This is a genomic window from Achromobacter insolitus, from assembly GCF_002209555.1.
In the GTDB taxonomy this organism is placed as follows: Bacteria; Pseudomonadota; Gammaproteobacteria; order Burkholderiales; family Burkholderiaceae_B; genus Achromobacter; species Achromobacter insolitus.
In genome coordinates this window covers 1-56,809 of the sequence record NZ_NJIF01000002.1, presented here as the reverse complement: position 1 = coordinate 56,809, position 56,809 = coordinate 1, and the positions used below count along the sequence as shown (strand labels likewise).

Here is a 56,809-nt window from a genome sequence, read left to right as displayed (position 1 = left end):
GACCGACCACTGGATGCTGTCCACCTTGACGTTGGACAGCACGTCGAGCAGGTAGCCGACGTTGAAACCCACATCCAGCGGCTCATGGCCGTAGTCGATGTCGATTTCTTCCTGCGCCTCTTCCTGCTCGGCGTTGGAGGACGAGATCTTCATCTGGTTCTGCGCCAGTTGCAGGCGCACGCCCTTGAACTTGTCGGTGGTCAGGATGGCGGCACGCTGCAGGCTGCCCTGGAGCGCTTCGCGGCCAACCAGGAAGTGGCGCGTGTAGTTCGTCGGAATCACGCGCGTGAAGTCGGGGAATTTGCCTTCCACCAGCTTGGACACCAATTCCACGTCGCCGAAGCGGAAGCGGATCTGGCCCGGCGCCACGTCGATGGAAACCGGCTCGTCGGAGTCTTCCAGGAGGCGCTGCATTTCCAGCACGGTCTTGCGCGGCACGATCACTTCGTGGCGTTCGCTGATGCCATCGGCTTCAGTCGAGCAATGCGCCAGGCGGTGGCCGTCGGTGGCGACCGCGCGCACGCGGCCCGGTTCGAACACCAGCAGCATGCCGTTCAGGTAATAGCGGATGTCCTGTTGCGCCATGGCGAAGTGCACCATGTTGAACAGGTGGCGCAGCGTGCGCTGCGGCATGGTCAGCGACACGTCCCACTGCTCGGGCTGAGCCACGGTGGGGAATTCGCTGGCAGCCAGCGTCTGCAGCGCGAAGCGGCTCTTGGCCGACTGCACCGACAACTTGTTGCTGGCCAATGCCAGGCGCACGTCGCCCGTGTCCGGCAGCGCCTTCAGGATATCCAGCAGCTTGCGCGCCGCGACCGTGGTGGATTCGTTGTCTTGGCCCACGCCGAAGTCGGCATGGGTGGTGATCTGTACTTCCAGGTCGGTCGCAATGAAAGCAACCTTGTTGCCTTCCTTGCGCATCAGGATGTTCGCCAGGATGGGCAGGGTATGGCGTCTTTCGACGATGCCCGCCACAGTCGACAGCGGTTTCAGCAATGCATCGCGTGTGGTTTGTACGAGTTGCATGTTCATCCTTTTAGAGTTTGTTCCAACACGTGCAGGGTATGGTTGAGCTCCGCTTGCTTGGCGCGGGCGTCGGAAATCTTGCGTACGGCATGCAGCACGGTGGTGTGATCACGGCCACCGAACAGATCGCCGATTTCCGGCAGGCTTTTCTGAGTCAGCTCCTTGGCCAGGTACATCGCCACCTGGCGCGGCAAAGCGATATTGGCGGGCCGGCGTTTCGAGTACATGTCGGCCACTTTGATCTTGTAGAAATCCGCCACCGTTTTCTGGATGTTCTCCACGGTGATCTGTCCGTTGGACACCGACAGCAGGTCCTTCAGCGCTTCCTTGCAGACATCCACCGTCAGCACGTCGCGGCCGTGGAAGCGGGCATAGGCCAGCACCTTGCGCAGCGCGCCTTCAAGTTCGCGCACGTTGCTGCGCAGATGCTTGGCAATGAAGAAAGCCACTTCCTCGGGCATGGGCACGCCTTCGGATTCCGCCTTGCGCAGCAGAATCGCCACGCGCATTTCCAGTTCCGGCGGCTCGATGGCCACAGTCAGCCCGGAATCAAAGCGCGAGATCAGGCGGCTGTCGATGCCGGACAGCTCCTTCGGATAGGTGTCGCTGGTGATGATGATCTGCTTGCGCTGCGCCACCATCGCTTCGAACGCATAGAAGAATTCTTCCTGCGTGCGGTTCTTGCCGGAGAAGAACTGGATATCGTCGATCAGCAACAGATCGAGCGAGTGGTAGTAGCGCTTGAAATCGTCGAACGCCTTGCGCTGGTACGCCTTCACCACGTCGGACACGTATTGGTCGGCATGCACATAGCGCACGCGCACACCCGTGCCGGCAGCCACCATCGCGTTGCCGATGGCATGGATCAGGTGGGTCTTGCCCAGGCCCACGCCGCCATACAGGAACAACGGGTTGTAGGACGTGCCCGGGTTCTCGGCCACCTGCAGCGCGGCCGCGCGTGCCAACTGGTTGGCCTTACCCGTCACGAAGTTCTCGAACGTCAGATCCGTGTTCAGGCGCGAGCGCTCGTACACGATGCTGGCTGCATCGGCATTCACCGCCTGCGCGGCCGCTGTCGTCGCGGGCGCGGCTACAGGCGGAGCGGACACTGCCGCAGGCGCTGGTGGCGGCGCTCCGCCTGAGGGCGAAGCAGCGGACGGATGCGCGGGCACGGCGGGCGCGGCGCGTACCGGGGCGACCGGCATGCGCGGCGCGGCGCCTTGCGTGGGCAACTCGAACAGCACCTGCACCGGACGCTCGAACCACTCCGCGGCCAACGCTTCGATCTGGTGGGAAAAGTTCTTGCGCACCCAATCCAGCTTGAACCGGTTGGGAGCGGCAACGCGCAGCACCGCCTGCGTTTCGTCGTACGCAAGCGGGACCAGCGGTCGTATCCACGCGCTGATTTGTTGGGGGGGGAGTTCCTGCTCAAGACGACTGACGCAGGTCTGCCAGAATTCTTTCATGTCGCTCTTATTCAAACCTCGATTCTACCTTGCCTGGGCTGGGGTTATCCACAGGGTAGGGCATAAGAGTCCACGCCCCCCGGTCTTAACTGTTTGACAAGACAGGGAAAACTTGCTGAAATGGTGGGCTTTTCCGAATTCTGTCTGTCAGAAGGTTCCAGAAAGAGCTTAGCCGCGCTTTGTTGGCAGTGGTTTGTAATGACTCCGCTGCCCACGCAACTGCCTCGTCTTAGCTTCTATAGGTCGCCCGGGATTTCCCCGGTCAGAGCCCCGTCTACGAGCTGATTTTTTGCACCTGTTGCAAAAATGCTCATTAGATACCCGCTTCCTGAATACGCGACCAGGAACCCTCCGGGCAGGTCCCTTCTGACTTTTGTTCTTTTTGTGGATCGTCCATGAAACGTACCTACCAACCTTCCGTTACCCGCCGCAAGCGCACCCATGGCTTTCGCGTGCGCATGAAAACCCGCGCTGGCCGCGCCATCCTGAACGCCCGCCGCGCCAAGGGCCGCAAGCGTCTGGCCGTCTAAGTCCTGGTTTTCCGGCTCGTCCGGAAACCTGACGCCTGATTTGCAGTCCATGCCGCGCTCCACGCTTCCGCCGGAGGCGCGGCTGCATCGCCCCTCCGAGTTCGCCGCTGCCCTCAAAGGCAGGCGTCTTGCCCGAGGGGCGTTCTTCATTGTGAGCGCGGCTCCCAATGATCTGCCTCCGGGCCAGGATGCCTGTGCGCGCCTGGGCCTGGTGATCGCCAAGCGGTTCGCCGCCCACGCCAGTACGCGTAACGCCATCAAGCGGGTCATCCGCGAGGCGTTCCGCCATCGGCGTCTGGGGTTGCCGGCAAAAGATTATGTCGTGCGCCTGCATAGCAAGGTTGCGCCCGCCACGCTCACCGCGCTGAAACGCGCGGCCAGAGCCGAAGTGGACGCTCACTTTGAGCGGATCGCGCGATGATCAAGGCTTTACTCATTGCCCCGATCCGGTTCTACAGGTTTTTCCTGAGTCCCTGGATCGGCAGGCAATGCCGCTTTACCCCGACTTGCTCGGCGTATGCGATCGAAGCGATCGAGCGCCACGGCGCCTGGCGCGGCTTCTGGCTGGCAGTCCGGCGCATTGGCCGCTGCCACCCGTGGTCGCCCGGCGGATTGGATCCGGTTCCGCCGGCCAAGGGAACCAATGGCCCCTCGTGCTGTTCCCACAGCCACCGCACCGAGCATGATTGACGCTAAACTGGCGGGCTTTGCTGGCCCGTATTCACTTCAGTAGGCACCATGGATATCCGACGAACCGTCCTCTGGATGATTTTTTCCTTCTCGCTGTTGCTCCTATGGAACAACTGGCAGATCCATAACGGCAAGCCGTCGCTGTTCGGCCCCACGCCGGCCGCCACCACGAGCGAACCGCAAGCCGCCGCGAACAACGCGACGCCCTCGGTGCCCAACGCGCCCGTGCCTGCAACGGCCACTCCGTCCGCGGTGCCCGGCGCCGCCGCGCCCGCTGCTGCGGCGCGCTCGGAAGAAGTCGTCGTCACGACCGATGTGCTGCGCCTGACTTTCGACACCATGGGCGCCCAGCTGGTGCGTGCCGAACTGCTGAAGTACCCGGCCACCGGCCAGCCCGACAAGCCCACGGTCCTGCTCGACCGCGCCGCCGGCCTGAACTACGTGGTGCAGACCGGCGTGGTCGGCGCCCCCAACGGCCAGAGCTTCCCCACGCACCAGACGCCTTTCCGCGTCGTGTCCTCGGATCGCCAGCTGTCCGGCGACAACCTCGTGGTGGCCTTCGAAGGCGAATCGGGCGGCGTGAAGGTCACCAAGACCTTTACCCTGCACCGCGGCCGCTATGACATCGACGTGCGCCACGACCTGGCCAACGTCGGCGCCGCGCCGGTGTCGCCCGCCCTGTACCTGCAGCTTGAACGCGACGGCAACGACCCGGCCGACACGTCCAGCTTCTATCACACGTTCACCGGTTTCGCCGTCTACTCGGAACAGGACAAGTTCCAGAAGATCACCTTCAGCGACATCGAGAAGAAGAAGGCCAGCTACATCAAGCAATCGGATAACGGCTGGATCGCCGTGGTCCAGCACTATTTCGCCACCGCCTGGGTACCCCCGCAAGGCAAGCAGCGCACCAATGAGCTGCTGGAAGTGCAAAAGAACCTGTACGCCGCTCGCAGCATCGAAGCCGTAGGCGAGATCGCCCCTGGCGCGGCCACGCGCGTCGATTCGCACCTGTGGGTCGGCCCGCAAGACCAGAAGGCCATGGCGGCCCTGGCCCCCGGCCTGGAGCTGGTGGTCGACTACGGCTGGCTGACCATCATCGCCAAGCCGCTGTTCAAGCTGATGACGTGGCTGCACTCCATCCTGGGCAACTGGGGCTGGACCATCGTGGCGCTGACCGTGCTGATCAAGGCCGTGTTCTACCCCTTGGCCGCCGCCAGCTACCGCTCCATGGCTCGCATGAAGCAGGTGGCTCCGCGCCTGCAAGCGCTCAAGGAAAAGTACGGCGACGACAAGCAGAAACTCAATGCGGCCATGATGGAGATGTACCGCACCGAGAAGATCAATCCGCTGGGTGGCTGCTTGCCCATGGTGGTGCAGATCCCGGTGTTCATCTCGCTGTACTGGGTGCTGCTGGCCAGCGTGGAAATGCGCGGCGCGCCGTGGATCTTGTGGGTGCATGACCTGTCGATCCGCGACCCGTTCTTCATTCTGCCCGCCATCATGATGGCCACCATGTTCCTGCAGATCAAACTGAACCCGACGCCCCCGGACCCCGTCCAGGCCAAGGTCATGATGATCATGCCCCTGGTGTTCGGCGGGATGATGTTCTTCTTCCCGGCCGGTCTGGTGCTCTACTGGTGCGTCAACAACATCCTGTCGATCGCGCAGCAGTGGTCCATCACGCGCGCCATGCAGCGCAAGGCGGAAGCCGCGGCCAACCGCTGATATCCGCTTCCTGCGAAAAACCGGTCCCATGCGGACCGGTTTTTTTTCGCCCGCGCCCCGGTTTCAGGTCCATTCCAAGCGTTCGTGATAGTTATTATTTATCAATTTTTGTGAATCAATCAACTTCACATAGTAAGACAAGACCCCTATGATGTGTCGGAGATAGCCCCTTGGCCGGCAATGCCGGGGCTGTCCCAGACACAGCGCGGGTCCAGTGCGGACCCCGCATTCCAGGTATTTCATAGGGAGTGTGCTATGACCGATAAGAAGCATCTGACCACCGCCGCAGGCGCGCCCGTGGCCGACAACAACAACACGCTGACCGCAGGCCCCCGCGGCCCGGCGCTGTTGGAAGACTTCTGGCTGATTGAAAAGCTCGCCCACTTCGATCGTGAACGCATCCCCGAACGCGTCGTGCATGCCAAGGGCTCCGGCGCCTACGGCACCTTTACCGTTACCCACGATATCTCCCGCTACACCCGTGCCAGCCTCTTTTCCCAGGTTGGCAAGCAGACTCCGCTGTTCCTGCGCTTTTCCACCGTGGCCGGCGAACGCGGCGCGGCGGACGCCGAACGCGACGTGCGTGGCTTTGCCATCAAGTTCTACACCGAGGAAGGCAACTGGGACCTGGTGGGCAACAACACGCCGGTGTTCTTCATCCGCGATCCGCTGAAATTCCCGGACTTCATCCATACGCAGAAGCGCGACCCCAAGACCAACCTGCGCAGCGCCACCGCCGCCTGGGACTTCTGGTCGCTCAACCCCGAATCGCTGCATCAGGTCACGACACTGATGAGCGACCGCGGCATTCCCGCCAACTTGCGCCAGCAACACGGCTTCGGATCGCACACGTTCAGCTTCATCAACAAGGACGGAGAGCGCTTCTACGTGAAGTTCCACTTCAAGTCGCAGCAAGGCATCGCCTGTCTGACCGACGAGGAAGCCGCGCAAGTGGTCGCCCATGACCGCGAAAGCTCGCAGCGCGACCTGTTCGAAAACATCGAGAAGGGCAATTTCCCCAAGTGGACGCTGAAGGTGCAGATCATGCCCGAGGCCGAAGCCGCGACCTACCACATCAACCCGTTCGACCTCACCAAAGTCTGGCCGCACGGCGACTACCCGCTGATCGAAGTGGGGGTCCTGGAGCTGAACAAGAACCCCGAAAACTATTTCGCGGAAGTAGAGCAGGCGGCCTTCACGCCCGCCAACGTCGTCCCGGGCATTGGCTTCTCACCGGACAAGATGCTGCAAGGCCGTCTGTTCTCGTATGGCGACACGCACCGCTACCGGTTGGGCATCAATCACCACCAGATCCCGGTGAACGCGCCACGCTGCCCGTTCCACAGCTTTCACCGCGATGGCGCCGGCCGCGTCGACGGCAACGCAGGAGCGACGCTGAACTACGAGCCAAACAGCTTCGGCGAATGGAAGGAAACACCGTCGGCAGGCGAGCCGCCGCTGGCCTTGGACGGCCAGGCCGCGGCGCGCTGGAACCATCGCGTGGATGATGATTACTACTCGCAGCCGGGTGCGCTATTCCGCCTGATGACGCCGGCACAGCAGGAGTTGCTGTTCGGCAACATTGGCCGCCACATGGCGGGCGTGCCCGAAGAGATCCAGCGTCGACAGCTGGAACACTTCCGCAAGGCCGATCCGGCCTATGCCGCCGGGGTAGCCAAGGCGCTTGGACTGAAGCTGTAGTCCGCGACTACATCATGAGCAAGGCGGCCCGCAAGGGCCGCCTTTTTCGTTGATGCGATGCCGCTGCAGCGAAGAATCAGCGCTGCATGCCCCAACGCCTGACCGTGAAACGCTCAACGGTGTCGAACACCAGGTTTTCCACAAGCAGGCCAATGATCACCACGGCCGCCAGACCCGCGAACACACGATCTGTGTATAACTCGTTGCGGTTCTGGAAGATGTACCAGCCCAGTCCGCCCTTGCCGCTGGAAGCCCCAAACACCAGTTCCGCCGCGATTAGCGTACGCCACGCAAACGCCCACCCTATCCTCAGCCCCGCCAGGATGGCCGGCAGCGCCGCAGGCACAAGTATCTGCAGCACATAGCGCAAGCCGCTCAAACCGTAATTGCGGCCCGCCATGCGCAGGGTCTCCGATACCCCCAGAAAACCCGCATACGTATTCAGCGCCAATGCCCACAACACCGAGTGGATCAGCACGAACACCAGGCTGCCTTCACCGAGGCCGAACCACAGCAACGCCAGCGGCAATAGCGCGATCGCGGGCAGCGGATTGAACATGGCGGTCAGCGTAGACAGCAGATCGCGTCCGAAGCGCGTCGACACCGCTAGCGTGGTCAGCACGAAGGCCAGTGCCACGCCCGCCGCATAGCCTTGCGCCAATACACGCAATGATTGGCCGGCCCGCGCCAGCAACTCGCCGCCGGCGATCCCCTGCACGAAGGCCACAGCGGTTTGCGATGCGCTGGGCAGCAGAAGATCGTTATCGGTGTAGCGCGCCGCCAACTCCCAGATGGCGGCCAGCAACGCCAGTATCGCCAGCTTGCGCAGGCCGGCGTGTTGCCATAGGCGCTCGTGCCAGGGCAGGGGCGTCTCGGCGGCCTGCGGCGGCAACGGCGGCAGTTCGTACTCGGCTTCGGGGCGGACGGGCACGGCGCCCACGTAAGCATTGCTCATGCGTCTATCCCTCAGGCCGCGGCACGTTCGGCTGCTTGCTCCGCCGGCGCCGTGTCGAACAGCAGGTCGTGGATGCGTCTGGCAGCCGACTGGAAGGCCGCCGAGCCCTGGCTATGCAGCCCGAAGGCATGAGCATTCAGCTCCGCGCGCACACGTCCGGGATGCGGCGACAGCAGCAGCACTCGACTGCCCAGCACCAGGGCCTCTTCGATCGAATGGGTGACAAAGAGCAGCGTAAAGCGCACCTCTTCCCATAGCGCCAGCAACTCTTCCTGCATGCGCCGCCGGGTCAGTGCATCGAGCGCAGCGAAGGGTTCGTCCATCAGCAATACGCGCGGCTGCATCGCCAGCGCGCGCGCAATGGCCACGCGCTGCTTCATGCCGCCCGACAAGGTGTGCGGATAGGCATCGGCAAATGCAGACAGGCCTACCTTCTCCAAGTAGTGCATCGCGCGCTCGTCCGCCTCGCGCCGTCCCAGCTTGCGCGAGGCCACGAGCGGAAAAGCCACGTTCTGGCGCAGCGTTTTCCACGGTGGCAATTGGTCGAATTCCTGGAACACCACGATGCGGTCGGGCCCGGGTCCGCGCACAGGCTTGCCATCGAGGGCGATGCGGCCTTCGGTCGGGTCGATGAAGCCCGCAACCGCCTTGAGCAGCGTGGACTTGCCGCAGCCGGATGCACCCAGCAGGATGAATCGCTCCGCATCATGTACCTCGAAACTGACCTGATGCGTGGCACGCACGCGCCGTTCGCGCGTCTTGTATTCGATCGACACCTTATCCACAGCCAGCAAAGGCGTGGCCTTTTCGGTGTTATCCACAGGGGCGGCGGCGCTCAGTCCCATCTCAGCTGCCTTGCGCCGTGACGGGATCGTCGAAGAAGTAGTCGCGCCAGCTTGCGGGCGCGTTCTTGATCGCGCCTACCTTGTGCATGAACTCGGCCAGCGCATAGGTATTCTGCGGTTCCAGCTTGAACTGCACGTCGGGGTTCTTGATCACCTTGATCAGGAAATTGCGATCCAGCTTGGCGCCGGTGACGCGCAGATAGGTGTCCGCGGCCTGCTCGGGATTGGCGGCGGCGAATTGCGCAGCTTCCTTCAACGCAGCCTGGAACGCCTTGTAGGTCTTGGGATTGTCCTTGCGGAATTTCTCGGTCGCAAACAGCACCGTCGACGAGCTGGGTCCGCCCAGCACGTCATAGGAATTGAGCACGATGCGCGCCTTGGGATTTTCGGCCAGCTCCTGCTCCTGGAAAGGCGGATTGCCGAAATGCCCCGTGATTTCCGTGCCGCCGGCGATGATGGCGGCTGCCGCATCCGGATGTGGCAAGGCAACGGATATCTTGTCCAGCTTGTTGAACTGCGCATCGCCCCACAGTTTGGCGGATGCCAGCTGCAGCACGCGCGATTGCACCGACACGCCTACCGCCGGCACTGCGATCCGGTCCTTTTCGGTGAAATCCGCAATCGTCTTGACGTTGGGATTGTTGCTGACCAGGTAATAGGGGAAGTTGCCCAACGAAGCCACGCCCTTCACGTTCTGCTTGCCGCGCGTGCGGTCCCAGATCGTCAGCAGCGGCCCCACGCCGGCCCCCGCGATATCCACAGCGCCCGACAACAGCGCGTCATTCACGGCCGAGCCGCCAGACAGCTTGGCCCATTCGACCGAGATATCCACACCTTCGGCCTTGCCGTGCTTTTCAATCAACTGCTGGTCGCGCGCCACGTTCAACAACAAGTACACGATGCCGTACTGCTCCGCAATGCGGATGCGGCCTTCGGCCATGGCTGGCGTGGGCGAAGCCAGGGCCAGTACGGCAAGTATCAGCGCCAGGCCCGCGCCGGTGGCGGTCTGGACCAAGCGATCACGTAGAGCGGAAGAAAAACCCATGGCGTACCCTGTGGATAATTGGTTTGCGCGAAATTGCGGCGGCCCCGAAGTCAAAAGGGCGTGTCGCCTTCGATCGTGGTGCGGTACAGCTTGCGGCGCAGGTGATCCGGCGTGCCGCCGGCCAGGTGGATCAGCGACCGGTTGTCCCAGAAGACCAGGTCTTGCGGCTGCCACTGATGGCGGTAGATGTGTTCGGACCGGATGCTGTGGGCGAACAGTTCGTCCAGGATCTGGCGGCTTTCGTCGTCAGGCAGGCCGACAATGCGTGTCGTGAAGCCTTCGCTCACGAACAGGGCGCGACGTCCCGTTTCCGGGTGCGTCCGTACCACCGGATGCACCACCTCCTGCACTTGCGCGACCTGCTGCGCGCTGAGGTTGGGGCGCCAGGCGCCTTCCTTTTGCAGTTGCCCGTATTTGGCCAGGTAGGAATGCACGGCGCGCTTGCCCTCGATGGCATCGCGCAAGGCTGCGGGCAGGGTGTCGTACGCTACATGCATGTCGGCGAATAGCGTGTCGCCGCCTTGCGAGGGTAGTTCCTGCGCATGCAGCAGCGAGCCCAGGCTGGGCAATTCCTTGTACGAGATGTCCGAATGCCAGTACTTGCCGGCGTCGCCCAGCCCTATAGGCTTGCCGTCCTCAACGATGTTGGAGACGATCAGGATTTCGGGGTGCCCGGGCAGATGGAACTGATGCAGCACATGGATCATCAGCCGGCCGAAACGGCGGCTGAAGTCGATGTGCTGTTGCGGCGTGATGCGCTGGTCGCGGAACACCAGCAGGTGGTGATCCAGATGCGCGCGATGCACCTTGGCGAAATCGGCTGGTGCCAGCTCGCGCGACAGATCGATGCCGACGATTTCAGCGCCCGTCACGGCTGCAAGCGGACGAATCGAAAAATCTTGCGTCGCGGGTTCGGCATACGCCTCGGACCGGCGCAGCGCGTTGCTCTGGGACATGGATCGCTCCTTGCGCGAATGCCGCCGGCCAGGCCGGCTCAGGAACGATCCATTATGAAAACGCGCAACCCCTACGCAAACGAATTATTCGGCCTTTGTTCAAGCCTGCGCGTCATATGGCGCGCTATCGCATTGCAGCTATAAGCTTATCCGCGCGAGGGGCTCCCGCCATGCGCGGAGCACCGGAAACTGCCTGTGCCAGGCCTGTGGATAAGTCTTGGGATAAGCCTGGTGGCAAGCCAGGGAAAAGCGGTGGATTGTCAGGGGATATCCCGGTGGATAGCCGGTGAATAGCAGGTGGACAGCCTGTGCATAACAGGCCTCCAGCATGAAAAAAGGCGCGGACCGCCGAGCGTCCGCGCCTTTTAAATCAATGACTTGCGCTGATCAAGCCTTAGGCAAGAATGCCTGCACCAGCTTCACCCAATAAGTTGCGCCCACCGGCAGCAGGGCGTCGTTGAAGTCGTAATTCGGGTTGTGGAGCTGGCATGGACCCATGCCGTGATAGGTTTCCATGCGGTGGTCGCCATCGCCATTACCCAGGAACAGATATGTTCCCGGCACCGACTCGAGGAAGAAAGAGAAGTCCTCGGCGCCCATGAAAGGCGGCATTTCGCGCTGCACGTTTTCAGCGCCGAACGCGTCTTCGGCCACTTGGGCGGCAAAGGCGGTTTCCTTTTCCCAATTGACCAGGGGCGGATATGCGCGAACGAAATCCAGTTCGCCCGTGCCGCCGTAGACTTGTGGCAAGGTAGTCGCGATGCGGCGCATATCCGCCTCGATCTTGTCCAGGGTCTCCACCGAGTAGGTCCGCACGGTGCCGCGTAGCACGGCCTCGCCCGGAATCACGTTGTACGCATCGCCCGCGTGGATCTGCGTGATCGACAGCACCGCCTGCTCCAGCGGATTCTTGCTGCGGGAAATCACCGTCTGCAAGGCATGCACCATGTCGGCCGCGACGATGATGGGGTCGACCGAGGCATGCGGCTGCGCCGCATGGCCGCCCACGCCCTTGATGACGATGTCCCAGCGATTGCTGGAGGCCATCGTCGGCCCTGCACGGAACCCAAACTGATTGACCGGCATGCCAGGCATGTTGTGGATGCCGAATACCGCATCGCAAGGGAATTTATCGAACAGCCCGTCCTGCATCATGGCACGCGCGCCGGCGTTGCCGCCTTCCTCGGCCGGCTGGAAGATGAACACCACCGTTCCATCGAAATCGCGATGCGTGGACAAGTACTGCGCCGCCCCCAGCAGCATGGTCGTGTGCCCATCGTGGCCACAGCCGTGCATGCGTCCACTGATGGTCGATTTGTGGGCAAATCGATTGTGTTCGGGCATGGGCAGCGCATCCATGTCGGCACGCAGGCCTATAGTCTTCTTGCCGCTCCCCGCGCGCAAAACGCCGACCACACCAGTTTTCCCCAGCCCGGTGTGGACTTCCAGTCCCCAGCCGCGCAAGCGCTCCGCAACCAGCGCGGACGTGCGCGTCTCCTGGAAAGCCAGCTCGGGATGCGCATGAATATCCCGTCGCAACGCGGTGAGGTCGCCGTGGGCGCGTTCGATTTCGTCTATGGTTTTCATGGCTGTGGATAAACCGTAAGAGTTGAAGTCAGTAGCCTGCCGATACGGGAATTCTCGCTGTCTGGCCCTGCGAGGTCCAGTGGATGCGCCATCCTGGCTAGGCCATATCGTTTAGATGGCAAGCGCTGAACTGGCCCGGCGCGACCTCCCGCAGCAGCGGCCGCTCCGTTTTGCAACGGGGCATGGCATGCGGGCAACGCGGGTGGAACGCGCAGCCCGCAGGCGGATCCAGCGGCGAGGGCAGTTCGCCCTTGATGGGCTGGTATGCGCGCCGCCCCGGCTGCAGCGTCGGCAATTCCTTCAGCAGGGCCTGCGTGTAAGGATGGTTGGCGTGCTGGAAGACCGTGTCGGTGGGCGCCAGCTCCACGACGCGGCCGAGGTACATGATCGCCACGCGGTCCGATATGTGGCTGACCACGCTGAGATTGTGGCTGATGAAAAGATAGGTCAGGTCCAGGTCGGCGCGCAACTGTTCAAACAGATTAAGCACCTGCGCCTGGATCGACACATCCAGCGCGGCAACCGCCTCGTCGCAGACGATGACCGATGGCTTGAGCGCCAAGGCCCGCGCAATTCCTACGCGCTGCCTCTGGCCGCCGGAGAACTGATGGGGATAACGCTGTGCAAAAGCAGGATCCAGTCCCACCTGGCGCATCAAGCCGGCAACGTACTCGGCCTTGTCGCGAGAGCGCACCAGGCCATGCGCCACGGGCGCCTCGCCGATGATCTCGCGCACGCGCATGCGCGGGTTGAGCGAAGCGTAGGGATCCTGGAAGATCATTTGCACGCCAAGCTCGTAGGCCCGCCGCTCCTGACCCGTCATGGCCTTGACCGGCTTGCCCTTGTAGCTCACCTCGCCCGCGGTTTGCGGCAGGATGCCCGACACGATCCGGCCCAGCGTGGACTTGCCGCAACCTGATTCGCCCACAATGCCGATCACTTCGCCAGGGCGCACGTCCAGGTCCACACCCGCCACTGCATGCACGACCTGCGTCTTCAAACCCGCGCCCAGCAGATTGGCAATGCGGCCCGCCAGGTCCACAGGCTGCACAAAGCGCAGCTCGACCTCGCGCAGCGACAAGATGGGAATGGCGGGATCGCGTTCTGCGGCGTTCATTTGATGTCTGGCCCTCCGGCGTGCCAGCAACGCACCCATTGCGCCGGACGCACCTCCACGGGCTGCGGTTCGACCAGACAGGCTTCGGTCGCGCGCGGGCAACGGCCGCGGAACGCACAGCCTTGCGGCAGGTTGAGCAGCGATGGAGTCATGCCGGGAATCGGAACCAGCGGCCTGCCGCGGGATTCCGGCGTGGGAATGGAAGCGATCAGGCCATGCGTGTACGGATGCATGGGATGGCTGATGACGGCCTGCGTGGTGCCGGTCTCCACCACGCGTCCCGCATACATGACCGCCACGCGGTCCGCCAGTCCCGCCACCACCGCCAGATCGTGAGTGATCCAGATAAGCGCGGTGCCGGTTTCCTGGCAGAGCTTCTGCACTTCGAACAGGATCTGCCCTTGTATGGTTACATCAAGCGCCGTGGTGGGCTCATCCGCGATGATCAGGCGTGGCGAATTCAGCAGCGCAATCGCAATCGCCACCCGTTGCCGCATGCCCCCCGACAATTGATGCGGGTATGCGCGCAGGCGCTCTTCCGGCGATGGGATGCCCACCATGGCCAGCGTCTGCAAGGCGCGCTGGCGCGCCTGCTCGCGCGAGGCGTTGCCGTGCGCCTGCACCGCCTCGATCATCTGCGTATCCACGCGCAACACGGGGTTCAGGGTCATCATCGGATCCTGGAAGATCATCGCGATCTCCTGGCCCCGGAGCTCGCGCCAACGCGCGGGCGTCGCACTGCGCAGATCTTCACCGTTGAAACGCAATGTACCGTCGACTATGCGGCCCGGCTCGTCCAGCAAGCCCATCAGCGAAAAGCCGGTAATGCTCTTGCCCGATCCCGATTCGCCTACCAGTCCCAGGATCTCGCCCTGCGCCAACGTCAGGTCCACGCCATCCACCGCTTTCACCACGCCGTTACGCGTGAAGAAATGCGTCTTCAGGCCTTGCACCTCCAGGATGGGCGCCGAACTGGACGAGGACTTTTCCACAGGTATCTGCATCGCGCCGGCCTCAGTTCGCATGGCGCGGGTTGAGCACATCGCGCAGGTGATCTCCCACCAGGTTGATGGCGATGATGGCCAGCGCCAGCGCAATGCCCGGGAAGAAGGAAATCCAGTATTGGCCGGACAACAGGTATTCGAAGCCGTTGTAGATCAGCATGCCCAGCGAAGGCTCGGTCACGGGCACGCCCACGCCCAGGAACGACAATGTGGCCTCCAGCGCAATCGCGTGCGCCAGGTCAATGGTGGCGATGACGATCAAGGGCGGCATGCAATTGGGCAGCACGTGGCGAAACAGCACGCGCCCCCAGGAAAGCGACATGCAGCGCGCTGCTTCCACGTATTCCTTGCCGCGCTCGACCAGCGCGGCGCCGCGTGCGGCGCGCGCGAAATACGCCCACTGCACCACGATCAGGGCGATGATCACCTTATCCACACCTTTGCCCAGGATCGCCAGCAGCATCAATGCGACCAGGATGGCGGGAAACGACAACTGGATATCCACAACCCGCATCAGCAAGGCGTCGATCCGCCCGCCAAAATACGCCGCCACCAAACCCACCGTAGCCCCGATTCCGAACGCTGCCAACACCGACACACTGGCCACAAGCAGACTGGTGCGCATGCCATACAGAATGGCCGAAAACAGATCGCGTGCCAGGCCGTCCGTACCCAGCCAGTAGCGCATGCTGCCATCGCCGCTCTCGCTGCCCGGTTTGAGTTTGGAGTCCATGATGTCCAGCGTCGCCAGGTCGTAGGGATTCTGCGGCGCAATCCATGGCGCAAGCAGTGCCGCCCCCACTATCACGACCAGCATGACCAGGCCCAGCGTCGCCAACTTGCTGGCGAAGAAGTCCGACAGAAAGCGGCGCCAAGGCGTCTGCTCCTTGGCCTGGACCGGCGGCGAGGCCGCAGTGGCAGGTGTGTTCATCGGCGGCTATCCAAGCGTACGCGGGGGTCCAGCACCGTGTAGATGATGTCCACCACCAGATTCAACATGACTAGGAAGAACACGATCAGCAGGAGATACGCCACCACCACCGGACGGTCCAGGTTGATGATGGAATCGATCAGCAGCTTGCCCATGCCTGGCCAGGAAAAAACCGTTTCGGTGACGACGGCGAAAGCCATCACCTGGCCGAACTCCAGCCCCGCCACCGTCACCACGGGAATCAGGATGTTCTTGAGCAGGTGCACGCCGAGCACGCGCTTTTCAGACAGGCCCTTGGCGCGCGCGAACTTGATGTAGTCCATCGGCAGGGCTTCCCGTGTGGCCGCCCGCGTCACGCGGATGATCATCGCGCACTTGGCGAACGCAATCGTCGCCGCGGGCAACGCCAGGCTGAGCCAGCCGTCGAAGGTCAGCACGCTGAGCTGCAGCGACCCGATACTGACGGTCTGTCCGCGTCCGCCCGCCGGCACCCAGCCCAGGATCACCGCGAACACCATGATGAGCATCAGGCCTACCCAGAAATTGGGCAGCGAGAATCCCAGCACCGAGCCCGTCATGATGGCGCGTGAACCGACCGCCTTGGGCTTGAGGCCTGCCAGAATGCCAAGCGGCACGCCGATCAGCACCGATAGCAGCATGGCCACACAGGCCAGCTCCACGGTAGCCGGCATGCGTTCCAGGATCAGCCTGATGGCCGGTTCGCCCGTCAGGAAGCTGTTGCCAAAATCCCCACGCACAGCCTGGCCCATGAAGATCAGGTACTGCCGCCACAATGGCAGGTCCAGCCCCAACGATGCGCGCACCGCTGCGCGCTGCGCTTCGGTCGCCTCGGGGCTCGCCAGCATAGACACCGGATCGCCCACCATGTAGATACCGGCAAAGACCAACGCCGACATGACGAGCATGACGACGATGGTCTGCAGCAGCCTTCTTACGATCGTTGCAAGCACTAGAACCTTACTTCTTCAGCGTTGCAAACTGCGCAAGCGTGACCTGGTCGGGCCGGCCTTGATAGCGGATGTCGCTCTTCATGGCCCACACCGACAGTTCGAAATGCACGGGCAGCATGGCGTAGTCGTCCATGGCGATATTGCTGGCCTTGGACAACAGATCCGCGCGCTTGGCGTCATCCATGGTCGACGACGCTTCCTTCACCAACGCGTCCATCTTGGGATTCGAATAGCGGCTGCGGTTGGTGGTGCCCAGACCCGCTTCCGGGTTACGCGTCACCAGCAGCGAAGTCAGCGCGTTGGACATCTCGCCGCTGGTCACGGACCAACCCGCCAGATAGGCCGAGAACGCGTAGCTGTCCCGGTTCTTGAAGAACACCGGGGGCGCCATCGCATCCACGCTGGTCTTCACGCCGATGCGGGTCCACATCGATGCAATCGCCTGCGCCACCTTCGAATCATTGACGTAACGTCCCGACGGCGAGCCCAGTGTGATGGAAAATCCGTTGGGATAGCCTGCCTCCTTCAGCAGCGCCTTGGCTTTCTCCACGTCGGCCTTGGGCGCCTTGGAATGTTCCTTGCTGGAACCGAACATCGGGTAGGGCAGCAGATTGCCCGCGGGCAGCGCCACGCCCCCCATCACACGCTCGACCAATGCATCGCGGTTGATGGCCAGGGACAGGGCCTCGCGCACCCGCTTGTCCTTCATCGGGTTTTTCTCCGTGCCCTGCACGCCGGGCGAGGGCTCGGCGAACTGGTCCAGCGCCACATACACGACGCGCACCGATGGCGTTTCCTCTACATATAGCTTCTTGTCGCCTTTCAGCTTGGGCAGGTCATCGGTCGGAGGATCCTCGATCATATCGACGTCCCCGGCAAGCAATGCCGCCACGCGCGCGGCGGCATTACTGATCGGGCGGTAGACCACGCGATCCCATTCGGGCTTCTTGCCCCAATAGTTGTCATTGCGCGCCAGCACGAATTCAGCGCCACGCTTCCATGACACAAACTTATAAGGACCGGTGCCGATCAAACCGTCGCCGCTATTGAGTTCCGTGGTCGTCTTGCCTTCCGCGGCGGGGCCGGACGCCGCTTTCTTCGACATGATGGGCAATTGCGCCAGGTTGACCAGCAGATTAGGCGCCACGTCCTTCGTGGTGATGCGCACAGTGCTGGGATCCACGGCTTCGGTTTTCTCGACCGAACCCAAGTACAGCGTAAATGGCGAAGGGCTGTTCGGTACCTTCGGCACACGCGCATAAGTGAAGACCACGTCTTCCGCCGTGAACGGCGTGCCGTCGGAGAACTTCACATTGGGACGCAGCTTGAAAGTCCAGACCTTGCCGTCCACGGTCCAGGACTCGGCAAGCGCGGGCTGCGGTTTTAGCTGCGCATCCGTGGCGACCAGCGTGTCGAAAATGGTCTGGGAGATCTGCGTATTGGGCGTGAGCGCGTGATACTGCGGATCCATGGAGGACGGTTCGGTCTTCAAGGCGATCACCAGATCGCGGGCCATAGCCGAACTGAATGTGCCGAAGGCCAACATTACCGCGGCCGAGCCGCAGGCCAAGACACGCGAAAACCGAGATGCCATTGTGATCTCCCAGGATTGTTTCGGGTTTTGAACCTCCGGGCCACATTAACCAGCAAACAAGGGACGGCGCAACAGTTATATTCCCTTATTGTTCTCGCCTTGCCTTGCCCGAAATATGTCCGCCTACGCCCCCATTGCCGCCATTGCAACCGCCCCCGGAAGAGGCGGTATCGGCGTCGTTCGCATTTCCGGCGCGGACCTCTCTGAACTGGTGCGGCGCCTGTTCCAGCGGGAACTCACACCGCGCCATGCGCATTACCTGCCATTCAAATCCGGCGCCGGCGAATTGCTGGACGAAGGCATCGCCATTTACTTTCGCGCGCCGCATTCCTATACCGGCGAAGACGTGCTCGAACTGCAGGGACACGGCGGGCCCGCCGTGCTGCGCCGCGTGCTGGAAAGCTGTCTCGCCGCCGGCCGCGACCTCGGCATCCGGCTGGCCGAGCCCGGCGAATTCACGCGCCGCGCCTTTTTGAACGACCGCATGGACCTGGCCCAGGCCGAAGCCGTGGCCGACTTGATCGAGGCCTCGTCGACGGCCGCCGCGCGCGGCGCCATGGCGTCGCTGTCGGGGGAATTTTCGGCACGTGTCAATGATCTGTCGGATCGCATCATCCATTTGCGCATGTTGGTAGAGGCCACCCTGGATTTCCCTGAGGAAGAAATCGACTTCCTGGAAAAGTATCAGGCCCGCCCCACCCTGGAAGCGCTGACCGCGGATCTCTCCAAGCTGATCGCGCAAGCCCGTCAGGGCGTAATCCTGCGCGAAGGCCTGCACGTGGTTCTGGCCGGACAACCTAACGTGGGCAAGTCCAGCCTGCTCAACGCGCTGGCCGGCGACGACATTGCCATCGTCACTCCGATTGCGGGCACGACCCGCGACAAGGTCGTCCAGGAAATCCATATCGACGGCGTCCCCCTCCACATTGTCGACACGGCAGGTCTGCGGGAAACAGAGGACACCGTGGAGAGCATAGGTATCGCACGCACGTGGCAGGAAATCGAGCGCGCCGACGTTATCCTTCATTTGCAGGATGCCACCCAGCCAGGCGACGAGCTCGACGCCCAGATCACCGCGCGCCTGCCGCCGCGCACGCCGGTCCTGAAGGTTTTCAACAAGGTGGACTTGTTATCCACACCCTTCGCAGCCGGCCCTCAGGAACTCGGCATATCCGCCAAGCGCGGCGCAGGCCTGGACGCGTTGCGCGCCGAATTGCTGCGCATCGCCGGCTGGAACCCCGGGGGCGAATCTCCCTGGCTGGCGCGCGAGCGGCATCTGCATGCCTTGCAGGACGCGGCGGAACACCTCGAATTTGCCGGCGTGCACGCGCAACAAGACGACCGGGTACTGGATCTGTTTGCGGAAGAACTACGGCTGGCGCACGACAGCCTGTCGAGCATTACGGGCAAGTTCACCAGTGACGATCTGCTGGGGGAGATTTTCTCGAGCTTCTGTATCGGGAAATAGCGTGCAATGCAGCGTGCTGCGCCGCCGCAGCTGCATCTGGAAGTTCAAGGTTTGCGCGTCGCTTCCACCAGGCATTCAGACAAGCGGTCGAAATGCAGCAACGCGGCCTGGCTGAGCTCCACCTGCTTGCGGCGCGCATCCTCGGTATCGACAAGCAACACCCAGCCTTTTTCCCGCATCGACTTCAGTCGGGCGTGCAGGGTCGCAGGCGAACCGATGCTATCGACTGCCATGACATCGCGCACGGACAGCCGGCGCTCTTCCTGTGACGCGCGTGCGATCAACGTAAGTATGCGTTCTTCCATGGGGTCGAGCGACGGCAAGGAAGGCAGGCCGCGCAGTGCGTCGGCCAGGCGCAAAAAGCGCATGTAAATGTCGGCGGGCCTCTTTTTTTCTTTCATGGATAATGGACGCAGCGACCGATAAGCGGCGGGATTAGAGGTATGGAGAACATTCTAGATCAGGGCAAATGGGCTCTGGTGACAGTGGTGCTGTTCCTTGGCAGTCTGGCAGTCAATGAGTGGGTGTTCACCAACCTGGAGTTTGTGCGCGGCATTAACTGGATCTATCTGCCGGCAGGCGTGCGCCTGATATGCACGTTGCTGTTCGGACTGCCTGCAGCGCTAGGGCTGTTGGCCGGTTCCTGGATCGCCTGCTTTTTCTATTACTTTCCCGACGACGTACTCCGTTCCCTGGCCGGCGGCATCATGGCGGCCACCGCGCCGTATCTCGCCTACCGTTGGGCCAGGTCGACACTGCGGCTGCAACCCGACCTTGGCAATCTCACGGCCTGGCGCCTTCTGATCTGCGCGCTGGTCTATGCGTTGATGAACTCCACGATTCATCATCTCTGGTTCTTTCTCCAGGGAGAAAGGGCAGCGCTGGCGGACGGCTTCATAGCTATGCTGACCGGAGACATTACGGGATCCTTGTTCGTGTTGTACACGCTCAAGATGATCGCTGCGTTGGGCCGTACGATGTTGCGACGACGGCCCGCCTGACGGCATGAAGTTCTCGCGTACGCGAACTCAGCCCGTCACGGCGGCAGAGCTGTCTTCAGACTCAGTGGTCTCCTGGGCGACAGCATGGGGTACCGAACCGGCGTTGACCAATACCCGCTCGACACGCTCGGCCAGCGCGCGCATTTCCTTGGCTCTCTTGCCATGCAGCACCCTGCCAAATGCGTTCAGGTTGAGCGCCATGGTTCTCAACTCCGCCTGCTCGCTTTCCGACAAGGCGATACCGCCGTCGCGGCGCTGCTCTACCCGCGCAAGAACGCCCGAACATGCCTCATGGAATCTTGCGTACTCGGTCCATAAGTTTTCGGGCTCGCCATGGGCCGGAAACGACGTATTAGGTGCCATTGACACTCCTGGTATGGGATCACTCAGCCAGTTTCTTCGGTGATCGCTCATCATCTTCGGGGTATACACGCAAACGATTAGTTATAAATTTTATAACTAATTGATAAAACAATCTTGCCGCCCGCCCCGCGGCTTATATTCCGGTATTCCTTCCGGCGGTCACTTCCGCATCATTCAGGATTCGGCATGGTCCCAGACATACGCCTCGCCACCCCCGACGATCTGGCCGACATCGAGCGAATCGTCGCCCAAGCCTACGGACACTACGTCAAGCGCATCGGTGCAATACCCGGCCCGATGCGGGACGATTACGCCACCCGTGTCGCGCAAGGCGTGGTCCATGTGCTGCACGCCCAAGGGGTGGTGCAGGCCGTCCTGGTGCTGATTCCCGAGGCAGATTGCATGCTGCTCGACAATATCGCGGTTGCGCCTTCGGCGCAGGGCAAAGGCTACGGCCGAGACTTGCTGCGGTTCGCCGAAAGCGCGGCTCGCCTGGCGGGCTATGCCAGCATCCGCCTCTACACGCAGGAAAAAATGACCGAGAACATCGCTATCTACACGCGGTACGGATATGTGGAAACCCATCGAGCCGAAGAGATAGGCTTGAAGCGCGTCTTCATGAAAAAAGCCCTTTAAATAAGGGCTTTTTAATCATTCCGATAAGATGCGAGTATTTATTCACATAAATAAAACCTGATCACGGCTCGCGCGTCCCGGCCATCACGCGCTGCGCGCGGCGGTTGCTGGCCAGCGACTTCGCGTAGACGGAATCGGGCCGTATCCGATGCGCGATCACATAGCCCGTTATGCAAGCCAACATCAACGGCAGCATGACTTCATAGCTGAGCGTCATCTCGAAAATCATCAGGATCGACATCAAGGGCGCATACGTAGTCGCAGCCAGCAACGCGCCCATGCCCACCACGGCGTAACTGGACACCGCTGACAGGTCGCCCGCTGGAAACAAGGCCTGCAAGCCCGTGCCGTACAGGGCTCCAAGTGCCGCCCCCACGAACAGCGTGGGCGTAAATACACCGCCGACCGCACCTGATCCCACACTTGCCGCGGTAGCCAACGTTTTCAAAAGCAGGATGGCGGCCACGGCCTGCCAGGCCCACTGCGTGTGCAACATGCTGTTGACTACGCTATACCCATTGCCCCAGACCTCGGGGTTCACCACCGACAAAGCGCCGACGATCAAACCGCCCAGTGCCATGCGGGCCCATAGCGGCGCGGGCACACGGGCGAATGCGGCCCGCGCCGTATCGAGAAAGCGCAGGAACTGTGGCGCCGCCAGGCCGGCGATCACACCGAGCCCCAGGTAATTGATGACCTCCCATCCCGACATGAACGTGAAAGGGGGCATGTGAAAAACGGCGTCGTAATGCAGGATCTGGCGCGTCACGATATTGGCGACGACCGACGATACAACCAGCGGTACCAGCGTGGCCGATGCAATCGCTCCGTAGACGATCTCTGAAATGAACAAGGCGCCGGCGATGGGCGCGTTGTACGCGGCCGTGATTCCCGCAGTGGCACCGCAGGCAACCAATAAGCGCAAATGCCGGGGCGGCAGGACCAGGTAGCGGCCAGTCAGGGATGACAACATCGCCGCCAATTGCACCATGGGGCCTTCACGGCCGATGGAAGCGCCGGAGCCGATGGAAAAGATCGATGACAGGCTGCGCGCGACCGTCTGGCGAAAGCCGATGACTCCGCGCCCGACTGAAATTGCCTCCATATAGTCCGCTGCGCCGCGCCTGGGTAGCCACTTGGCCGCCATTTGGAGGATCACGCCGGCAATGGCGCCGCCGATGGCAGGCATCAGAAAGCGTTCCCAAGGATTCAGGCCTCGCGCCAGCGACACCATGCCGTGAGGCACGTCTTCTCCTCCCAGCAAAGTTTGCGTCCAGCCAAGCATTTCGCGGAAGACCACGGTGGCCAGCGCCCCCAGCAAGCCCATCAGCGCCGCCGCGCAGAGCGTGGCCGGCAAATTGTCCGCCAGCAGACGGGTTCTGAGCCAGATCGCCCAGCCCGATTTCTTGATTCTGATTTCTGTCGCCATGGCGGGATTCTACGGCGGAAGCTGCTCACTTTTTGTTCAGTTCCCAGTCAAGAATCGCTGCGCACATCCCCTGGAACCCCCCTTTCCGCGAACGCCCTACAGGCCCTCTGAAGGCGTCCTGGAAGGCAAAAAAGCGGGTAGGCAGCAGGGCATTTTTCGGGGTAAAAGTGCCGGTTTTGGGACCGGTCAGGCAGAAAGGGCCTGTGGATAACTCCTAAGGAGACGCCTTGTGCACATTTTGTGGAGGCAAGTTGAACAAGCAGGGGTTTTGGCCAGGGTCCAAAATCTTGTCCAACTTCAGCTTTTTTCCCACACAGAGTTCTTGCACAGGCAAAAACGCTTCCAAGTGGATGAAAAAAAAGAGGTTTTCAAGGTTAAGGTAGTTATCCACAGGCCTTATTAATCATTAGTCTTTATATAAAGAGAAATTAAGGAAAAGCCAAACATGCTCTCCCATTCCGCCCAGCCATCCCCCCCCGGACTCCGTCCATGCGCATCCTCCTGATAGAAGACGAAGCCGAACTTGCTCGCTGGCTTTCAAGAAGCCTGGCCAGGCACGCGGGTTTCGTTGTTGAATGGGCTGATGACGGGCTGGTCGCCGAAAGACGGCTGGCAATGGAAGAATTCGACGCGGTCATCCTGGATCTCGGACTTCCGGGCATGGATGGCCATACTTTGCTCGCGAAGATTCGCGCGCGGGACGACCGTACGCCGGTCCTGGTCTTGACCGCGCGCGATTCGCTAGCCGAAAAAATCGGCACGCTGCATCAGGGAGCGGACGACTTCCTGCCAAAGCCATTTGTTGTGGAAGAGTTGGAAGCGCGATTGATCGCGCTCATCCGACGTAGCCGCGGACGGGAACATCCGCGGCTCACGCTTGGAAACCTGGTTTTCGAGACTTCTGCTCAAAAATTCACGGTTGGCGGACAGCCCTTGCAGTTATCCCCACGTGAACACTCGGTCCTGCGTGTACTGATCCAGAAAAGCGGCGAACCCATCAACAAGCAGCAGATCCTGGATCGCATCCTGACCGACGATGCGGACATAAACCTGGAAGCCATCGAGGTCGTAGTGCACCGGTTGCGCAAGAAATTGGCGGATACCGGTGTGCAAATCGTGACCATGCGGGGCATGGGCTACTGCCTGGAGAACCTTGTTGACAACTAGAAGTGCGGAAAAAAATGGATTTTTCGCGGCGAAAAGACGCAATCGCACCCTGAAAACCCAACTTCTCTGGTGGCTGATTCCGACGTTGGTTTTCGTGATGATGGGAGCCTTGTGGCTGTCGAACCATCAGTTGCGCAATCAGGTCGACACTGCCTATGACCGGTCGCTCGCTGGAGCGCTGCGCGCCATCGACCACAACATATCCACAGCCAGCGGTGGATTAGCCATGGAGCAGCCATACCTGATGCTGGAATTTTTCGAGCTGACGGCCAATGGCAGCGTGTTCTACCGAGTCGCTACCGAGGACGGGCTGGCGGAAATCGGCAGCCCGGGGCTGCCCATGCCCGCCGACCCGCTCGTTTCCGGTGAACCACGCTTTTTCTATGCCGACTACCAGGGAACGCCTGTGCGGGTCGCAGCACTGGCGCGGACCATGGATCCGCCGCTCTATGCAAATAAAGGGGGACGGGTGATTGTGCAGGTGGCCGAGGGCCTGGATACCCGTCAGGCCTTCCTGCACCAGGTGCTTGTTCGTTCCGTGGAGCGGGATCTTGCCGTGATCCTGATCAGCGTCCTGGTGATCATCCTGGGGGTTTTCATGGCCTTGCGCCCCCTGGCCAGGTTGCGCCAGGAGGTGGAAGGGCGTTCTGCGGACGATTTAAGCCCCGTAGGCGCTTCGGACATGCCAGGGGAGGTCCTACCCCTAGTTGCGGCCGTAAACCTCCACATGGCCCGTTTTGCGGCCCAGGCGAGGGTCCAGAGTCAGTTCCTGGACGACGCATCGCACCAGTTGCGCACCCCTTTGTCGGTTTTGCGGACCCAGACGGCCTACGCCTTGCGCGAAACAGACCCCCAGGAGGTCCGTACAGCCCTTCTGGCGATGCAAGAAGGGTTGGACAGGGCCGTACGCACCACCAACCAGATGCTCGCTCTGGCGCGCGCTAAAGACGCCTCCCTGGCCGAAGGCGGGTTCAACCCGGAACCGGTGGACCTGGTCGAGTTGGCCGACGCCGTCATCCGCAGCCTGCTTCCCACGGCCCGTGCCCGCCAGCTCGATGTCGGTCTGGAGGCCGAAACACGGCCTGTGGTCGTCCAAGGAGCGGAGTGGCTACTGAGGGAGGCTGTCAGCAATCTGGTCGACAATGCCATCCGTTACACATCGCCAGCGGGGGAAGTGACGGTGAAGGTCCTCATCGAGCCTGGGCTGGCGAGGCTGGTGGTCGAGGACAGCGGCCCCGGCATGTCGGCGGAAGACATCGCCCGCGCCTGCATTCGTTTTCGCCGGGGCGCCGCGGGCAAAAACAAGCCTGGCGCCGGCCTGGGGCTCGCCATCGTAGGGACCATCGCCGAGATCCTTGGGGCGCGGCTGGTACTGGAGAACCGCGTGCCCCTGCCTGGCTTGAGGGCGGCATTGGTGTTTACCCTGGAAAGCGGGTCCGATGCTGCGACGCACCAGGAAAACAGCGGTTTTTGAAAGCTTTTGGAAAGCTTGGGTTTTGTACGGTTGCGTTCACTGGGGGCGTTATTGCGCAAAGAACTGTCTGAGCAGAGCTTCCAGCCATACCTAGACCTATAAATCTCGGAGACGCAAAAAATGCAGACTCGTCTGAAACTTCGCCTGGCCGCCTTCGCGGCGCTGGGCGCGATTACCCTGAACCTGGGCGCCGCTCACGCGGCCGAAGAGCCGCGCCGCCCGGAATGCATCGCGCCTGCCCAGCCCGGCGGCGGTTTCGACCTGACCTGCCGTCTGGCCACCGAAGGCCTGAAGCAAAGCGGTGCGCTCAAGACCTCCATGCGCATCGTCTACATGCCCGGCGGGATCGGTGCCGTGGCCTACAACAACATCGTGGCGCAACACCCGAACGAGCCGGGCACCATCGTGGCCTTCTCGGGCGGTTCGCTGTTGAACCTGGCCCAGGGCAAGTTCGGCAAGTACAACGTCAATGACGTGCGCTGGCTGGCCGCGATCGGTACTGACTACGGCGTGGCAGTGGTCCGCAACGATTCTCCGTACACGGACCTGAAGAGCCTGATGGAAGCTTTTAAACAGGATCCGACCAAGATCGTTCTCGGCGCCGGTGGCACCGTGGGCAGCCAGGACTGGATGAAGGCCGCATTGACCGCGAAGGCTGCAGGCGTGGATTTCAAGAAGATGCGCTTCGTGGCCTTTGAAGGCGGCGGCGAGGCCGTGACGGCTTTGCGCGGCGGCCACATCCAGGCCTACATGGGCGATGCGGCGGAAGCGTTCACCATGCTGGAAGGCGGCGCCCCTATCCGCGTGCTGGCCGTGTTCAACGATCAGCGCCTGCCTGGCAAGCTGGGCACCGTGCCCACCGCGAAGGAGCAGGGTTACGACATCGTCTGGCCCATCATCCGCGGCTTCTATGTGGGCCCGAAGGTGTCGGACAGCGACTACCAGTTCTGGGTCGACGCTTTCAACAAGACCACGGCTTCGCCCGAGTTCGACAAGCTGCGCCAGCAGCAAGGCCTGTTTCCCTTCAACAAGACGGGTCCCGACCTCGACGCCTACGTGAAGAACCAGGTCAAGGTCTACGGCGAACTGGCCGACTCCTTCGGCCTGGTCAAGAAGTAAGCCGCAAGGCGTTTCTCCCTGTTGCGCCAATCAGGATTCCCCGCCGCCGGCATTGCCGCGGCGGCAGGGGAGTGCTGCGCCGCGCGATGCGACTACAACGGAAAAGTGATCATGAACGATCGAATACTGGGCGTGGCGGCGCTTGCGCTGGCCGCCTTCATGACCGCGGCGGGTTGGGGAATCGAAGCCCCCTTCGCCTATGAGCCGGTGGGCCCGCGCGCCTTTCCGCTGCTGCTGGCGCTGATCATCGGCCTGTGCGGCTTATGGCTCATCTACAAGGGCGGTCATCAGGTCGAGGCCAATCCTCCCGGCGCAAACGCCCGCATCGCGCTGATGATGGGGTTCGCCGTGGCGTATGCCTTCCTGTTCCAGTGGCTGGGTTTCGTGATCGCAACCACCCTGATGACGATATTCGTGGGCCGCCTGTTCGGAGGCGGCTGGATCAAATGCGCGATTGGCGGCGCCGTCATGAGCGTTTTGTTTTTCTTGCTGTTCGACAAGGTGCTGGACGTCGTCCTGCCTACCGGTTTGCTGGAGACCCTGATATGAGCGGCATCCTTGATCACTTGGCGATCGGCTTTGGCGTAGCCTTTTCGCTGACAAATATCCTGGTGGCATTGATCGGTTCGTTCATCGGAACCATGGTGGGCGTGCTGCCCGGCCTGGGACCGGTCAACGGCGTGGCCATGCTGATACCGATCGCTTTCGCCATGAACCTGCCGCCGGAGACTGCGCTGATTCTGTTGGCGGCCGTGTACGTAGGCGCTGAGTATGGCGGCCGCATCACCGCGATCCTGCTTAATGTGCCGGGCGAGGCCAGTGCCATCATGACGACACTGGACGGATATCCGCTTGCGCGCCAGGGCCTGGCCAGCGTGGCACTGTCGCTGTCGGCATGGTCGGCCTTCTTCGGGGCCATCGTGTCGGTGTTGGGCATCATCCTGCTGGCGCCCTTGCTGGCCAAATGGGCGCTCGCCTTTGGCCCTGCCGAATATTTCGTGCTGATGATTTTCGCGTTCTGCTGCCTGACCAGCCTGCTGGGCAAGCAGCCCGTCAAGGGTGTGCTGGCGGCGATGATCGGCCTGTCGATTTCGGTCGTGGGCGTGGACGCTAACTCGGGCGTGTATCGCTATACCTTCGAATCGGTGCACCTGGCCGACGGTATCGAATTCGTGGTCGTGGTGATCGCGCTGTTTGCAGTCAGCGAAATGCTGGAAATGCTTGAGAAAGTGATGTCCGGCCACAGCGTCGAGGTCAAGCCCAGTGGTCGCAAACTTTTCAACCTGAAGGAAATGGCGCTCACCTGGTGGAGCGTGGTGCGCAGTTCGCTGGTGGGCTTTGGCGTGGGCGTATTGCCTGGCGCCGGCGCAAGCGTGGCTGCAGCCGTGGCGTATTCGCAGGAAAAGCGCATCATCGAGGCCAAGGATCCCGAAGCCAAGTTCGGCAAGGGCGATATGCGTGGTCTGGTGGCGCCGGAAGCTGCTGCTACCGCTTCGGCCATAGGTTCGTTCGTCCCTATGCTTACGCTGGGCGTACCGGGCTCGGGTACTACTGCCGTGATGATGGGCGCGCTGACGCTCTACAACATCACACCGGGCCCGGTCCTGTTCGATTCCAAGCCCGAGCTCGTGTGGGGTTTGATCGCTTCGTTGTTCGTGGCGAACGTATTGTTGTTCATCATGAACGTGCCGCTCGTACGGTTCTTCTCCAAAGTGTTGTCGGTGCCGGGATGGCTGATGGTGCCTGGCATCCTCTGCATCAGCTATATCGGCGTTTACGCCATTAACGCGGGCACGTTCGACCTGCTGCTGGTGGCCGGCATCGGTGCCCTGGGATATTTCTTGCGCAAGTTCGGTGTCCCGATGGCACCGCTGGTGCTGGGCGTGGTGTTGGGCAACATGATGGAGCAGAACCTGCGTCGCGCCTTGTCCATGACCGACGGCGACGTGGCAGTGCTGTTTGCCAGCCCGGTGTCGATCGCGATGTGGGTGGGGGCGGCCGCGGTCGTGATCCTGCCGCAAATCATGCGCCGCATGCGCGCAGCGAAAAAGCTTGCCGCTGGTCCGGTCTGATCCGATGGCGGCGCGGCTGTTGTAAAGGGCAGCAGCCGGCCGCGGGATCTGAACCGGATATTGCAAAGGGCGCCTTATGGGCGCCCTTTTTTTATTCATGAATCCATACGGATTGCCGAACTCTTAAACGCGAGTATTTATTCATGTTTTTGAATAAAACCCCTTGAATATAGGGGTGGCGAGATTTTTCAAGAATTCTAGAACTCTCAGACCCGGGCCAGCCGTTCCAGCGCGGCATCGAGCGTTGCATCCTTTTTGGCGAAGCAGAAACGCACGATGCGATGGTTGGATTCGGCCGCGTCGGGCTGACGGTAAAACGCGGACACCGGAATTACCGTGACGCCGTGATTCACCGTGAGGTCGCGCGCGAAGTCGGCTTCGTTCTGCCTGGATATCTGGCTGTAGTCGGCCAGCAGGAAGAACGTGCCAGGACTGGGCAAGGGCCGGAAGCGGGTCTTGGCGAGGCCTTGCGCCAGGCGGTCGCGCTTGGCTTCATAAAAAGCCGGCAAATCCAGGTAAGGCTTGGGATCACGCATGAACTCCGCCAGTGCGAACTGCATGGGCGAGGGTACGGTGAACACCATGAACTGATGTACTTTGCGCAGTTCGGCGCTCAGCTGGCGCGGCGCGCAGCAGTAGCCGATTTTCCAGCCTGTAGTGTGATAGGTCTTGCCGAAGGAAGAGATCACGAAGGCATGTTCGGCCAGCAGCGGGCGGCGCGCCACGCTGGCATGGGGCTTGCCGTCGAACACGATGTGTTCGTAGACCTCGTCTGACACCAGCAGCACGCCAGTGTCGCGGACAATGGCTTCGAGCGCGTCCAGGTCGCTGTCGTCAAGCACCGCGCCCGTTGGGTTGTGCGGAAAATTCAGCATCAGCAGGCGCGTCTTGGACGTGATGGCGTCGCGTACGCGCTGCCAGTCGATGCGGTAGTAGGGATCGGCTTCGGTGGGCGCGCGCAGGGGCACGGGCACCGCCGTTCCGCCCGCCAGGCGAATTGCCGGCAGATAGGAGTCGTAGCAGGGCTCGATGACCACCACTTCGTCGCCGCTGCCCACGGCGGCCAGCACGGTTGCCATCAGCGCTTCGGTAGCGCCGCTGGTGACGGTGATCTCGGTTTCGGGATCGTAGGCATGGCCGTAGAGTTCGCGCGTCTTGGCGGCAATGGCCTCACGCAGCGGCGCGACGCCGGGCATATAGGGATACTGGTTGTGGCCGTCGGCCATCGCTTTGGATACCAGCGCGCACAAGGCGGGGTCGGGGTCGAAGTCGGGGAAGCCCTGGCCCAGGTTGATGGCTTTGTGCTCGATGGCCAAGCGGCTCATCACGGTAAAGATGGTGGTGCCAACGTCGGGAAGTTTGGATCGGATCATGGTGGACGCGAGAGGGAACGTTGCTAGCAGAGAGAGTTTTCGTAAGTATCCCACTAACTCATAATTCGGTTTTCTCATGAGCTTAAGGCACGGCGGTATCGTGGTTCAGAACATGTTGTGGAGGGTTTTGGGCGGTCTGGCGATCGCATTGGCAGGGGCGTTGCTGGCCGTTTGGGCGCATATTCCGCTGCCTTGGATGCTGGGGGCGTTGCTCGTGACCGCGGCGACACGCATCGCTGGCTTGGGCACTGCCTGCCCCAGGCCTGCGCGCAATGCCGGCCAATGGGTGATCGGCACGTCCTTGGGTCTGTATTTCACGCCACAGGTTATCGGCCACATTGGCAGCAATGCAGGACCCATCGTCGCCGGCATGTTGTTCGCGCTAGGCCTGGCGTTCATGGGCACAGCGATTCTTCGTCGCTACACGGACGCGGATTTCAAGACGGCGTGGTTTTCGTCGGCCATAGGCGGGGCCAGCGAGATGGCGAACCTGGCCGAGCGCCATGGGGCGCGCATCGATCGCGTGGCCACGGCGCACAGTGTGCGCGTACTCATGGTGGTGGTGACGGTGCCCTTCATCTTCCAATGGTGGGGCGTTGCGGGCCTGGATCCCACCGTACCCGGACCCAAGGTCGTCCATGGCTGGGGGCTGGCGGCGCTGGTCGGCCTGACCAGCATCGGCGGCATGGCCTTCATGAAACTGCGCCTGCCCAATCCCTGGGTGCTGGGCCCGATGTTGGCCGCCATGGTCCTTACCGCCAATGGCATCGAGTTGTCGGCACTGCCGGATTACGTCCCGAAGGTGGGCCAGCTGCTGATTGGTTGGTCGCTGGGGGATCGCTATCGCCCGGATTTCTTTCGGGCCGCTCCGCGTTTCATCGCTGCGGTGGCCGGCTTCACGGTAGCCGCCCTGGCTCTGGCTTTCGGACTGGGCGCCTTGCTGTCACTGTGGTCTGCGGCCCCCATTCCAACCCTGATTCTCGGCACCACGCCGGGCGGTATTGCCGAGATGGCCATTACGGCCAAAGTGCTGCAGCTAGGGGTGCCGGTAGTCACCGCATTCCACGTCACGCGCATGGTTTTCGTGGTGATAGTGACGGGGCCGATCTACGCTTTTCTGGCGTCGCGGCAGAGGGATGCGGCCTAGCGAAACGAGATCCAGTATTAAAAATACGACATTGGGGTAAACAACTATATGAGTCTGTAATGTGTGCTGAGTATGCTGATTACGCAGTTGATTCAAGCAGCGCGCGGACTCGTTCTGCAGCTAGGCGGCAGGCGGGAACGCAGCAGCAACGCAGGTACTACTACCGGTCGTTCAGTTCTCACGGCGTCCTTGATTCATTGCATTTCGAGTTAATTACAGGACGCTAGAAAAAATGGCTCAGAAGGGCAAAGTTAAGTGGTTTAACGCTGACAAGGGTTACGGTTTCATCACGCCGGACGTTGGTGGCACCGATGTTTTCGCACACTTTTCCGCCATCCAGGGCCGCGGCTATCGCAGCCTGAACGAAGGCCAGGAAGTCGAATTTGAAGTCAAGGATGGTCCGAAAGGACCTCAAGCGGCCGAAATTCGCCCGCTCTAAATCGGGAAATCCCAATTTCCCGTCCGCCAGGTTCGACCTGGCTACAACGCCCCAAGACTCCACAGTCTGGGGCGTTGTTTCATTTGGCGGCGGTAGCATTTCCTACACCGCCAGATGAATAGTTAGTATTCACTAACATGTTTTTCAGCCGTGGATAAGTTTGTGGATAATTATTCCTCGGCATGAGTATTTTTATGCTCAGCAATGAAGCAATTTGCGCATCCGGGCTGGGTTTTGCACAGTTATCCCACCTTCATTGGAACGGTTTCCGAATATGGTCGTCGGCCTTCCATTCACCTTTCCCTTCACGACCGGTTGTGCTCAAAGATGCCCTTTCCCCAGGGAATACAGGCATTTAACGGGGTTTTCGAGCGCTTGTAGCTCCGAGTCTGAGGCCGGTCTTGATTATTCGCTTCGGTAGCTTCGGCCTTATTGGGGCCCTAAGACCCGTGGTTGTTCACAAAGATATCCCCATACCGGTTATGCACAGAATTACGCCGTTTGGCGCCCAATTCGGCCCCGTCAGCCTGTGGATAGAAATGGGGATAGGCTCGGAAGGATGGGGTGCTTGGGCGGGATTGCCGGTTTGAGGTCCACTTGCCGGAGGGAAGCGCGCGGTGCCTTCCACAACATAAGGCTTGTCTTTAGCTCGGCGCGGATGCGGATCTTGGCGGGCAAGTTGTCCACAGATGGCCTGATGGGACGCGGGCGATCTCACCCATAAGGATGATGGCGTGGTTTCCCGTGGCGGAGCAAGATAGTTGTCCGGTCAAATAATCCATGCAGCGGCACGCGGGATGTGCGTAGGGGCGGCCCGCAAGACGAACATGCGTGGATAGCTCTGTGGACAATTCACCGGCTTAATATTTAGCCGCGATTTGATCCTATTTGGTCGCTAGAGTTCCCGGCCCGTTTCAGAATGGCCGCGCCGTGTCAGCCCGTTTTAAATACTCCACGTAAACCAGCGCAGATCTTATCCACAAAGTTTTCCACGGTCTGTGGCGATGGTTTTAGCGGAACACCGTAGCGCGGAGCTTCCCGTTGTGGCCAGCTTGCCAGATAGCTGTAATCGATCGGCGCCATAGGGAAGCTTGTTGTGCAATTGTGGTTTTTCATGAATCTTTGCATTCAACATGCCAGCCGGGGTTGCGCTGCTTTTCTCGCCCATGTTGTGCGGCGCTAATCAACTTATCCCCAGAGTTGTTCCACGTGAAACGCCTGGCTACGAAGTGGGGTGTAGGCCAGCGATGCTTGTTGATAACGCTGTGCAGAATTCGAGTGGCTCCAACCGGACGAAAGTTGATGGCGTTTGGTGGCTTGCTCTCTAGCGGCACTCCGCCTTCCTTCTCCTTATTTAGACCCCTCGGGTCGTTTGTCGCCACGCTGTCCGCGCAAGGGGATAACAGTGTTTTTGGGATGCGTTGTGGTTGACGATTTCAGGTTTCCGCCAGTTTTGTGAACATTGGCCAAGCAGAGATAGCTGTCTCACCCGTCGGCTTTTGCGGAATTTTGGCAATCTCCGGGTGCGCTTGGGTTTCTGCTCCGGAACACTTATTTGATTGTTTCCCGGTCACCTCCCGATGTTCGTCATACCGCCTGTTTCACGTGAAACTCAAAAAGAGCTCTTGTTTTGGGTAAGGGGTAAGGTAGGGCCGTGAAAATCGTTTTTTTTGTGGATGAATCTTCATAAAACTGCAATTCCGTGTTTCGCGGACGAGTAGGTGGGCAGCATAGTCCAGTCAAGTTTCGCGTCGGGATATGTCGCGGGAATCCTTCGCCGAGCTGCTGCTCGCGCGATATTTCCGAATCTTCGTGCCCCCGTGCCGCGGTGTTCCACGTGAAACATGATTGTCGCGGGGGCAACGTGAGTGTGAAATCGCCGCGTTTCCACGTGCAGGATGTTCCACGTGAAACCTACGGAAGGCAGGCATACCCGATGTTTCACGTGGAACATTGCAAGCGAAGTCTGATGCACCTGAGATTGGGGTTAACAGGACCCACTAATTCCTCACGTCCGCGAGAGGAGTATGGCCCTTGCAGGACTTCGTGGCGGCGGCAGGGCGGAAGATTCACGTGGTGGTTCAGCATATTGATGCTGGCTATTCCCGGCATTCCGTCCGAGGTAGCGAAGGTTGCCGCTGACCAACCTTTACCTCTCGCGATGAGCACAGACTGCTCTTGGGGGCATATTAGGCATCGGGGTGCGCAGTTTTCACGTGCTTGTCGGGGCTGCGAGTGGTCGTAGGAATCGGTGGGGGATGTTTCACGTGAAACACCGCCCGGGCCCTGTACGGGGCACTCCGCGAAGAGCATATGAGGGAATGCACAGAGAATGGCCTACTGTGGCAACTCGCCCGCTGGCGGCTCTCAAAGGGTTGTAGGAAGCGGTCTTCAAGTGATGTTCCACGTGAAACATGCAATCGAAAGCGGGGGCAATTGCCGACATATTCACGGGTAGGGAGCCTTTGGCCTCAGGGATATGCGGCAAATCGGACCTTTCCCGCTTTCATGTTGCGCCGAAGCATGTTTCACGTGAAACATGGCAGGCCTGCCTCTATAATGAGCACCGAACGCTCTCTTACCTCCCCCCATCATGGACTATCCCCGCGAATTCGATGTCATCGTCGTCGGTGGCGGCCACGCCGGCACCGAAGCAGCGTTGGCTGCTGCCCGCACTGGCGCGCAGACGCTGCTGTTGACGCACAACATCGAAACCCTAGGCCAAATGTCTTGCAATCCCTCGATCGGTGGGATTGGCAAGGGCCATCTTGTCAAAGAAGTCGACGCTCTGGGCGGCGCCATGGCTTTGGCTACGGATGAAGCGGGTATCCAATTCCGCATCCTGAACGGCTCCAAGGGGCCTGCGGTCCGTGCTACCCGCGCCCAAGCGGATCGAGTGCTGTACCGCAAGGCGATCCGCGGCCGCCTGGAAAATCAACCGAACCTCTTGTTGTTCCAACAGGCAGTCGAAGATCTGATGGTGGAAGGTGACCGCGTGGTCGGCGCGGTAACCCAGATTGGCCTGAAGTTTCGCGCGAAGTCCGTGGTACTTACCGCTGGCACGTTCTTGAATGGCCTGATTCACGTGGGGCTGCAGAACTATTCGGGCGGCCGTGCGGGCGATCCTCCCGCCGTCTCACTAGGCCAGCGCCTGAAGGAGCTCAAGCTGCCGCAGGGTCGTCTGAAGACAGGAACGCCACCGCGGATCGATGGCCGTTCGATCAACTACAGCATCCTCGAAGAGCAGCCTGGCGATCTCGATCCGATCCCCGTGTTTTCGTATATGGGCAACGTGGGGATGCACCCGCGCCAGCTGCCCTGCTGGATTACGCACACAAACGCCCGGACCCACGACATCATTCGCGGCGGGCTGGACCGTTCGCCGATGTACAGCGGTGTGATCGAAGGAGTGGGGCCGCGCTACTGTCCGTCCATCGAAGACAAGATCCATCGCTTTGCCGACAAAGAATCGCATCAAGTGTTCCTGGAGCCCGAAGGGCTGGACACCCATGAGGTCTACCCAAACGGCGTGTCCACCAGCCTGCCGTTCGACGTGCAGCTGGCCCTGATCCATTCTTTGCCTGGCCTGGAAAATGCGCACATCTTGCGTCCTGGGTACGCCATTGAATATGACTACTTCGATCCACGTGGATTGAAGAGCACGCTCGAAACCAAGGCCATTGCTGGCTTGTATTTCGCGGGACAGATCAACGGCACCACAGGCTATGAAGAAGCGGCTGCTCAAGGATTGCTGGCCGGCGTCAATGCCGCGTTGTTTTCCCAAGACCGCGAGCAGTGGACGCCGCGTCGTGACGAAGCTTATCTGGGGGTGCTGGTAGACGACCTGGTTACGCGAGGCGTGACCGAGCCGTACCGGATGTTTACTTCGCGGGCTGAATACCGGTTGAGCCTGCGCGAAGATAATGCCGATCTGCGTCTGACAGAGATCGGCCGTCGGCTGGGAATCGTCGACGATGCACGGTGGGACGCTTTCAACCGCAAGCGCGACGCCGTGGCTGCCGAAGTCGAACGCCTGAAATCATCCTGGGTCAATCCGCGTGTGCTACCCGCGGAAGTTGCTGAACCTCTGTTGGGCAAGGCGATTGAACGTGAGTACTCACTTGCAGATTTGCTCAAACGCCCGAATGTTTCGTATGAAGCCTTGATGGCTGCGCGTAACACCGACGGTTCGCTGCTGGCCGGTCCCGGTGTCGTGCAAGATGACGTGCTGGCCGAGCAGGTCGAGATCCAGGTGAAGTACGCGGGCTACATCGACCGCCAACAGGTCGAAGTGCAGAAGCAGATAGCGCATGAACAGCAGGCGATTCCCACCGATGTCGATTACGACGCGGTGACCAGCCTGTCGTTCGAAGTCCGCCAGAAGCTCAAAGCGCACCGCCCGGAAACCATCGGCCAGGCCGCGCGTATCTCGGGCGTTACCCCCGCTGCAATTTCATTGCTGCTGATCCATCTGAAGCGCCTGCACTACGGCTCGCGCAAACAAGCGGCATGAGCGCGCTCACCGACACGGCCGGCGCGGACATGGCCGGCCGCCTGTCTCGCGCATGCGAGCAATTGGGGCTGGAGGCCGATGCCGCCGCGCTGGCCAAGCTGCTGAATTATCTGGCCCAGATGCAGCGTTGGAACCGGACCTACAACCTCACCGCCATCCGCGATCCTCAACAGATGCTGATCCAGCACCTGTTCGACAGCATGGCCGCCGTAGGACCGTTCAGCGAGGCGCTGGGCGCGTCCGAGATGCCAGCCAAGGTCTACGACGTCGGATCGGGTGGCGGGCTGCCTGGCGTCGTCCTGGCGATCATGCGGCCGCATTGGTCCGTGACCTGCGTGGACGCGGTCGAAAAGAAGACAGCATTCGTGCGGCAGATGAGCGGCGTACTGGCTTTGCCCAACCTGCAGGCCTGCCACGCCCGTATCGAAACGCTCGCGCCCGCGGACTGCAATATTGTGACGTCGCGCGCCTTTGCATCCTTGGACGATTTTGCGCAACTCGCAGGTCGCCATGTACGCAACGATGGTACCCTCGTCGCCATGAAGGGCAAGGTCCCCGAGGACGAAATTCAGGCGCTGCATGCGCGCGGAGAATGGCAAGTCGATCACATCCAGCCGTTGCGCGTGCCTGAATTGCAGGCCGAGCGCTGCCTTATCTGGATGCGCCGTAGTCAAGGAACCCTATGAAGAACATACCCCCCAGCACCACCGCCCGCATTTTCTGCATTGCCAACCAGAAGGGCGGTGTGGGCAAGACGACGACCGCCATCAACCTGGCGGCGGGCCTTGCCACGCACAACCAACGTGTGCTGCTGGTGGATCTGGACCCGCAAGGCAATGCGACGATGGGTAGCGGCATCGACAAGAACTCGCTGGAGTCGAACCTGTACCAGGTGCTGATCGGCGAATCCAGCATCGAGCAGGCCCGTGTCAAATCCGAATCGGGCGGTTACGACGTGCTGCCCGCCAACCGCGAACTGTCCGGCGCCGAGATCGATCTGGTGCAGATGGAGCAGCGCGAGCGGCAATTGAAGGCCGCGATCGACACCGTCGCTACCCAGTACGACTTCGTGCTGATCGATTGTCCGCCCACGCTGTCCTTGCTGACCTTGAACGGCCTGGCCGCTGCCCACGGCGTCATAATTCCGATGCAGTGCGAATACTTCGCGCTGGAAGGCCTGTCCGACCTGGTCAACACCATCAAGCGCGTGCACCGCAACATCAACGATGATCTCCGCGTCATCGGCCTGCTGCGCGTGATGTTCGATCCGCGCATGACCTTGCAACAGCAGGTGTCCGCGCAGCTCGAGGCGCACTTCGGCGACAAGGTCTTCAAGACCGTCGTGCCGCGCAACGTGCGCCTGGCCGAAGCGCCCAGCTATGGCATGCCTGGCGTGGTGTACGACCGGGGCTCGCGCGGCGCGCAGGCCTATATCTCGTTTGGCGCCGAAATGATCGAACGCGTGAAGAAGGACCTGAAGTAGGCCTCGACCATGTCCGCTGTCACGCTCTTTTCCCAGACTGAATCGCAAGCCTCCGGCACGCCGCGCGTTGATGCGCGCGACAGCCTGCGCGCGCGTCTGGAAGAAGCAGCGCTGAACGCGACGGCGGTCGCCTCGCAGGTGCTCTATGATGGCTGGCTGGTGCGGTTCGCGCCTTCGCTGGCCAAGCGCGTGCGCAGTATCAATGTGCTGGGGTTATCCACACGTCCTTTGGACGAGCGGCTGGCGTATTGTTCATCGTTGTATGCGCGTCATGGCTTGCCCATGGTGTTGCGCATTACCTCCATCGGCCCCGATTTTTCCCTCGACGCCGAACTGGAGTCCCGCGGTTATATCCTTACCGGCGAGACCCGAGTCATGTTTACGCCGCTCGCTCCCAGGCCCGGCGCCCGGAGCGATCTGCTTTTCAATATTGTCGATACCGCGCGCTTTGCGGCGGCGGTCGGGGCGATGCGCAACTCGGAATCCGGGCACATCGCCGAACATGGGGCGCGCCTGCAAGGCCTGGCTGTGGATATCTCGCCGGTGCTGGCAACGGACGCGACGGGGCAGTGCGTCGCTGCGGGCCTGGCCGTCCGCGACGGCGACCTGCTGGGCCTGTTCGACATCGTTACGGATCCAGGGCAGCGGCGTAAAGGCTACGCCGCCGCGCTGATTGAACACTTGTTGGCAATAGGCGCCGCCGGTGGCGCCACGACCGCCTATTTGCAGGTGGAGCCGGAGAACACAGCCGCGCGCGCCTTGTATGGCCGCTACGGTTTCAAAGACTGTTACGCGTATTGGTATCGCCTGCCCGCCGAGCAGACGGACGCCGCCTGAGCCTGGCTCGGGATACAAAAACAGAAGGAAAGAGGATTTAACTATGGCCACCAAGAAACCCAAGGGATTGGGCCGCGGACTGGACGCCTTGCTCGGCGCGGACGCGCCTGCCATCGATAACATCGGCAAGGCCACCGCCAAGCCCGAGGGTCCGCCGTCCACCTTGCCCGTCTCGAAGATGCGCGCAGGCAAATATCAGCCGCGCACGCGCATGGACGAGGGCGCATTGGGCGAATTGGCCGAATCGATCCGCACGCAAGGCATCATGCAACCCATTCTTGTGCGGGCACTGGGCGAAGCTGCGCCCGGCCACTATGAAATCATCGCCGGTGAACGGCGCTTTCGCGCGGCCCAGCTGGCTGGCTTGAAGGAAGTGCCGGTGCTGGTGCGTGAAGTGGCCGACGAGAACGCAGCCATCATGGCGCTGATCGAGAACATCCAGCGCGAAGACTTGAATCCGCTTGAAGAGGCGCAGGGCGTGCGCCGTCTGCTGGACGAATTCGGTTTGACGCACGAGCAGGCCGCGCAGGCGATCGGGCGCTCGCGCTCGGCCACCAGTAACCTATTGCGCCTCTTGAACCTGGCCGCGGCCGTGCAGACCATGTTGTTGGCGGGCGATGTAGACATGGGCCATGCGCGCGCACTGCTCGCCGTGGATGCCGCCACGCAGATCCAGCTGGCCAACCAGATCATCGCGCGCCGCCTGTCGGTGCGCGAAGCCGAAAAGCTGGTCGCCAAGACCGCCAAGGAAGTGGAGTCCTCCGCGGTCTCCAAAAAGAAGACCAATGGGGTCTCGCGCGATCTGACACGCCTGGAAGAAGCCCTGTCCGACCACCTGGGCACGCGCGTCGCGCTGAAGGTGGGTGCGAAGGAAAAGGGCCAGATCGTCATTGATTTCCACGGCTGGGAACACCTGAATTCCCTGCTTGAGCGCCAGGGCCTGTCCGGGGTGGTGGATGCCTGACCGCGCGCTGCCTGTCATCGCGGTACTGGCGACGGGCGGCACGATTGCCGGCGCCCAGGCCAACGCGACTGCCGCTGGCTACAAGGCAGGTTCATTCTCGGTCAACGACTTGCTGGACGCCGTGCCGCAACTGGCCGGCCTTGCCGAGATCCGAGCCGAACAGGTCGCCAACGTCGGCAGCCAGAATATGACGCATGCCGTGTGGCGCGCGTTGGCGCAACGCGTGGACGCGTTGTGCCGAGACGCTTCGGTGGCCGGCATTGTCATTACCCATGGCACCGATACGCTTGAGGAAACGGCGTACTTCCTGAGCCTGGTGATACCCCATGACAAGCCCGTGGTGCTTGTGGGCGCCATGCGTCCCGCCACGGCGCTGGGCGCCGAGGGGCCTGCCAATCTGTACAACGCCGTGGCGCTGGCGCGCCACCCCGACGCGCGGGGCCGCGGACCGCTTGTCGTCATGAACGAAGACGTGCATTACGCCCGCGAGATCCAGAAAATCGCCAGCGCGGGGCTGTGCGCCTTCGCATCGCCCAATCGGGGCCGCGCGGGCGTCATGCATGGCGGAGTTCCGTTCTTCTATTCGCGCAACACCACTACGCACACCGACAAAAGCGAGTTTTCACTCGCATTGCTGGAAAAGGCCGGCTGGCCCCGCGTCGATATCGTCTATGCGTACGCCAATCTGCAGGCTGACCTGATTGATTTCCTCGCCGATGCCGCGGACGGCATCGTGCTTGCCGGAGTGGGCGACGGCAATGCCACCGATCTCGCCATTGAAGGCCTTGGCCGCGCCGCGGCCAACGGCGTGGCGGTCGTGCGCTCCAGCCGCACTGGCAGCGGGTTTGTGGCGCGCGACGTCGAGCTGGACGACGCCCGTCTGGGATTCGTCGCCGCACGCGACTTGAACCCCCAGAAAGCCCGCATCCTGTTGATGCTGGGCTTGTCGCTTACCCGCGATCCGGCTGCCCTGCAGGATTTGTTCGACCGCTATTGATGCGCGGCGGCTGAATCGCCCCCGCCTTGCTGGGCCAGCCCGAGGCTGGTCCTGAGCATGTCATAGACCTGGCGCGTCAGCGGATTGATCAGGTCAGGTCTTATCCACAGGAAGTACGTCACGTCGGGCAGCGGCGGCAATCCTTCTTTCTCGCCCAGTACCCGCATCTCCGGCCCCAGCAACTCCACGCTGCGCGCCGTCACCCCCAAACCCGCGCGTAAGGCGGCTTTGATTCCCACCAGCGTCGGCGCCACGTAATTGGTGTGCCAGCGCACGCGCGCCTGTTCCAGGGCCGTGAGCGCCAGGCGGCGGAAGATACTCGGTTCGTCGGCCAGCACGAGCGGCACCGGCGCATGCATGTCGTGCACATAGTCCGCGGATGCCAGCCAGACCGTGGGCGAGGTGCGCAGCGCCACGCCTTCGAAGTCCTGGTCGAACCGGGTGGATATCGTGAGATCGAGTTCTCCCGCGCGCAGGGCATCCATCAGGAAGGGGCTGCGGTCCGTGCGGATTTCGAGTTTCACGCGCGGTGCCGACCGCGCGATGTGCGTAAGCAGGGTAGGCAGGATGGAGTCCGCCACGTCCAGCGGTGCGCCCAGCCTCAGGTCGCCCTCCAGCGGTCCGTCCTGCAGGGCGCGCAACGCTTCGTCGTTGATGGCCAGCATATGCCGCGCGTACTCGACCAGTCGGCGTCCATGCGACGACAGCACCTTGTTGCGGCCCTGCTTTTCGAACAGCGGCTGGCCGATCAGGGATTCCAGCCGCTGCATCTGCTGCGTCACCGCCGACTGCGTCTTGTGGAGACGGTTGGCGGCTTCGGAGAACGTCTCGTGCCGGGCGATGGCGGTGAGGGTGCGAAGCAGGTCCAGATCCAGGTTGCGCATGAGGGTGTGAAAAACATTAGCGATGCTAATGGAATTTTAAGGCAATTTAAATTGTTCCCGGCGGGCGGGGCGGATACATTCAATCCCATATGTCATGAAAATAGGGAAAATTCAAAGTGACCACTACGCATCCCCATCAAGCCGGCATCGCGCAGGCCATCGGAAATATTAAAAAAACTGTAGGAAATAAGGGGCTGAACCGAGACAGCCTCAAGTCCGTACTGGACGAACTGGTTGGCTTGGCCAGCCACACCGATTGGTGGGCGGCGGATCGCTACCCGGCGCCGGAAGACGGAGAGCGCCAGGCGCGCTACCTGATCGCCGAAGATGCCGACAAAAGCTACGCCCTCTATCTGAACGTGATGCGTCCCGGCAAGCAGATCGTCCCCCACAATCACACGACCTGGGCCTGTATCGCGGCCGTTGAAGGCGTGGAATACAACTACGTCTACGACCGTAGCGACGATGGTTCCGTGCCTGGCGTGGGCCGGCTGGAAAAGACCGGCACCGTGGTGGTCGGCCCCGGCACGGGTATTGCGCTCATGCCGGACGATATCCATGCGGTTGAAATTCAGGGCGACAGCGTCATCCGCCACCTGCACATGTATGGTCGCGCGCTGGAAACGCTGACCGAACGTCTGGCATTCGATCTGGACGCCGGCACCTGCAAAGTCATGCCGATCGGCGTGCAGACGCGCCGCTGATCATGGACAAGCCCTATCGGTCCGCGACGCGCCTGTTGCGCGCAGGTCGCCCGCAACGCGGCTGGGTGAACACCCCGTGACGCGCGCCAGCACTTACGTTTTTGATAGCGTGCAGGATTGGCGTGACACGCGCAGCCGGCGCGACCAGGAACGCCTGCCGTCCTACGGCGCGCGTGGCACCGATAGCACGCACGCGCTGGAAGACGCGTTGGTAGAACTGGAAGCTGGCTATCGCGCCAAGCTCTATCCAACCGGACAAGCGGCCATCGCCACTGTGTTGTTGGCATATCTCGGCGCGGGCGACCACGTGCTGATCACGGACGCCGTGTACGAGCCCGTGCGGCGTTTCTGCGCGGAGCATCTCTCGCGCTTGGGCATCGCGTACACATACTATCGGCCGGACGGCGTGGGCATCGAGGCGCTTATCAGGCCTGAAACCCGCATGATCTACGCGGAATCTCCGGGCTCACTCACTTACGAGATGCCCGATCTGCCGGCATTGGCCGAACTGGCGCGCACGCATGATTGCTGGCTGGCTGTGGACAACACCTGGGCGTCCGGGTTGCTGTACAAGCCGCTCACGCTGGGCGCGGACATTTCCATTCTGGCCGCCACCAAGTACCTGGGCGGTCATGCCGATGTGATGATGGGCGCCGTGATCACCAACTCGCGTGCATGGAATGCCGTGGAACGCGCCACTGTGGACCTGGGCCAGACCGTCGGCGCCGATGACGCCTATCTCGTCTTGCGCGGCATCCGCACGCTGCCGCTGCGCTTGGCCCAGCACGCCCGGGCGGCCTTGCGCGTGGCCGATTTCCTGCTGGGCCGTCCGGAAGTCGCGCGCGTTCTGTGTCCGGCCTTGCCCGGCGATCCCTCCCATACCTTGTGGCGACGCGATTGCAGCGGCGCCAACGGCCTCTTGACCGTGGAGTTCGTCAGCTCGGTCAGCGAGGACGATGCCGAGCGGCTTATCGACAGCCTGCGGCTCTTTGGCATCGGCGCATCGTGGGGCGGGTTCGAAAGCCTGGTGATCCCCGTGCGCCTGGCTGCCGCGCGTTCCCTGCCGGATCCTGTGCCGCGCGGCGCCATGCTGCGTCTGCATGTCGGCCTGGAGGATCCCGATGATCTCATCGCCGATCTCGAACAGGCGTTTGCCAAACTCTCCCTGTCTTCCCGTTCCCTTTGAGTTCCATGATGCACCCCATCCAAGACCATTCCGTTGCCGACATCGATCCTCACACGCTCAAGCAATGGCTGCACGACGGCGCCGAGATCGCGCTGCTGGACGTGCGCGAACATGGCCAGTATGGCGAAGGGCACCTGTTCTACGCCGCGCCCGTGCCGTATAGCCGGCTGGAAGTGGATATCGTGCGTCTGGCGCCGAGGCGGGATGTGCGGGTAGCGATCTACGACGACGGCGGCGCCGACGACACGGCGTATCGCGCCGCGCATGCGCTGGCTGCGCTCGGATACCGCAACGTGCACCGTTTGGCCGGCGGCATCGCGCAATGGCAGCGCGACGGCTACGCCGTCTTTGCCGGCGTGAACGTGCCCAGCAAAACCTTCGGGGAGCTGGCCGAAGAAGTTTTCCACACCCCCCGCATCGGCGCGCGTGAACTTGCCGAACGCCAACGCCGCGGCGACGATCTGATCGTGCTGGACGGCAGGCCGTTTGCCGAATACCAGAAGATGAGCATCCCCGGCGGCGTTTGTTGCCCCAATGGAGAGCTGGCGCTGCGCGCCCATACGCTGGCACGCAACCCCCGCACCACTATCGTGGTGAACTGCGCCGGCCGCACGCGCAGCATCATCGGCGCGCAAACGCTCATCAACCTGGGCGTGCCCAATCCTGTCTATGCATTGGAGAACGGCACTCAAGGCTGGTATCTCGAAGACCTGCAACTCGAACACGGCGCGCGTCGCCGCTACGAAGACAATATCGCGCCCCAGGACCTGCCGGCGCTGACCCAGCGGTCATTGCAGCTGGCCGAGAGCCATGGCGTGCCCATGGTGGATGCGGACGAAGTGCAGGCCTGGTTGCGCGATACGGCTCGCAGCACCTTCCTGTGCGATGTGCGCAGCGCCGAAGAGTACGCGCAAGGTTCCTTGCCCGGCGCGCAACACGCACCCGGCGGCCAGTTGATCCAGGCCACGGACCAATACGTGGCCGTGCGGGGCGCGCGCATCGTCGTGTTTGACGCTGAAGGCGTACGCGCGCCTGTGGTCGCGAGCTGGCTGCGGCAGATGGGCTGGGACGCCAGCGTGCTGCGTGAAGGCGTTCAAGCCCGCCTGGACAACCCTGTGGAAAAGGTGCTGGCGCCGCCAGTGCCACTGCTGAGCGACGCACAGCTTGCCGCCGCGCTTGCGCAAGACGCGCAACTGGTCGACCTTCGTCCCAGCATGCGCTATCGCGCCAACCATATCGTGGGCGCGCGCTGGTCCATCCGCCCGCGTCTGGCCGGCTTGCGCCTGGACAGAACGCGTCCCGTGGTGCTGCTCGCCGAAGACGCCGCCCTGGCCGCCTGGGCAGCGCAGGATCTCCGGGCGTCGGGCGTGCATGACATCCAGGTCAACACCGGCGATCCCTCGGGCTGGGCCGCGCAAGGAATCGCATTGGCGTCCACGCCTGCCGAGCCTGCCGACGCCGAGTGCATCGACTATCTGTTTTTCGTGCATGACCGCCACGACGGCAATAAGGCGGCCGCGCGCCAGTACCTGGCCTGGGAGACCAATCTGGTCAAGCAGATCGACGAACGCGAATTGGCGGGCTATCGCTTTCCGGTCCGCTGATACCGGAACCGCCGTGCAGGCCTGACCCGGCCTCGCGACACCGCAAACGCATCAACCCGAAAAGTACGCCCCGGCCTTCACGGCCGGGGTGCGGACGGTTCTTGCCGAACCGAAATGCAAAGGACGGCCGAGTATCCGGTCGCCAACCACAAGGGGAAACCAGATGAAGCACCATGCATTGCACGTAAGCAAGGCCGCTGCCGCGGCCATGGCCGGTTTGCTGTGGGCGGGCGCAGTCCACGCACAGGCGCCCGCGCCCTTGCCGGACTATCCCAAGCAGGCCATCACGGTCGTCTCGCCATTTCCGCCGGGGGGCGGCAATGACGGCGTTGCGCGGCTGCTCGCGCAGGAGCTGGGCGCCATCACGGGCCAAAGCGTGGTGGTCGAAAATCGCTCCGGCGCGGGCGGCAACCTGGGCACGGCGCAGGTCGCGCGAGCCAAGCCCGACGGCTACACCCTGGTGATGTCGCAAACCAGTGTGATGGCGGTCAACCCGCGCTTGTACAAGAACGTGGGCTTCGACCCGGTCAAGGACTTCACGCCGATCTCGCAGATCACGTCCGCGCCGCTCGTGCTGGTGGCGCGCAGCGAAAGCCCGTACCGGACGCTGAACGACTATCTGGAGGCCGCGCGCAAGCAACCCGGCGTCATTACCTACGCAACGCCCGGCAACGGCACCATGAGCCATTTGATGGGCGCGCTGTTGTCGCAGAAGGCAGACGTGAAGCTCGTGCATGTGCCGTACCGCGGGGCGGCGCCCGCCATCACCGACCTGATGGGCGGCACGGTGGACATGTTGATAACTTCGCCCGCGTCGGCCGAGCCCATGGTCGCCGCCGGAAAGCTGCGCATTCTCGCGCTCAGCCACGAGAACAGCATCGGCATCTTCAAGGGGGCGCCCACGCTCAAGCAGGCGGGCATGGAGGGCATCACCGCCGACGATTGGTACGGCTTGTTCGCACCCGCGGGGACGCCGCCCGAGCGCATCGCCTATCTGGCGCAAGCCGTGGCGCAGGCAATGAAATCGCCAGCAGTGATCGCCAAGATAAACAGCGGCGGCAGCTGGGCGGTTGGCGGCCAGCCCGCCGCATTCAAGACGCGGCTGCAGGAAGACACTGTGTATTGGGCCGATATGGTGAAGACTGCCGGCGTATCGCTGGACTGACGCTGCGGCCCCGCCTGCGCTACACCGCCACGACTTTGCCAACCGCGGATTTCAAGGCGGCGTAGGCGGGCGACTTCTGCGCGCTGGTGTTGGTGACCAGATGGTCGATGCGGTCCGCGCTGCAATACGACACGCGGCTGCACAGGCCGATCTTGCTGAAGTCGGCCAACAGCACCAGCTGCTTGGCATTGGCCGCCATCGCTCGCGCCACCTCCGCCTCGCGCAGATCGTAGTTGGTGGCGCCGAACTCGGCGTCCACGCCCACCGGCGACAGCAGCGCAAGGTCCGCGCGATAACGGTGGATCTCGGCGATCGTGATGTCGCCAGCCGTGGCGCAGACCGGCCCGCCCACGGATCCACCCAGCATGATCAGCTGGTTCGCGCCATTGCCGGCCGTGCCTACTTTCAAGGCTACGTCGAACGAGTTGGTGATGACGGTCAGGCCCGACAGCTTGGCCAGCTCGTCGGCCAGCACGCTGGTGGTGCTGCCCGCATCCAGGAACAATGTCTGCCCGCTGGAAACCAGGCCGGCGGCTGCGCGCGCGATGGCGCGCTTGTACTTGACGCGCGTATGCACGCGTTCCGCGATGGGCGGCTCGCTGTGCACCGGCACGGCGCCGCCATGCACGCGCCGCAGTTCCCCCATTGCCTCCAGCTCCAACAGGTCACGCCTGACCGTTTCCCGCGAGACCCCTAGTTCGCCGACGATACGGTCGGTCGATACCTGCTGCAATGAAGACAGCAGGGCGCGGATTCTCTGATACCGCTCTTCTTGCCACATGTCCGATGCTTCCTAATCTATGTCCGGCGCCTCGCGGCTGCGGCGATCAGCGCGCGCAATGCCAGCAGGGAACCTCCCACGACCAGCATGATAAGGGTTGAATAGGCTGCGGCCTGCGAAACGAACCCGGCTTCGTCCAGGCGCAGGACGGAGACCGGCGCCACGCTGACCGAGGGCGTGACCAGGAAGATTACTGCCGACAGAGTCACCATGGACCGCATGAACAGGAAGAAGAACACGCCCAGCACGGTCGGGCCGATCAAGGGCAACACCGCGTCGCGCAGCACCCGCAGCGTGCCGCCGCCCAGGCAACTGACAGCCTCCTCCAGGGCCTGCGGCACGGCGCGCATACCGGTCATCATCGTCAGGAAGCCTTGCGTGTGATAGTGGTAGAAGTTGCACATGGCGATCAGCGCGGCGCTGCCATAAAGCGCGTACAGGGGCGTGCCGGGGGCGTTGAAGGCGAAGATGTATGACAAGCCCAGCACCAGGCCAGGAACGCCTACCGGCAGTACCGACACCAGATACACCAGCTTGGCCCACGCCCTGGGGATGCGGCAAACCCCGAAACTCAGGAAGAACAGCAACAGCACGCCACCGCTCGCTGCCGCCAGGGAGATGTACAGGGACGTCCATAGCGGCGCATAACCGCCACTTACCGTGATGTCGTAGTGCTTCAGCGTCCATTCCATGCGGTACGGCCACAGCCGCATGAAGCTCGCGAATACGACCGTGGCCACCGTCAGGATGATTGTGCCGCTGGCCAGCAGCACGCCGGCGGTAAACGCCGCATCGCGTCCCCGGGCCCGTTGCGGCGTGACTCTCTGGCCGCTGGGCGAGGCCGAGCCGAACTGCCGTTGGGAGGCGACACGCTCGATCTGCACCGATATCAGCGAAGGCAGCAACAGCAGGATGCCCACCACGGAGCCCATGCCGAAGTTCATCTGCCCGGATACCTGGCTGTAGATCTCGGTGGCCAGAACCCGGTAGTTGCCGCCGATCACCGCGGCGTTGCCGAAGTCGGTAATGGTGATGACGAATACCACGAAGGCGGCGCTCAGCAGGCCGAACTTGCAGTTGGGCAGGGTTATGTCGAAGAATTGGCGCGCGCTGGAAGCGCCCATGACCTCGGCTGCGTCGTAGTAACGCGCATCCATGTTGCGCAAGGCCGCCTGCAGGATCAGCACGGCCTGGGGCAGGGCGTAGAACACGTTCGAGATCAGCAGGCCCCAGAAGCCGTAGATATCGATTTCCCAGCCAGTCCAGCGGTGCACCAGCCCATTGCGACCCACCAGGAAGATGAGCCCCAGGCCCTGCACCAGCGACGGCGCCAGCAGGGGCAGCACCAATGCCAGCCGCACGGCGGCCTTGCCGCGCATGCAACTGCGGTCCAGCCCATAGGCGATGGCAAAGCCCAGTGCCACGCTGACCACCGTGGTGGCGGCACTCATGACCAGGCTGTTCAGGGTGGCGGTGAGCACCCCGCGGGTGGCGAATACCTCGGCGTAGTTGCCCAGGCCGACCGAGCCGTCCTTCTCCACCAGGCTGCGCCAGGCCACGGTCGCCAGCGGATAAAGAAAGAACAGCGCCAGGCCCGCCAGGGGTATGCCAACGCAGCTCCATAGCAGTACACGGTCCGCCGACCAGGGCGCGCGGCCGGCTGGCGCCGCGATGGCCGTGCTGGCGTGGGCGGCGCTCAAGCGGCGGCTCCGGCAGGCAAGGTGTGACCCGTCATACGCTTACCCAGGCGCACTGGCCGGGCTCCATGTCCAGCCGCACGGAGGCGCCGCGTGACAGCCCGGCCGCGCCATGCTGTTCCACCAGCAGTTCGCGTCCCTGCCAGGCCACCCGCAAGCGAGTGAGATTGCCCATGAAAGTCATGTCCTGCACCCGGCCAGGTCCGTGCTCGTCCGCGGCGATACGCAGGTTTTCCGGCCGCAGGCAGGCCTCGTAGCGCTCGCTGGCGCCCTCGGGGCGCGTCGCCAGCAACTGGGGCATGGCCTCGCGCACCCAGTCGGTGGGCAGCAGATTGCTCAGTCCCACGAAATTTGCCACAAAGCGCGTGCGCGGCCGCAGGTACAAATCGGAAGGCGAGCCCACCTGCTCGATGCGCCCGTCGTTCATGCAGACGATCTTGTCGGCAAGCGTGAGCGCTTCTTCCTGATCGTGCGTCACCATCACCGTGGGAATCTTCAACCGGCGCTGGACGTCGTGGATCTCGGCGCGCATATCGGTGCGCACGCGCGCGTCCAGCGCGGACAGGGGTTCGTCCAGCAAGATCAGCGCGGGGTCCACGGCCAGCGCGCGAGCCAGAGCCACGCGCTGTTGCTGGCCGCCGGACAGCTGGTGCGGATAGCGTTCGGCGTGGTCGGGCAGCTTGATCAGCGTCAGCAATTCCTTCACGCGCGCCGCAATGCGTTCACGCGATTCGCCGCGGATGCGCAGGCCGTAACCCACGTTCTCCGCGACGGTCATGTTGGGGAACAGGGAGTACGACTGAAACACGATGCCGAAGCCGCGCTTGCGCGCAGGCAGCGCGCTCAAGTCGCGCCCGCCCAGTGTGATCGTCCCGCGGTCGAAGGGCAGCAAGCCCGCCACGATACGCAGCAAGGTGGTCTTGCCGCAGCCGCTGGGGCCGAGCAGGCAGACGAATTCGTGCTCGCCCACGGACAGGTCGATGTCTTCCAGTGCTACCGAGGCATCGAACGTCTTGCGTATTCCGCGCAATTCCAGATACATGGCGTCTCCAGGACAGGCGGCGGCCGGCTTGTCGCCGGCCGCCTGGCCGTCAACGCTTGATGGTGTCCTGCCAGGTCTTGATGGTGGCGTCCCGTTCCGCGGCGGATTTGGGGAAGTCCACGGGGTACAGCACGGCGGTCAGGTCCTTGGGCAGGCCGGCGGCTTCGGCGGCTTTGTTGGGCGTGGCGCCAGGTATCGTCACCAGTTCCTTGTACTTGCTGTACAGGCTGCCGGCTTGCGCAGACAGCGTCCAGTCGAGAAAGCGCTTGGCGTCGGTGGGGTTCTTGGCCGTCTTCATCAGCCCCGAGGCTTCCAGCTCGTAGCCGACCCATTTGGAGGGGATCACCATCTTGATGGGAAAGCCCTCTTCGATGGATTGCATGGCGGGGAAAGCGAAGGACACGCCGATGGCATATTCCCCGGCGCGGGCCATTTTGCACGGACGCGAGCCCGACGGGGTGTACTGCGCCACGTTCTTGTCCAGGTCCTTGAGCAGCGCCCAACCTTTTTCCTTGCCCATGCCCTGTAGCAGCGCGACGATCTGCAGATAGCCAGTGCCGGAGGCCGCCGGGCTGGGGATAACTATTTCGCCCTTGTAGACCGGCTTGGTCAGGTCTTCCCAGGATGTGGGCATGGGCAGGTTCTTGGACTTGAGCCTGTCGGTGTTCACACAGAAGGCGGCCACATAGCCCGTGGCCGCGAACCATTTCTGGTCGGCGCCTTTGTATTGGGCGGGCAGGGCGTCCATGCCTTTGGCGGCATACGGTTCCAGCAGGTTCTGCAGGCGCGGGTCCAGCATATTGCTGACGGCAAAGCCCCAGATCACGTCTTGCTGCGGGTTGGAAGCCTCGGCGATCAGGCGGGCGCCGAGATCGCCGGTGGACAAGCGCAGCACATTGACCTTCACATCCGGCATGGCGGCGTTGGCGGCTTTCAGATAGGCCGCAATTTCGTCTTCTTCGAGAGCGGTGTAGACGGTGATGGCGCCGGCGTGGGCCTGCGTCCAACCTAGGGAAATTACTGCAACCACAAGGCTAAGCTTCTTCATACATTGCATGATGGGACTCCGGTTGGAATACACGGCAACGGTGGCGAGCTACGTAGGTGGACAGCCTTCTGCAACAAGTCCGGCGGGTTGCAGTTTTATGTATGTTTGCAAATTTGTGGCAACGTGTCTAGACTGGAAAAACCAGTATTCAAGGGTTTTTTTGGCGTAGGCGCATCTCCCCGCGCCACGCCTGGAGCTCATCGATGCAAACTTCACCGCCGTTATCCGAGCAGCAGCTGGCCGCGTACTCCTCGTTCGCCCAGGCGCTGGCGGACCGTGTGCGTCCCTTGTCGCGCAAGTGGTTCCGGCATCCGCTGGCCATTGACACCAAAGCCGACGAGAGCCCCGTCACGCAGGCGGATCGGGAGGTAGAGGCCGCCTTGCGTGAGGCTATCGGCCAGCAGTATCCGGACCACGGCATCTTCGGCGAAGAATTCGGCGTCTCGCATGCCGAGGCCGAGCTGGTGTGGTCGCTGGATCCCATCGACGGCACCCGGGCTTTCATTTCCGGCAATCCGCTGTGGGGCACGCTATTGGCGTTGTTGCATCGGGGCAGACCTGTGCTCGGCGTGATCGACGTGCCCATGCTGGACGAGCGCTGGGTTGGCGTGGCCGGCGCCTCGGCCCAGTTGAACGGCGCAAGCTGTCGCGCAAGCACGTGCACCGAACTGCGCCAGGCCATTCTGTATGCCACCTCGCCGGACATTTTTGCCGGCGCGGAGTTGGCCGCCTTCGACGCGTTGACACAGGCTGCGCGCATGCGCCGTTACGGTGGCGATTGCTACAGCTACGGCCTGCTGGCCAGCGGGCATGTCGATCTGGTGGTCGAGTCCGGGCTGCAGCCGTATGACTATCTGGCGCTGATGCCCGTGATCGAAGGGGCTGGTGGCGTCATTACTGATTGGTCGGGGCTGCCGCTAGGCCTCGAATCGCAGGGCCGCGTCGTCGCGGCCGCCACGCCGCAGTTGCATCGCCAGGCGATGCGGGTGCTGGGGGCGGCCATGACCTGAACGCCGCGCCGCCCGCCCGCAGGTCAACGCAACGCTTCAGTCACAGGGTGAACGAGCATGCATGCACTAGGGGTAGCAACGGTGGAAGACGCGGAGCGGCTGGTGCAAGCCAGCCAGCTCTCGCACATCAAAGTAGGCTTGTCCGACGTCGATGGCGTCATGTTGGGCAAATACTTGCGGCGCGACAAATTCCTGGGCGCGCTGCGTTCAGGGCTGGCGTTCTGCGACGTGGTGTTCGGCTGGGACCTGGACGACCAGCTTTACGACAACACGAAGTACACGGGGTGGCACACCGCTTATCCCGACGCCAAGCTCAGGATCATTCCGCAAAGTGGCCGCCGATTGCCGCTGGAGCAGGGGCCGGGCGGCGAGGACATGCTGCTGTTCCTCGCGGAATTTGAAGGCGATGCGGGCGCCATCTGTCCGCGCCGGCTGCTGCACCGAACCCTGGATCGCGCCGCCGGCATGGGCTACGACGTCTACGCTGCGCTTGAATACGAGTTCTTCATGTTCCGCGAAACGCCGCATTCCGTGCGTGCCAAGAACTATCGCAACATGGAGAACTGGACGCCGGGAAACTTCGGCTACTCCGTGCTGCGCAGCACGGTAGAAGGTGATTTCTACCGCAAGCTGCTGGACATGTGCGAACGCATGGACATGCCCATCGAAGGCCTGCATACCGAGACGGGGCCCGGCGTGCTGGAAGCCGCCCTGGCGGTGGACCTGGCTGCTGCTGCGGGCGACAAGGCTTTCCTCTTCAAGACCTTCACCAAGGCGCTGGCGCAGCAGAACGGGCTGATGGCGACCTTCATGGCGAAATGGTCGCACGACCATCCCGGCCAGAGCGGGCACATCCACCTTTCTTTGCGTGACCGGAAGACCAATCGTTCTGCCTTTTACGACGAGTCGCAGCCGCATGGAATGAGCGCGATCCAAGCCTCCTTCATGGCCGGCGTGCAGCGCTATCTGCCCGAGTTCATGGCCATGTATGCGCAGACCATCAACAGCTATTCGCGCCTCGTGCCTGGGTATTGGGCGCCGCTTGATGCCACCTGGGGCATGGAAAACCGCACCACCGCCTTGAGGTTGATTCCCGGCAGCGACAAATCGCAACGCGTGGAAGTGCGGATCGGCTCGGCCGATGCCAATCCCTATCTGGCCTTGTCCGCCGCACTGGCTTCCGGGCTGTACGGCATCGAACAAGGTCTGGCGCCCGAACCCATGGTGCAAGGAAATGCCTACACGCAGCAGTTTCCGGCGCATTTGCGCCTGCCCAACACGTTGTGGGAATCGGCGCAGCGGCTGCGCGAGTCCGAGGCCGCGCGCCATTTGTTCGGCGATGCTTTCGTCGAACATTTCGCGGCCACGCGCGAGTGGGAAGAGCGGCAATTCCGGCGGCACGTGACCGACTGGGAACTGGCGCGCTATTTCGAAATCATCTGAACCCGATCCACTACGCTTGCGCAGGACAGACATGACCCAGGAACTCATCACCATCAGTCCCATCGACGGGCGCGAGGTCGTGCGCCGCCCCTATGCCAGCGAGGCGCAGATCGCGCAGGCGCTCGCCGATGCCCAGGCCGCGCAGCCCGCGTGGCAGGCGTTGGGCGTCGAGGCGCGAGGACGCATCGTGTCCGCGGCGGTGGACCGCTTTGTCGCCGCGAAGGATGAGATTGCACGCGCCATCACCATCCAGATGGGCCGACCATTGCGCTACACGCCTGGCGAGGTCGGGGGCTTCGAGACGCGTGCGCGCCACATGATTGGGATCGCGGCAGAGGCGCTGGCTCCCATCCAGGTACCGGCCCAGGCAGGATTCACACGCTTCATCAGCCGCGAACCGATCGGCGTCGCCCTGACGATAGCGCCGTGGAACTATCCCTTGCTGACCGCGGTGAACAGTATCGTGCCGGCGCTGATGGCTGGAAATGCCGTCATCCTAAAACACTCCGACCAGACCCCTCTCTGCGCCGAACTCATCGAACGCGCGTTTCGGGAAGCGGGGGTGCCCAAGGGCGTATTCCAGTACCTGCACGCCAACCATGGGATCGTGCATCGCCTGATACGCGCGCCCGAGATCGGCTACGTCTCGTTCACCGGCTCCGTGCGCGCCGGCCATGCCGTGGAAGAAAGCGCGGCAGGACGCTTCATCGGCGCGGGCCTGGAGCTCGGCGGCAACGACCCCGCTTATGTGCGGGAGGACGCCAAGATCGATCATGCGGTCGAAACCCTGGTGGATGGGGCGTTCTTCAATTCGGGCCAATCCTGCTGTGGCATCCAGCGCATCTACGTGGCGCGCGTCCGGTATGACGAGTTTGTCGAGCGTGCCGCGGAACTGACGCGCAGCTACGTTCTGGGAAACCCACTGAACGCCGAGACCACGCTGGGTCCGGTCGTGCGGGCCAAGGCCGCCGCCGAGATCCGCGGAATCGTCGACGAAGCGCTTTCGGCCGGCGCCAGAAATATGATTGATCCATCATATTTCAAAGAAGCGAGCAAAGGCTCGCCTTATGTAGCCCCTGCGTTGTTGACGGATGTCGATCACCGCATGCGCATCATGAGCGACGAGTGCTTTGGACCCGTCGTTGGCATCATGGCCGTCGATAGCGACGAGGAAGCCATAGGCCTGATGAACGATAGCCCCTACGGCTTGACGGCGGCAGCTTTTACCCAGGACGAGGAAGCGGCGTTGCACATTGGCCGGCAGGTTCGTACCGGCACGTTTTTCATGAATCGCTGCGACTATCTCGATCCCGCGCTGGCCTGGACCGGCGTGAAGAATTCCGGCCGCGGCGTGTCGCTGTCCGTGGTCGGCTACGAACAGCTTACGCAAGCCAAATCCTTTCATCTGCGCAGCGTCTGACACGACGCCTTCAGGAAACGAACCATGACTGTGCCCAGCGTCAATTGGAACTACCCCACCGCCATCAAGGCCGGCCCCGGCCGCATCAAGGAACTGCCCGAACTCTGCCGCGGCCTCGGCATGGCGCGTCCATTGCTTGTGACGGATCCGGGGCTGGCGGCCTTGCCCATGGTGGCGGGTGCGGTGCAGGCATGTCGGGATGCAGGCCAGGAATGCGGCATATTTCACGAGATCAAAGGCAATCCTACGGGCCGTAATGTCGAAGACGGCGTGGCGGCGTACCGCCAGGGTCGGCATGATGGCGTGATCGCCTTCGGCGGCGGCTCTGCGCTGGACGCCGCCAAAGCCATCGCGCTGATGGCGGGACAATCGCGGCCCCTGTGGGATTTCGAGGATATCGGCGACAACTACCTGCGGGTCGACGTGGCCGGCATGGCGCCGGTGGTGGCGGTGCCAACCACTGCGGGCACGGGCTCCGAGGTGGGGCGCGCCTCCGTCATCACCGACGAGGCCGCCGAGGTCAAGCGCATCATCTTTCACGCACGCATGTTGCCCGCCGTCGTGATCCTGGACCCAGAACTGACGGTGGGCCTGCCGCCGAAGATCACCGCCGCGACTGGCATGGACGCGCTGTCGCACAATCTGGAGGCCTATTGTTCGCCGTTCTTCCATCCCATGGCGGCGGGCATTGCGATCGAGGGCATGCGCCTGGTAAAGGAATATCTGCCTCAAGCGGTGGTCAACGGCGGCGACCTGCAGGCGCGGCTTCAGATGCTGGTGGCGTCCAGCATGGGCGCGACCGCATTCCAGCGCGGGTTGGGTGCCATGCACGCGTTGGCGCATCCATTGGGGGCGCTGTACGACGCGCATCACGGCACGCTGAACGCCATCCTCATGCCCTATGTCCTGAAGGCCAATCAGCATGCGGTAGCGCCGAGACTGGAGGCGCTGGCGCGCTATCTGGACCTGCCGGAACCCGGGCCGGCCGCGGTACTGGATTGGGTGTTGCGCCTGCGTGAGACGCTGGGCATCCCCCACACACTGGCGGAAATCGGCATCGATGATGCGCAGGCCGAGCGGGTAGGGCGCATGGCCGCCGAGGATCCGTCCGCCGGCAGCAACCCCGTCAACTACACGCCGGAGCAGTATTCCAATCTTTTCCGTGCAGCAATTCGCGGAAACCTGTAAGCTTCGCCCCCTCTGCGTGGAAACGCAGCGGTGGTTGAAGAAGAATTTTGAATATTTCGTCCGAAGCGTTTGACAGCGGATTTGAAAGTGTTCATAATCTCGAATTCTCCGCTGGAGGAGTGCCCGAGTGGTTAAAGGGGGCAGACTGTAAATCTGTTGGCCTTGCGCCTACGTTGGTTCGAATCCAACCTCCTCCACCAGAGACCCATACCTAAATCCAGGCGCGGTTGGCCTGGATTTACAATGTGAAGCTCAAAGCGCTGAGCAACCTTCGCAAAGAAGGCTGTAATGTGCTCAAGGCTTCAGATTGAAAGAGGTTTGGGAAAGAGAAGGTGAAAGGGTATGCCGCGGGTGTAGCTCAATGGTAGAGCAGAAGCCTTCCAAGCTTACGACGAGGGTTCGATTCCCTTCACCCGCTCCAAGATTTATTTGCCCATGTGGCTCAGTGGTAGAGCACTCCCTTGGTAAGGGAGAGGTCGCGCGTTCGATCCGCGCCATGGGCACCACTAATTTCTCTTTTCTTCAGTCAGAAGCGCAATCCAGGTCAGGAGTCAGCCATGGCAAAAGGCAAGTTTGAACGTACCAAGCCGCACGTGAACGTGGGTACGATTGGTCACGTTGACCACGGCAAAACGACGTTGACGGCGGCCATCACGACCGTTCTGTCGACCAAGTTCGGCGGCGAAGCCAAGGGCTACGACCAGATCGATGCAGCTCCTGAAGAAAAGGCACGCGGCATCACCATCAACACCGCGCACGTCGAGTACGAAACGGAAACGCGTCACTACGCGCACGTTGACTGCCCGGGCCACGCTGACTACGTCAAGAACATGATCACGGGCGCCGCCCAGATGGACGGCGCGATCCTGGTCGTGTCGGCCGCTGACGGTCCGATGCCGCAAACCCGCGAACACATCCTGCTGTCGCGCCAGGTTGGCGTGCCGTACATCATCGTCTTCCTGAACAAGGCTGACATGGTTGACGACGCCGAGCTGCTCGAGCTGGTGGA

Annotated in this window: 52 protein-coding genes and 3 tRNA genes (1 of these 55 cut by a window edge); 33 read left to right on the top strand and 22 right to left on the bottom strand. The window is 62.3% G+C overall.

Translation table 11 applies throughout. The features are described from left to right. Together dnaN and dnaA are read right to left on the bottom strand one after the other, a co-directional pair. Positions 1–1,026, bottom strand: the 5' portion of a protein-coding gene (gene dnaN / locus CEY08_RS05735; RefSeq protein WP_063639534.1) for a DNA polymerase III subunit beta. The gene continues 84 nt to the left of window position 1, outside the view; the window shows 1,026 of its 1,110 coding nt (coding positions 1–1,026); it begins with the start codon at positions 1,024–1,026; its stop codon lies off the left edge, out of view. 2 nt (positions 1,027–1,028) lie between these two features. Beyond that, the gene (gene dnaA, locus CEY08_RS05730; RefSeq protein ID WP_063639122.1) at positions 1,029–2,492 is read right to left on the bottom strand and encodes a chromosomal replication initiator protein DnaA; all 1,464 of its coding nucleotides are present in this window, start codon (positions 2,490–2,492) and stop codon (positions 1,029–1,031) included. A 395-nt stretch (positions 2,493–2,887) separates the two neighbouring features. Here dnaA and rpmH point away from each other — a divergent pair, with 395 nt between their 5' ends. The 5 genes from rpmH to CEY08_RS05705 all read left to right on the top strand — a co-directional run bounded on the left by rpmH (position 2,888) and on the right by CEY08_RS05705 (position 7,141). Beyond that, a complete protein-coding gene (rpmH, locus tag CEY08_RS05725; protein ID WP_003816025.1) occupies positions 2,888–3,022 on the top strand; it encodes a 50S ribosomal protein L34 in 135 nt (44 codons plus the stop codon). Between the two features lie 49 nt (positions 3,023–3,071). Continuing rightward, positions 3,072–3,443, top strand: a complete 372-nt coding sequence (locus CEY08_RS05720; RefSeq protein ID WP_013397083.1) for a ribonuclease P protein component — start codon at positions 3,072–3,074, stop codon at positions 3,441–3,443. Beyond that, positions 3,440–3,712 carry a membrane protein insertion efficiency factor YidD gene (yidD, locus tag CEY08_RS05715; protein ID WP_013397082.1) on the top strand — a complete coding sequence of 91 codons (273 nt, stop codon included), beginning with the start codon at positions 3,440–3,442 and terminating at the stop codon, positions 3,710–3,712. Before CEY08_RS05720 ends, yidD begins: the two co-directional genes overlap by 4 nt. Before the next feature lie 48 nt (positions 3,713–3,760). Next, complete coding sequence (gene yidC / locus CEY08_RS05710) at positions 3,761–5,440, top strand: membrane protein insertase YidC (RefSeq protein ID WP_042795853.1); 1,680 nt, start codon at positions 3,761–3,763, stop codon at positions 5,438–5,440. Between the two features lie 255 nt (positions 5,441–5,695). Continuing rightward, complete coding sequence (locus tag CEY08_RS05705; protein ID WP_063639121.1) at positions 5,696–7,141, top strand: catalase; 1,446 nt, start codon at positions 5,696–5,698, stop codon at positions 7,139–7,141. A gap of 76 nt (positions 7,142–7,217) precedes the next feature. On the opposite strand, the gene CEY08_RS05700 is transcribed toward CEY08_RS05705, so the two are convergent. The 10 genes from CEY08_RS05700 to CEY08_RS05655 form a co-directional block, all read right to left on the bottom strand. Then, complete coding sequence (locus CEY08_RS05700) at positions 7,218–8,096, bottom strand: ABC transporter permease (RefSeq protein WP_042795854.1); 879 nt, start codon at positions 8,094–8,096, stop codon at positions 7,218–7,220. A gap of 11 nt (positions 8,097–8,107) precedes the next feature. After that, positions 8,108–8,941, bottom strand: a complete 834-nt coding sequence (locus CEY08_RS05695; protein ID WP_042795855.1) for an ABC transporter ATP-binding protein — start codon at positions 8,939–8,941, stop codon at positions 8,108–8,110. 1 nt (position 8,942) lies between these two features. Beyond that, on the bottom strand, positions 8,943–9,986 hold the full coding sequence (locus tag CEY08_RS05690) for an ABC transporter substrate-binding protein (RefSeq protein WP_063639119.1): 1,044 nt from the start codon (positions 9,984–9,986) through the stop codon (positions 8,943–8,945). A gap of 50 nt (positions 9,987–10,036) precedes the next feature. Beyond that, a complete protein-coding gene (locus tag CEY08_RS05685; protein WP_076816862.1) occupies positions 10,037–10,942 on the bottom strand; it encodes a TauD/TfdA dioxygenase family protein in 906 nt (301 codons plus the stop codon). A gap of 387 nt (positions 10,943–11,329) precedes the next feature. Further along, on the bottom strand, positions 11,330–12,529 hold the full coding sequence (locus CEY08_RS05680) for a M20 aminoacylase family protein (RefSeq protein WP_042795857.1): 1,200 nt from the start codon (positions 12,527–12,529) through the stop codon (positions 11,330–11,332). Between the two features lie 97 nt (positions 12,530–12,626). Next, the gene (locus CEY08_RS05675) at positions 12,627–13,646 is read right to left on the bottom strand and encodes an ABC transporter ATP-binding protein (RefSeq protein WP_076816859.1); all 1,020 of its coding nucleotides are present in this window, start codon (positions 13,644–13,646) and stop codon (positions 12,627–12,629) included. Then, positions 13,643–14,650: an ABC transporter ATP-binding protein gene (locus tag CEY08_RS05670; protein WP_076816857.1), complete on the bottom strand. Its 1,008-nt coding sequence runs from the start codon at positions 14,648–14,650 to the stop codon at positions 13,643–13,645. Before CEY08_RS05670 ends, CEY08_RS05675 begins: the two co-directional genes overlap by 4 nt. 10 nt (positions 14,651–14,660) lie before the next feature. Continuing rightward, complete coding sequence (locus CEY08_RS05665; protein WP_042795860.1) at positions 14,661–15,581, bottom strand: ABC transporter permease; 921 nt, start codon at positions 15,579–15,581, stop codon at positions 14,661–14,663. Then, complete coding sequence (locus CEY08_RS05660; protein WP_076816855.1) at positions 15,578–16,552, bottom strand: ABC transporter permease; 975 nt, start codon at positions 16,550–16,552, stop codon at positions 15,578–15,580. Before CEY08_RS05660 ends, CEY08_RS05665 begins: the two co-directional genes overlap by 4 nt. Before the next feature lie 7 nt (positions 16,553–16,559). Beyond that, positions 16,560–18,146 carry an ABC transporter substrate-binding protein gene (locus CEY08_RS05655; protein ID WP_063639115.1) on the bottom strand — a complete coding sequence of 529 codons (1,587 nt, stop codon included), beginning with the start codon at positions 18,144–18,146 and terminating at the stop codon, positions 16,560–16,562. Between the two features lie 115 nt (positions 18,147–18,261). Between CEY08_RS05655 and mnmE the strand changes: the two genes are divergently transcribed. Further along, positions 18,262–19,614: a tRNA uridine-5-carboxymethylaminomethyl(34) synthesis GTPase MnmE gene (mnmE, locus tag CEY08_RS05650; RefSeq protein WP_076816853.1), complete on the top strand. Its 1,353-nt coding sequence runs from the start codon at positions 18,262–18,264 to the stop codon at positions 19,612–19,614. 44 nt (positions 19,615–19,658) lie between these two features. On the opposite strand, the gene CEY08_RS05645 is transcribed toward mnmE, so the two are convergent. Beyond that, positions 19,659–20,015, bottom strand: coding sequence for a hypothetical protein (locus CEY08_RS05645; protein WP_063639113.1), 357 nt, complete (start codon positions 20,013–20,015; stop codon positions 19,659–19,661). A 42-nt stretch (positions 20,016–20,057) separates the two neighbouring features. Between CEY08_RS05645 and CEY08_RS05640 the strand changes: the two genes are divergently transcribed. After that, a complete protein-coding gene (locus CEY08_RS05640; RefSeq protein WP_076816850.1) occupies positions 20,058–20,615 on the top strand; it encodes a hypothetical protein in 558 nt (185 codons plus the stop codon). A 27-nt stretch (positions 20,616–20,642) separates the two neighbouring features. Here the strand turns inward: CEY08_RS05640 and CEY08_RS05635 are convergent, their stop codons facing one another. Then, positions 20,643–20,978 (bottom strand): hypothetical protein, encoded by a 336-nt coding sequence (locus tag CEY08_RS05635; RefSeq protein ID WP_063639112.1) that lies wholly within the window; start codon positions 20,976–20,978, stop codon positions 20,643–20,645. A gap of 186 nt (positions 20,979–21,164) precedes the next feature. On the opposite strand from CEY08_RS05635, the gene CEY08_RS05630 reads away from it, so the two are divergent. Further along, on the top strand, positions 21,165–21,614 hold the full coding sequence (locus CEY08_RS05630) for a GNAT family N-acetyltransferase (protein WP_063961623.1): 450 nt from the start codon (positions 21,165–21,167) through the stop codon (positions 21,612–21,614). 61 nt (positions 21,615–21,675) lie between these two features. On the opposite strand, the gene CEY08_RS05625 is transcribed toward CEY08_RS05630, so the two are convergent. Next, entirely contained in the window at positions 21,676–23,043 is a 1,368-nt protein-coding gene (locus tag CEY08_RS05625; protein ID WP_063961624.1) for a ClcB-like voltage-gated chloride channel protein, read from the bottom strand. A 489-nt stretch (positions 23,044–23,532) separates the two neighbouring features. On the opposite strand from CEY08_RS05625, the gene CEY08_RS05620 reads away from it, so the two are divergent. The 5 genes from CEY08_RS05620 (at position 23,533) to CEY08_RS05600 (ending at position 28,875) form a co-directional block, all read left to right on the top strand. After that, positions 23,533–24,210, top strand: a complete 678-nt coding sequence (locus CEY08_RS05620) for a response regulator (protein ID WP_076816846.1) — start codon at positions 23,533–23,535, stop codon at positions 24,208–24,210. Then, positions 24,200–25,684, top strand: coding sequence for a sensor histidine kinase (locus CEY08_RS05615; RefSeq protein WP_088607611.1), 1,485 nt, complete (start codon positions 24,200–24,202; stop codon positions 25,682–25,684). Before CEY08_RS05620 ends, CEY08_RS05615 begins: the two co-directional genes overlap by 11 nt. Positions 25,685–25,804: 120 nt before the next feature. Beyond that, positions 25,805–26,803 (top strand): Bug family tripartite tricarboxylate transporter substrate binding protein, encoded by a 999-nt coding sequence (locus CEY08_RS05610; protein ID WP_076816844.1) that lies wholly within the window; start codon positions 25,805–25,807, stop codon positions 26,801–26,803. Between the two features lie 111 nt (positions 26,804–26,914). Continuing rightward, on the top strand, positions 26,915–27,352 hold the full coding sequence (locus tag CEY08_RS05605; protein WP_042795871.1) for a tripartite tricarboxylate transporter TctB family protein: 438 nt from the start codon (positions 26,915–26,917) through the stop codon (positions 27,350–27,352). Beyond that, complete coding sequence (locus CEY08_RS05600) at positions 27,349–28,875, top strand: tripartite tricarboxylate transporter permease (RefSeq protein ID WP_063639107.1); 1,527 nt, start codon at positions 27,349–27,351, stop codon at positions 28,873–28,875. Before CEY08_RS05605 ends, CEY08_RS05600 begins: the two co-directional genes overlap by 4 nt. A 206-nt stretch (positions 28,876–29,081) precedes the next feature. On the opposite strand, the gene CEY08_RS05595 is transcribed toward CEY08_RS05600, so the two are convergent. Next, complete coding sequence (locus CEY08_RS05595) at positions 29,082–30,248, bottom strand: pyridoxal phosphate-dependent aminotransferase (protein WP_042795873.1); 1,167 nt, start codon at positions 30,246–30,248, stop codon at positions 29,082–29,084. Between the two features lie 112 nt (positions 30,249–30,360). On the opposite strand from CEY08_RS05595, the gene CEY08_RS05590 reads away from it, so the two are divergent. Together CEY08_RS05590 and CEY08_RS05585 are read left to right on the top strand one after the other, a co-directional pair. Further along, positions 30,361–31,395 carry an AbrB family transcriptional regulator gene (locus CEY08_RS05590; protein ID WP_042795874.1) on the top strand — a complete coding sequence of 345 codons (1,035 nt, stop codon included), beginning with the start codon at positions 30,361–30,363 and terminating at the stop codon, positions 31,393–31,395. Positions 31,396–31,627: 232 nt separating this feature from the next. Further along, positions 31,628–31,834, top strand: coding sequence for a cold-shock protein (locus CEY08_RS05585; RefSeq protein WP_006216596.1), 207 nt, complete (start codon positions 31,628–31,630; stop codon positions 31,832–31,834). A 933-nt stretch (positions 31,835–32,767) separates the two neighbouring features. On the opposite strand, the gene CEY08_RS29760 is transcribed toward CEY08_RS05585, so the two are convergent. Then, positions 32,768–32,950, bottom strand: a complete 183-nt coding sequence (locus tag CEY08_RS29760) for a hypothetical protein (RefSeq protein ID WP_126389684.1) — start codon at positions 32,948–32,950, stop codon at positions 32,768–32,770. Positions 32,951–34,427: 1,477 nt separating this feature from the next. Between CEY08_RS29760 and mnmG the strand changes: the two genes are divergently transcribed. The 6 genes from mnmG to CEY08_RS05555 are packed head-to-tail and all read left to right on the top strand — an operon-like array spanning position 34,428 to position 40,628. Further along, positions 34,428–36,347 (top strand): tRNA uridine-5-carboxymethylaminomethyl(34) synthesis enzyme MnmG, encoded by a 1,920-nt coding sequence (gene mnmG, locus CEY08_RS05580; protein ID WP_063639105.1) that lies wholly within the window; start codon positions 34,428–34,430, stop codon positions 36,345–36,347. After that, entirely contained in the window at positions 36,344–37,033 is a 690-nt protein-coding gene (gene rsmG / locus CEY08_RS05575; RefSeq protein WP_042795876.1) for a 16S rRNA (guanine(527)-N(7))-methyltransferase RsmG, read from the top strand. The genes mnmG and rsmG overlap by 4 nt, the downstream gene beginning before the upstream one ends. Continuing rightward, positions 37,030–37,830: a ParA family protein gene (locus CEY08_RS05570; RefSeq protein WP_042795877.1), complete on the top strand. Its 801-nt coding sequence runs from the start codon at positions 37,030–37,032 to the stop codon at positions 37,828–37,830. Before rsmG ends, CEY08_RS05570 begins: the two co-directional genes overlap by 4 nt. Before the next feature lie 9 nt (positions 37,831–37,839). Then, on the top strand, positions 37,840–38,667 hold the full coding sequence (locus CEY08_RS05565) for a GNAT family N-acetyltransferase (RefSeq protein WP_082900647.1): 828 nt from the start codon (positions 37,840–37,842) through the stop codon (positions 38,665–38,667). 43 nt (positions 38,668–38,710) lie between these two features. Beyond that, positions 38,711–39,631, top strand: coding sequence for a ParB/RepB/Spo0J family partition protein (locus CEY08_RS05560; protein WP_042795879.1), 921 nt, complete (start codon positions 38,711–38,713; stop codon positions 39,629–39,631). Further along, positions 39,624–40,628, top strand: a complete 1,005-nt coding sequence (locus CEY08_RS05555; RefSeq protein WP_076816842.1) for an asparaginase — start codon at positions 39,624–39,626, stop codon at positions 40,626–40,628. The genes CEY08_RS05560 and CEY08_RS05555 overlap by 8 nt, the downstream gene beginning before the upstream one ends. On the opposite strand, the gene CEY08_RS05550 is transcribed toward CEY08_RS05555, so the two are convergent. Next, positions 40,622–41,512: a LysR substrate-binding domain-containing protein gene (locus tag CEY08_RS05550; RefSeq protein WP_042795881.1), complete on the bottom strand. Its 891-nt coding sequence runs from the start codon at positions 41,510–41,512 to the stop codon at positions 40,622–40,624. The genes CEY08_RS05555 and CEY08_RS05550 overlap by 7 nt on opposite strands. A 116-nt stretch (positions 41,513–41,628) precedes the next feature. On the opposite strand from CEY08_RS05550, the gene CEY08_RS05545 reads away from it, so the two are divergent. The 4 genes from CEY08_RS05545 to CEY08_RS05530 all read left to right on the top strand — a co-directional run bounded on the left by CEY08_RS05545 (position 41,629) and on the right by CEY08_RS05530 (position 46,171). Beyond that, the gene (locus CEY08_RS05545) at positions 41,629–42,216 is read left to right on the top strand and encodes a cysteine dioxygenase family protein (protein WP_076816839.1); all 588 of its coding nucleotides are present in this window, start codon (positions 41,629–41,631) and stop codon (positions 42,214–42,216) included. 76 nt (positions 42,217–42,292) lie between these two features. Further along, positions 42,293–43,402, top strand: a complete 1,110-nt coding sequence (gene metC, locus CEY08_RS05540) for a cystathionine beta-lyase (RefSeq protein WP_232033774.1) — start codon at positions 42,293–42,295, stop codon at positions 43,400–43,402. 5 nt (positions 43,403–43,407) lie between these two features. Further along, positions 43,408–45,006: a rhodanese-like domain-containing protein gene (locus CEY08_RS05535; protein ID WP_088607610.1), complete on the top strand. Its 1,599-nt coding sequence runs from the start codon at positions 43,408–43,410 to the stop codon at positions 45,004–45,006. 163 nt (positions 45,007–45,169) lie between these two features. Beyond that, positions 45,170–46,171 (top strand): Bug family tripartite tricarboxylate transporter substrate binding protein, encoded by a 1,002-nt coding sequence (locus CEY08_RS05530; protein ID WP_076816837.1) that lies wholly within the window; start codon positions 45,170–45,172, stop codon positions 46,169–46,171. Positions 46,172–46,190: 19 nt separating this feature from the next. On the opposite strand, the gene CEY08_RS05525 is transcribed toward CEY08_RS05530, so the two are convergent. Genes CEY08_RS05525 through CEY08_RS05510 form a run of 4 tightly spaced genes read right to left on the bottom strand, consistent with a single transcriptional unit; the run spans position 46,191 to position 50,748 of the window. Next, entirely contained in the window at positions 46,191–46,952 is a 762-nt protein-coding gene (locus tag CEY08_RS05525) for a DeoR/GlpR family DNA-binding transcription regulator (protein WP_013397042.1), read from the bottom strand. A 17-nt stretch (positions 46,953–46,969) separates the two neighbouring features. Continuing rightward, entirely contained in the window at positions 46,970–48,652 is a 1,683-nt protein-coding gene (locus CEY08_RS05520; RefSeq protein WP_076816835.1) for an ABC transporter permease subunit, read from the bottom strand. A gap of 31 nt (positions 48,653–48,683) precedes the next feature. Next, positions 48,684–49,691 (bottom strand): ABC transporter ATP-binding protein, encoded by a 1,008-nt coding sequence (locus CEY08_RS05515; protein ID WP_076816833.1) that lies wholly within the window; start codon positions 49,689–49,691, stop codon positions 48,684–48,686. A 49-nt stretch (positions 49,692–49,740) separates the two neighbouring features. Then, positions 49,741–50,748: an ABC transporter substrate-binding protein gene (locus CEY08_RS05510; RefSeq protein ID WP_088607609.1), complete on the bottom strand. Its 1,008-nt coding sequence runs from the start codon at positions 50,746–50,748 to the stop codon at positions 49,741–49,743. Between the two features lie 194 nt (positions 50,749–50,942). Between CEY08_RS05510 and hisN the strand changes: the two genes are divergently transcribed. From hisN to CEY08_RS05470, 8 genes are all read left to right on the top strand, one after another. Further along, positions 50,943–51,749, top strand: a complete 807-nt coding sequence (gene hisN / locus CEY08_RS05505; RefSeq protein ID WP_088607608.1) for a histidinol-phosphatase — start codon at positions 50,943–50,945, stop codon at positions 51,747–51,749. 57 nt (positions 51,750–51,806) lie between these two features. After that, positions 51,807–53,192 carry a glutamine synthetase family protein gene (locus CEY08_RS05500; RefSeq protein ID WP_042795886.1) on the top strand — a complete coding sequence of 462 codons (1,386 nt, stop codon included), beginning with the start codon at positions 51,807–51,809 and terminating at the stop codon, positions 53,190–53,192. 31 nt (positions 53,193–53,223) lie between these two features. After that, the gene (locus CEY08_RS05495; RefSeq protein ID WP_042795887.1) at positions 53,224–54,612 is read left to right on the top strand and encodes an aldehyde dehydrogenase family protein; all 1,389 of its coding nucleotides are present in this window, start codon (positions 53,224–53,226) and stop codon (positions 54,610–54,612) included. A gap of 24 nt (positions 54,613–54,636) precedes the next feature. Beyond that, a complete protein-coding gene (locus CEY08_RS05490; protein WP_063961632.1) occupies positions 54,637–55,800 on the top strand; it encodes an iron-containing alcohol dehydrogenase in 1,164 nt (387 codons plus the stop codon). 113 nt (positions 55,801–55,913) lie between these two features. Then, positions 55,914–56,000, top strand: a tRNA-Tyr gene (locus tag CEY08_RS05485). A gap of 147 nt (positions 56,001–56,147) precedes the next feature. Continuing rightward, a tRNA-Gly gene (locus CEY08_RS05480) sits at positions 56,148–56,221 on the top strand. Positions 56,222–56,231: 10 nt separating this feature from the next. Then, positions 56,232–56,306 (top strand) — tRNA-Thr (locus tag CEY08_RS05475). Between the two features lie 51 nt (positions 56,307–56,357). Next, the coding region (locus tag CEY08_RS05470; protein WP_141099890.1) for a GTP-binding protein at positions 56,358–56,809 on the top strand (452 nt) is incomplete at its 3' end.

Bases quoted from the DNA above. Each gene is read 5' to 3' on its own strand.
- dnaA (WP_063639122.1), bottom strand. From the start codon at position 2,492: ATGAAAGAATTCTGGCAGACCTGCGTCAGTCGTCTTGAGCAGGAACTC.
- rpmH (WP_003816025.1), top strand. From the start codon at position 2,888: ATGAAACGTACCTACCAACCTTCCGTTACCCGCCGCAAGCGCACCCAT.
- CEY08_RS05720 (WP_013397083.1), top strand. From the start codon at position 3,072: ATGCCGCGCTCCACGCTTCCGCCGGAGGCGCGGCTGCATCGCCCCTCC.
- yidD (WP_013397082.1), top strand. From the start codon at position 3,440: ATGATCAAGGCTTTACTCATTGCCCCGATCCGGTTCTACAGGTTTTTC.
- yidC (WP_042795853.1), top strand. From the start codon at position 3,761: ATGGATATCCGACGAACCGTCCTCTGGATGATTTTTTCCTTCTCGCTG.
- CEY08_RS05705 (WP_063639121.1), top strand. From the start codon at position 5,696: ATGACCGATAAGAAGCATCTGACCACCGCCGCAGGCGCGCCCGTGGCC.
- CEY08_RS05700 (WP_042795854.1), bottom strand. From the start codon at position 8,096: ATGAGCAATGCTTACGTGGGCGCCGTGCCCGTCCGCCCCGAAGCCGAG.
- CEY08_RS05695 (WP_042795855.1), bottom strand. From the start codon at position 8,941: ATGGGACTGAGCGCCGCCGCCCCTGTGGATAACACCGAAAAGGCCACG.
- CEY08_RS05690 (WP_063639119.1), bottom strand. From the start codon at position 9,986: ATGGGTTTTTCTTCCGCTCTACGTGATCGCTTGGTCCAGACCGCCACC.
- CEY08_RS05685 (WP_076816862.1), bottom strand. From the start codon at position 10,942: ATGTCCCAGAGCAACGCGCTGCGCCGGTCCGAGGCGTATGCCGAACCC.
- CEY08_RS05680 (WP_042795857.1), bottom strand. From the start codon at position 12,529: ATGAAAACCATAGACGAAATCGAACGCGCCCACGGCGACCTCACCGCG.
- CEY08_RS05675 (WP_076816859.1), bottom strand. From the start codon at position 13,646: ATGAACGCCGCAGAACGCGATCCCGCCATTCCCATCTTGTCGCTGCGC.
- CEY08_RS05670 (WP_076816857.1), bottom strand. From the start codon at position 14,650: ATGCAGATACCTGTGGAAAAGTCCTCGTCCAGTTCGGCGCCCATCCTG.
- CEY08_RS05665 (WP_042795860.1), bottom strand. From the start codon at position 15,581: ATGAACACACCTGCCACTGCGGCCTCGCCGCCGGTCCAGGCCAAGGAG.
- CEY08_RS05655 (WP_063639115.1), bottom strand. From the start codon at position 18,146: ATGGCATCTCGGTTTTCGCGTGTCTTGGCCTGCGGCTCGGCCGCGGTA.
- mnmE (WP_076816853.1), top strand. From the start codon at position 18,262: ATGTCCGCCTACGCCCCCATTGCCGCCATTGCAACCGCCCCCGGAAGA.
- CEY08_RS05645 (WP_063639113.1), bottom strand. From the start codon at position 20,015: ATGAAAGAAAAAAAGAGGCCCGCCGACATTTACATGCGCTTTTTGCGC.
- CEY08_RS05640 (WP_076816850.1), top strand. From the start codon at position 20,058: ATGGAGAACATTCTAGATCAGGGCAAATGGGCTCTGGTGACAGTGGTG.
- CEY08_RS05635 (WP_063639112.1), bottom strand. From the start codon at position 20,978: ATGGCACCTAATACGTCGTTTCCGGCCCATGGCGAGCCCGAAAACTTA.
- CEY08_RS05630 (WP_063961623.1), top strand. From the start codon at position 21,165: ATGGTCCCAGACATACGCCTCGCCACCCCCGACGATCTGGCCGACATC.
- CEY08_RS05625 (WP_063961624.1), bottom strand. From the start codon at position 23,043: ATGGCGACAGAAATCAGAATCAAGAAATCGGGCTGGGCGATCTGGCTC.
- CEY08_RS05620 (WP_076816846.1), top strand. From the start codon at position 23,533: ATGCGCATCCTCCTGATAGAAGACGAAGCCGAACTTGCTCGCTGGCTT.
- CEY08_RS05610 (WP_076816844.1), top strand. From the start codon at position 25,805: ATGCAGACTCGTCTGAAACTTCGCCTGGCCGCCTTCGCGGCGCTGGGC.
- CEY08_RS05605 (WP_042795871.1), top strand. From the start codon at position 26,915: ATGAACGATCGAATACTGGGCGTGGCGGCGCTTGCGCTGGCCGCCTTC.
- CEY08_RS05600 (WP_063639107.1), top strand. From the start codon at position 27,349: ATGAGCGGCATCCTTGATCACTTGGCGATCGGCTTTGGCGTAGCCTTT.
- CEY08_RS05595 (WP_042795873.1), bottom strand. From the start codon at position 30,248: ATGATCCGATCCAAACTTCCCGACGTTGGCACCACCATCTTTACCGTG.
- CEY08_RS05590 (WP_042795874.1), top strand. From the start codon at position 30,361: ATGTTGTGGAGGGTTTTGGGCGGTCTGGCGATCGCATTGGCAGGGGCG.
- CEY08_RS05585 (WP_006216596.1), top strand. From the start codon at position 31,628: ATGGCTCAGAAGGGCAAAGTTAAGTGGTTTAACGCTGACAAGGGTTAC.
- CEY08_RS29760 (WP_126389684.1), bottom strand. From the start codon at position 32,950: ATGAAAAACCACAATTGCACAACAAGCTTCCCTATGGCGCCGATCGAT.
- mnmG (WP_063639105.1), top strand. From the start codon at position 34,428: ATGGACTATCCCCGCGAATTCGATGTCATCGTCGTCGGTGGCGGCCAC.
- rsmG (WP_042795876.1), top strand. From the start codon at position 36,344: ATGAGCGCGCTCACCGACACGGCCGGCGCGGACATGGCCGGCCGCCTG.
- CEY08_RS05570 (WP_042795877.1), top strand. From the start codon at position 37,030: ATGAAGAACATACCCCCCAGCACCACCGCCCGCATTTTCTGCATTGCC.
- CEY08_RS05565 (WP_082900647.1), top strand. From the start codon at position 37,840: ATGTCCGCTGTCACGCTCTTTTCCCAGACTGAATCGCAAGCCTCCGGC.
- CEY08_RS05560 (WP_042795879.1), top strand. From the start codon at position 38,711: ATGGCCACCAAGAAACCCAAGGGATTGGGCCGCGGACTGGACGCCTTG.
- CEY08_RS05555 (WP_076816842.1), top strand. From the start codon at position 39,624: ATGCCTGACCGCGCGCTGCCTGTCATCGCGGTACTGGCGACGGGCGGC.
- CEY08_RS05550 (WP_042795881.1), bottom strand. From the start codon at position 41,512: ATGCGCAACCTGGATCTGGACCTGCTTCGCACCCTCACCGCCATCGCC.
- CEY08_RS05535 (WP_088607610.1), top strand. From the start codon at position 43,408: ATGATGCACCCCATCCAAGACCATTCCGTTGCCGACATCGATCCTCAC.
- CEY08_RS05530 (WP_076816837.1), top strand. From the start codon at position 45,170: ATGAAGCACCATGCATTGCACGTAAGCAAGGCCGCTGCCGCGGCCATG.
- CEY08_RS05525 (WP_013397042.1), bottom strand. From the start codon at position 46,952: ATGTGGCAAGAAGAGCGGTATCAGAGAATCCGCGCCCTGCTGTCTTCA.
- CEY08_RS05515 (WP_076816833.1), bottom strand. From the start codon at position 49,691: ATGTATCTGGAATTGCGCGGAATACGCAAGACGTTCGATGCCTCGGTA.
- CEY08_RS05510 (WP_088607609.1), bottom strand. From the start codon at position 50,748: ATGCAATGTATGAAGAAGCTTAGCCTTGTGGTTGCAGTAATTTCCCTA.
- hisN (WP_088607608.1), top strand. From the start codon at position 50,943: ATGCAAACTTCACCGCCGTTATCCGAGCAGCAGCTGGCCGCGTACTCC.
- CEY08_RS05500 (WP_042795886.1), top strand. From the start codon at position 51,807: ATGCATGCACTAGGGGTAGCAACGGTGGAAGACGCGGAGCGGCTGGTG.
- CEY08_RS05495 (WP_042795887.1), top strand. From the start codon at position 53,224: ATGACCCAGGAACTCATCACCATCAGTCCCATCGACGGGCGCGAGGTC.
- CEY08_RS05490 (WP_063961632.1), top strand. From the start codon at position 54,637: ATGACTGTGCCCAGCGTCAATTGGAACTACCCCACCGCCATCAAGGCC.